The organism is Nocardia paucivorans NBRC 100373, assembly GCF_000308675.1.
Lineage (GTDB): Bacteria > Actinomycetota > Actinomycetes > Mycobacteriales > Mycobacteriaceae > Nocardia > Nocardia paucivorans.
In genome coordinates this window covers 288,357-346,027 of sequence record NZ_BAGE01000018.1, presented here as the reverse complement: position 1 = coordinate 346,027, position 57,671 = coordinate 288,357, and the positions used below count along the sequence as shown (strand labels likewise).

The 57,671-nt window shown below is 66.8% G+C and carries 6 protein-coding genes (2 of these 6 cut by a window edge); 2 read left to right on the top strand and 4 right to left on the bottom strand.

Annotated features, from left to right (window positions below; all coding sequences use genetic code 11):
* The 3 genes from ON32_RS03735 to ON32_RS03725 form a co-directional block, all read right to left on the bottom strand.
* A protein-coding gene (locus ON32_RS03735; protein ID WP_040788667.1) for a hypothetical protein crosses the window boundary here: on the bottom strand, nt 1–87 show its beginning. Its footprint begins 228 nt before the window's first position; only the first 87 of its 315 coding nucleotides appear in the window; its start codon is at nt 85–87; its stop codon lies beyond the left edge, outside the window.
* 97 nt (nt 88–184) lie between these two features.
* Nucleotides 185–502: a YbaB/EbfC family nucleoid-associated protein gene (locus tag ON32_RS03730; RefSeq protein WP_245550782.1), complete on the bottom strand. Its 318-nt coding sequence runs from the start codon at nt 500–502 to the stop codon at nt 185–187.
* Between the two features lie 8 nt (nt 503–510).
* A complete protein-coding gene (locus ON32_RS03725) occupies nt 511–825 on the bottom strand; it encodes a hypothetical protein (RefSeq protein WP_040788665.1) in 315 nt (104 codons plus the stop codon).
* A gap of 394 nt (nt 826–1,219) precedes the next feature.
* Between ON32_RS03725 and ON32_RS03720 the strand changes: the two genes are divergently transcribed.
* Together ON32_RS03720 and ON32_RS03715 are read left to right on the top strand one after the other, a co-directional pair.
* Entirely contained in the window at nt 1,220–3,265 is a 2,046-nt protein-coding gene (locus ON32_RS03720; protein ID WP_040788664.1) for a PPE domain-containing protein, read from the top strand.
* Nucleotides 3,262–4,044, top strand: coding sequence for an ESX secretion-associated protein EspG (locus ON32_RS03715; protein WP_040788663.1), 783 nt, complete (start codon nt 3,262–3,264; stop codon nt 4,042–4,044). The genes ON32_RS03720 and ON32_RS03715 overlap by 4 nt, the downstream gene beginning before the upstream one ends.
* 474 nt (nt 4,045–4,518) lie before the next feature.
* On the opposite strand, the gene ON32_RS03710 is transcribed toward ON32_RS03715, so the two are convergent.
* On the bottom strand, nt 4,519–57,671 hold the 3' portion of the coding sequence (locus ON32_RS03710) for a LacI family DNA-binding transcriptional regulator (RefSeq protein ID WP_040788662.1). 11,089 nt of this gene lie beyond the right edge of the window; only the last 53,153 of its 64,242 coding nucleotides appear in the window; its start codon lies off the right edge, out of view; its stop codon occupies nt 4,519–4,521.

The window sequence follows — 57,671 nt, the reverse complement described above, 5'->3', positions numbered from 1 at the left end:
TCCGGCAACGACGACGTCCGCGGCCATGGTCGCTGCCGCGTCCCCATACCGTCGGATGGCATCGGAAGTGGCTACAAGCTCGTTCATCGGGAATCCCAAACTGCCGAAGTGATCGTTCGTGTTGTCGAATGTATTGGATCATAGCGATCCGTGGCTCAGCGAAATATCAAGGAACACCAAAGAATTACTCGCGAGAGACAATTGGGTGGCCGCTCTCTTCCGCCGCCTCTTCGTTGAACGCGACGACCAGATCGGCGCGTTCGGCAAAAGCGCGTTGCGCGGCCCTTCCGGCCGTGCCGACCAGGACCTGTTCGAACTCGGCGGGTGACAGTTTCGCCACACCGGTGGACAACTCCAGGTCCACCAGAGCGCCGTTGCCATCGACCACCACCGTGACCACGCCGTCGGGTGAGCTCTCTCGGACCCGGACCGCGGTCATCTTGTCGGCCAGATCGCGCATCCGCTCCAGGCTGCGGTGCACCCGAGCCTCGAGTTCGTCCATCGCCCGACTCATATCGACCTCAACCAGCTCTGCGGTTCGACCTCGTATTCGGCTTCCTCGATCAGCTCCTGCCGGGCCACGTCCTCGGGTTTGGGCAGTCCGGTGAGTGCGAGGGCTTCGCCGGTCAATCCCGCCGCCCGCAGTTGCTCTCGGCGCTCGAGCCCGGCCCGATTCGCCGACTGCCTGCACAGTCTGAGGATCTCCGCCGCCAGCTCTCCCGGCGGACGACGCAGCTCATCCCTTTCGACGGTGATACCGACCGGCAGTCCCTGCTCGGTGGTCTCCACCGAGATCGAACCGCTTCTGGATGCGGCTGTCCACATAATGCCCCTACTCAACACGAGCTCTCCGAGAGAGCGCGATCGACGGTCGACAGACAGCAGACGAAACTGCGGCCGCCTCTAATAACTTTGGCAATTGTCCGTTTCAGATTATCCGTATCACCTCGGCTTTGCAGTGTCGAACGAAACCGATGCGTTATCCGGCGACGATGCCGATGTTCATCCACGAAGACAGGTTCGACACCGGTCCCGGCGATGATGGTGTCAGATTCGGCCGATGCGCGCGCGGTCCGAACCACCACCGGTGAGAAGACAGCCCCACGTGATGGGTACACCCGTGTCACAATGGGCCGGATCGTCGACAACAGTCAGGAGTGCGACCCATGGGTGACACCGAAACCCTGCCGTTGCCGGGGACAAGAACGCGGAGAGACTGATGGGTTACGACGCTCCCGGCGGACCACCGATCCCGCGACTCGGCCCGGTCGAGACGGCCGAGAAAAAGGACCCCTGGAAGGAAGTCGCGACAAAAGTAGCGGAGGGAGAGGTTCGGTTCGAACCCATCGCGGCCCAGACGGCGGCCCAGGAATGCGCCGACGCGATCGGCAGGATCATCGGCCTCCAGAAGGCCATCACCGATATGGGCACCCTCGACGAACTGAGCCATCTGCTCTCGGGACGCCTGCTCGCAACCCAGTTCAACAACACCCTCAGCGGTCTGAACCGTGTGCTGGACGGCCACAAGGCCACGCTCGGCAATATGCTCGAGACCTTCAAGGCCGCGGGCAAGAACTACATCGAGACCGATCTGGATTCCTCGTACGGCTTCGACAAGCAGACGAGAGCGCAGATGATAGCGGGCCTGGACGGCATCAAGGCCCCCACCAGAGCGACCGGAAAATTCCACATAAAAAGGCCGAAGGAAGCCAAACCGGCGGAGAACAAGGCCGAGGACCAAGAGAAAATAGTTCTCGACGACACATCGCCTTTCACCGGTAGAGACTTCACCGAACTGAAACTGAAAAAAGAAGAAAGAATTCACGCCGACGAGATCCATCCCGAGGATCTCGTCAAACCGGCCGCTCTCCCGGCTCGGCTCTCCAAATATACCGGCCCCAATCAGTCACAGCCGGACGCGCTGTCGCAGTGGAAACTGGAAACCGCTCCCCAACCCGAGAATCCCCAAAACCAAGAATGGAGGGATTTGTACAACCTCAGGCTGTCGACCGGAAAGGCCGCCAAAAAAACGGACGACGCCGCCAAGATGTGGAAGTCACTGGCGAAAGAAATGGACGACACGGTCGGGAAATTTGCCGACAAGCTGGTCAACATGCCCGATACCCTCTGGAAGGGAAAGGGCGCCGACAAGGCCATCGGCGCGGTGAAGAACTATCACACGAAGGCCGATGATCTCATCACGCGTATGGAAGCCGTGAGCTCCAATCTCGCCTACACCACAGATTGGTTGACGAATACCAAAATAGGTATGCCCCCGGAACCGGATCCCCCCAAGCCGAAGACCTACACCTATGAGGGCGAGGGCGGCAGCGCCACCTATACGATTTCAGACTCGATCACCAACGCCAAAAACGCGAGAGACCTTGCCATATACCGGCAGAACATGGAGAACAACTACGTCTGGGGGGTTCAGACGTCTTCTCAGTTGATACCGGCGTTGAACGGTCTGCCGTCGACGACACCGAAGGACTCCAAGGTCGAACCCTCCGGCAACGAACGGCCCAACGGTGGTACCGGCCCCGGCACCACCGGCCCGGGCTCTACCGGTCCCGGCTCTTTCGGCCCCGCGGCCGGAGGCCCCGGATACACCGGGACGGGGAGCGGCCCCGGTTACACCCCGAACAGCGTTACGAGTCGATCGGCCCCCGACCTCGACTACACGCTCCCCTCGTCCACCGGGAACGGCACCACTTCACCGACCACCCCGGATATCACCGACCCCACCATCGACCCCTCCACCATTCCCACACCGACGGCCTCGTCTCCGACGGATTCCCTCGGCCAGATGGCCGGCCTCGCGCAACAGGGCATGAGCGGTCTGCAGGCCGCCCAACAGGCCGCGGCCATGTCCAAGATGAACGATGGCCTCCGCCCGACCAAGCTACCGGGACTCACCGGCGGCCCCGGCGCGCCGAACGCGAGCGGTCTCAAAGGCGGGGGCCTGGGCGGTTCCAGTCCGGCCACCCCGGTCGCGGCACCGCGGGAACCCGATACCGCACGGTTGTTCCCCCGCGCGAACCTCGCCGGGCCGGCGTCGACGGCCGCGGGTATCGGGCGGATGGGGATGCCTGTGGCCGGAGCCCCGATGGCGGGGGCACCCGGAACGCCCGGTGCGGCCGGCGCGAACCCGAACCAGGGACAGGGCAAGGAGTACAAGCGCCCCAACTATCTCGACTCCAAGGACCACTTGGAGGAGGCATTGGGTGGGGCGCCCGCCGCCGTCAAGGCCGTTGTGGAGAAATGACCCGTACCTGGAAATTCACCGACTTCGAGTTCGTCGTCGCCTGGGAGACCGCGCAAGCGGACATCCTGCCCGCCCCGTTCGTCTTCACCAGTCGGACCGAGCTCTACGACGACTACCAGCGCGAGAAGCGGGAAATGCGAGAGCAGCTGCGCCACCGGCTGGACGGCGAGTTCGAGAACGTGCTGGATATCGTCGCCCGTCCGGATATCCGGATCGTGGTCCACGGTTGGGGCAGCGACTTCGAGGACGCCGAGAGCCAGATCCGGCTGCTCGCCGTCCGCCGCGAAGGTTACGGCTATGTGTTGAAACAGCTTCCCGGCGAGACGGCATGGCACAGTGGCGGCTACACGGTCACCGAATGCGGGCCGCTGGCGCTCGCCGATGCGCTGATAGCGGAGCTTCCCGAGGCGGATCCGGGCAAGCTCAAAAGCGTAGCGCTCGTCGAACGGGCCGAGAGCGACGATATGGATTTCGCCTATGGTCGATCGCTCGTGGAGGACTCCTTCGACGACACCGTGGAAGAACAGGCAGGTAAATTCCTCGCGGCCCCGATCACCGGTGAAGGAATAGTCGAGATCGCTCAGGGCATCTCACGATTCGGCCCCCGTGGGATAGCCCGAAAACAGTTGGCCTGGCGGGATATCGACGGTGACGGACGTTATGCGATCACCGGATCGATTCCCCCGATCGCACGGGGGGTCGACGCCAAACAGTTCGTCACACTGGTGAATTCCGGTGTCGCGGAAGTGGTCAAGGCGATCAGGGACGAGCGACTGTAGACAGCGACCCTCCCGGACGCGGTGGAAGGACACCATCGGACCGGGAGTCGGGCCCGTCGGTGCCACCGGTCGGTCGGCAGATCGACCTTACGACGGACGCCCATCCGGGCCACGCCGCCACCATTTTCGGCCACACCGATAATCTGCGATCTCGGACACATCGGCCGTAGGCCACGTGTGCCCGTCGACGCCCTCGCCGGACGGCTGCGCTCCGCCCGCACCGGGAGAGCGCTGTTCGTGCCAACCCGAACGCGCGCCGTCGGGCAGGAAATTCTATTGGGGCACCTGGTGGGTGTGATCCGCCGTACCGCGTATCGGCCCTACCGACCGGTCGGCAGTTCTCCCGGCGACCGGCCGCGTGCCACCCGCGGTGGGCGGTGGTCCGGCTTCTTCGTGAACCGGCCCCACTCTTCTACGTGATCCGCGATCGAATCCGGACATTGTCGAGGCCGCGATTCGATCGTCGGTTTCCGATTACTTGCCCTGCCACCGGCCTCGCCCGGCGACAAAGGTACCGACACCATCTTCGGAGACGACGTATCCCTCGTCACGCAGTTGCCGATAAGCATTGCCTATGGAGGCCCTGGACGGCATACCCGGATGCTCGGCGAGCCGGCGAACCGGAGGCAGCAGGCGTCCCTCGGCCAGCCGGCCGGAAAGAATCGCCCGACGCAGTTCGGCAGCGATCGTTTCACGGTATCCGCTGTCCGCCTGTCCCGCAGCTTTCCCCTCCGAGGAGGCCTCCGTGAAGATTTCCACCAGTTCTTCCACAGAGATCGGCACGCCGACGTTGGACGGCCACCGGTCCGCAGGCGCGACCTTCGTGCCCGATCCCCGCTCCCCGACGACGTGCCCTTCATCCGACAGCTGCCGATATGCCTCCCTCACGGCCTCCCCCGTGGGAAGCTCGAGGTGTTCGGCGAGCATCCGAGCCGAGGGCAACAAGGTTCCAGGGGAAACCGCTCCGGAGCGGATTGCTTTTCGGACAATCTCTCGCACAGTCCGCGTCCAGCCGGCGCGAGCGGCTTCAACGGCAAGCTCTTGCCGCGACCGACCCCAGAGAAGGGTATCCACCAGTTGATGCGGCTCCAGCGGAGGTACAGCCGGCCACCGATCGCGCGTCGCTACCCTGGTTCTCGTATCGATACCGAGGACCAGATAGCCTTCCACACGCAGCTGGTCGTATGCCTTGCGTACCGCGGTCTCCGACGACATTCCCAGCTGCCGGGCGAGTTCGCTCGGTGTCGGCAGTGTCCGACCCTCGGACAAACTCCCCGATACGATCGACGCCCGCAAATCGGCAGCCACCGAGCGCCAACGGGTCCCGCTGTTATCGAACACCTTCGGGTCGGGTATTACCCTCTCGGATACCGCTATCGGATCCTCAGGCGATGGCGATGAATCGTCCTCGTCGAGTATTTTGGCAAGCGCTTGTACGGCACGACGGTGCAGTTGCTTGATGGCCGCCGTATTGCGACCATCCCCTATTCGCTCGGCGATCTCGGCATGAGTCAACTTGTGTCGGTAGCGAAGCCAGAGACACTGCTCCTGGTCTGGGTTGCCAAGTCGACCGATGAGTCGTTGTAACCTTTCGAATTTCGCCGTATCCTTCTCGGCCACCGCGAATGCCGCCTCGACCTTGGTCCGCGCGGTCGGATCAGGGGGAGGTTTCAATGGTGGCGCCGATACCCCCTCGAGGCCTTCCTCGAACTCGACCACCTCGGCCGCGGGAACTCTCGCGACGGCGTGAGCGGCAAGATACTCGAGAGCTCGGATCACTGTCGACCCATACCTCATCACCTCGGCTGTCTGCTCCAGCGAGAATTTCCGCACATGCCGGAGCATGAGACACCGATATTGCTCGCGGCTGTCCTGTTTGAGAGCGTCCAAACGCTGCTGTAGCTCTCGTCGCGAAACGTTCGCAAGGTCTTGGCCGTACGGACCGGTGCGCACGTGCTCTGGCAGGACCGATCGGATATCCTCCCGCAAACGGGCGGCTTCGAGGTGTTCACGGACCATATTTGCGTAGATGAAAGCCAATGTCCGACCGGTATCCGCATCGGGAGGCAGATCACCCGCGACCACAAAGGTTTCCTCGGTGATATCGCGCACCAACCGCAGCTGCTGCGCTTCGTCGAGCGTGAGATCACCGCGCGCGATTCTTCCCTGCACAGCGGTCAGGGCGCGTTGAAACACCTGCGGCTCGAAGCGGCGGCGCAGTATCTCGTGCGCAGGCCGCGAGTCGGGCACATCCCCGGTCCCATCGAAAACCACGGGACGAGTGGTGGCATCAACAGTGTCGCCCTGCGACGCACGCCGCGTCTCGGATGCGGAGACAGCGTTGGTGGACCCGATTTCCCGAGGGGCCGCTACGTTCGAGGCGTAGAACTCGTTGATCTCTATTCTTTTCCCGGGGAATCGTTCTTCGAACGCGGCATCGATCAACCGGCGTACCAGCAGGAAGTCGGTATGCGACTCATCGGGATTGGTGTAGTTGACATAGACGGCGACGAAATCGTCGGAGTAAACGATGTATCGGATCTTGAATTCCGCGGTGAAGTCATTGCTACCGACACGCAGCAGTGAAATATCGAGGCCGTCCTCCATATCGTCGTGCCACGCACCGCGGGCCTCGACCGCGTGCAGGACGAGCGAAGCGGCACCTCGACCATCCGCCGTTTTCTCGACCACCACGGATGTGGAGTCGTGTCCCTGCGCTCCGACAGCGGTTACCACGCCCGCTACCTCGTCCGTCGGCCGACCTCCACCCTCGAAATCCTCTCCCGAATGCAGAACGATCACACCGGTTGTCGTCGGCAGGGACTGCGCCGCTCGGACTTCGGGCGCTTCGCCGTGCTCCACACGCAACGCGTCCGCGAGCGTCCGGACCCGATCATCGGCCGCTCGATAACGTTCGCCGGCATAGGCGTCGACCGATTGAAGGACCTTGGTTGCTTGTTCGGCACCGACCACCACGTCCCACCATTCCGAGACGGCGTGGAAATGGTGCACCAGCAATCGAAAACGATCCGCCGCAATCCCGTTCCCGGAGAGAGCGGCCACTTCGGCCAACTCGTCGAGAAATTCGACCATGACGGACAACCGTTGATAACGCTGCTCATCGATCATGGCTTTCGGCGAATTCGCCTCGGCGGCATCGCGTTCGGCGGCGAGGTGTTCCCGAACCGATGCCAGCCGCTCCCGGTCGACTGCTTCCAGTAGCACTGCGACGGATGGGTCGCCATCGGGTTCCGGTTTCGCATTTCCCGGCTTCCGGTGCGCGTGGGTGGACGGATCGTCACCGAACGCGTTCAGCGTTGCCGCGCCGGTCGGGTCCGGACGCCCACCTCGTCTCGGCAGGCCTGCTACCGGTCTCGCCGACGACTCCGCAATCGGTTCCGCCGAGGACGCGGATCCGGGCTCTGTATCGCTTTCCGGCTGCGGCACCACGACCGCGGTGAGCACCACACCGTCGACCATTGCGAAACGACCGTGGAACTCGGTGAGATCCGGGCCACCGTCCACCGTAGAACGATCCACGATCAGCAGTTTCGCGGTGAATGTGCCTTCATCCGGATAGAACGTAACCGATACATCCTCGAAGCCCAGATAACGATCCGTCAGCGGCGACCACGCCTTGTACACACTCTCCTTGGCGGATAACAACACCCGATCCCAGGGAATATCACGGTACGCCCCGATCCGGTCGAGCCATCCCAGCTCCTCGGAACGAGCGATTCGGTTACGCAGAATATCGCCGAGCGGCACCGGCCGTTCGGCATCGATACCCAACGCGCGAACATGCCGCGCATCGGCCGCCACGGCAATGTAATAGCCCCGGTCGGCAAGGTCGTAGCAGTTGAGATGGCTGAGACTGCCGACCAGTCCCTCCGGCCACACCGGCCGACGAGGTGCGACACCCGCGCCCTGCGGCAGCAATGGCCGTTCGGCCACACCCGCTCGTACCATCGCCCGGCGCGCCGCCTCCCGTCCATAGAGGATCTCACGCCGCCGAATGTCCAACTCGGGTCGCGGATCCAACTCGTCGAGCAGTACCTGCTCCTCCGGCAACAATCGCGCCGTCGGATCCTCACCGACGATCTCCGCCGCTATCACCCCATCGGGCAGCCCCAGCGCATCGATGAGCGCCCCACCTCGTGAGGAATGGTTTACCGGAAGCGCATTGTCGTTCGACAGGCCGTCGCTTTCTGCCGGATCCACCGGGCGGGGCAGACCGTCGAGGAATTCGACGTTGTTCTCGGCAAGCCAAGGCTCCACTTTTCGGTGGAACTGCTGGAGTACGGCGGCCACCCGTTGCGGTGACGAACCGAAATCGGGATCGGTGTAGCGCGCAGTGTAACGATCGCCCTCTCGGCGCAACTCCAGGGTCACCCGCCCCGACTGCCCGGGATGGGCACGGACAGGGTGCAGATCGAGGGTTATCGCGACGCGGTCGCCGTCATGGGATACCACGGCCACCGACACCCAATAGTCCTCGCCGAAACCGTTGAACACGTATTTCACGTCGTGGCCGTGGTCGAGGACACTGACGATCCCCGGCCGCAGGCTCTGCGGAACCCACAACCTCCCTTGGAGGGCATTGGCCCCGACCTGGTCCGCAGTGATGTCGATACCACGGGAACGCAGCACATCCAGCGTCTGGACGAGGAATTTCGGAGTGTTTCGCTGTTCCCCGAATGGAGCACCGCCGAGGGCCAGCAGGATGTCCGGCCCGAGCGAATCGGCCTGTGGCACGCCGTCGACCACGCTCCAAACTCCCCAGCCGATCACTCCCGGGGCATCCGGCTCATACGTCGCGTACAACCGAGCGTGGGCGAAATCCGGGAGAGGACCACTGCGGATATCGTCCGGATCGGCTCCGATGAGGAAAGTCTCGTACGAACCCGAATTGTGCAGCTGCCCGTCGGAGTTGTAGATCCGACCGTTACGGATGGTCAGTCGCCGCATACCCGCTTCGGTCGCTCCCACGGCCGTCACCTCGGGTCTTTCCGGGCGGGCGAGGTGGTAACCGTGCTCGGTGACGACCTGTCCGTCGCCGTCGGGGGCCGTATGCGCCGATTCGGAAGAGCGCGGCCCTGCCCCCACCCGCTGCCCCGGCCCACGATGCGCCTGCGCGGCGGCGTCGAACCCGAGTGGTGCGCCGTGCGCGTTCACACCCGCCACGTGAATTTCCGCGGCGCCGACCCAGTCGGCGTTCTTCCAGCCGTCGACCGCTCGGCCGCGCAACAGACCGCCTCGGGCATTGTCGAAGACCACCACCTCACCGACCCGGAAATCCGCGCCACGTGCCGAAGCGGGCAGCGCGTTCATCTTCCTGGCGAAGTCGTCGTCCACCCGCGCCACGGCGAAGACGTGGCCGAGGTCGCTGTTCGCCGTGTCGATGCCGCCGACCAGGACACCGCCGTCTCGGCCCACGCGTTCCACCATGGCGGCCAGGCCCACATTGCCGATGCCGATCGGCCGATCGACCCAGCCGATGTTCATACCGGCGACGAACTCGACCTTGTCCATACCGGACAGGGCGATGGTCCGGTTGTCGACAGCGGCCGGATTCATCGCCGCGCCGACACCACCGGGGGCGGCATCGCGGACGAACCATTGCACCAGCGGACCACAGTTGAAGGGGCCGCCGTCGGCGTTCGGCGTATGCCCGCCGACATTCATCCACTCCACGGAACCATCGCCCGACGGGGACATGGGCGAGCGCCGGTTCGTCGGGTCCGGTATCTGCCGAAGAGGCGCCGGGGGATCGATCGTCCGCTGTCCCGTCGCGGCGAGTTGCTCCAGGATGGTGGTGTGCCACGCGGCGTGGCCGGCGGCGGCGAACTGTTCCGCCATGGCCTCGATACGATCCCGAAGCCGGGCATGCTGCTCGACCGAGAGTTGCGTGGGCAACAATCCGGTCGGTAGCGGTTCCGACTCCACTCGCGACTGCCATTCGTCATCGAGTTCGGTCTGCTCGGCGGCACGAATATTCGCCGGGTCGATCCGGCCGGTACGCAATGCCTTGGCGACCTTTTTGGCCAACTTCTCCGGCGAATGGGCCCGCAGCCCCTTCGCGAACAACCACGACACCGCCTGCCCGGTGTCCCCGCCATTCTCGCTGTAGGCGAGTTCGAACCGGTTGAGCCAGTTCCCCTTGTGGTTCTCCTTTATCTGGACCGGGATGACGACGCCGCCGACCTCGATCTCGTGCGAGGTGGTGAGTCCTCTCCAGATGTTCGGGGGCCGGTCCCGCCACCATGGCAGGGCGGGGTGCGCTTCGGTGAGCATTCCGATCACGACCGCACGAGCGCTGGTCTCGTCGACATCCTCGGTGATATCGATCCGCGTTGCCAGCTCCTCGAGGGTGGTCGAGGAGCTGAACCCGCCGAGCGATTCCATCCAGGTGTCGAAGCCGATCGGCCCCACCAGCCGACCCGAGAGCCGGAGTTCGGCATACGCCATCAACAACCGCGCACCGATCTCGGCATTACTCGGCCGATACTTGGGATCGGTCTCCTCGAAGTCGACTCTCTCCTTCGTGTACGGAGGGGTCGTCAGGTTCTTCTCGATCGGGGTGACCGTCACGTAACGAACGTTGTAGGGCGATGTGGGTGCCAGGGCGTCGGCGAATTCCGGATGCTCGGCGATCAGCTCGCGCAGCGCTCGTTCATGGCGGTCCCTCATGGCCACGATGAGTAATGTGGGCTTCCCATTCGAGACGGACCGGGCCGGTACCAGCTTGGTATGTGCGGTGAGCCAGGTGCCCGGTTCGTCTTTGCGCTGGGGGTGTTCGCTGTGGCGACGGGCCGCTTCGTCGTCGAGTGCCCGCTGCGCGTCCTCGAGTTCGTCGACCACCGAGGCGAGCCGCACCACTGCTTCGGCCTGGTTCCGGATGGCCGTGCGTTGCCGATCTGCCTGCCACAGCCGTTCGGCCAACGGTCGTATCGGATCATCGGCGGAAAGCCGGGCCGGGTCGCCGAGGATGGTCAGCGGCAGGTACGCCAACCGCATCGGGTCCACTCCCAATGCTGTGGCCAGGGCACGCCAGTCCGACTCCGCCGCACGGTGGGCCTGCCGAACCTTCACCGCATTCGGATGCAGCCAGTCGTGGTACGTCCGCTCTTCATCCAGCGCCCGACCCCGATCGAGCAGCAGATCGATCCGCATGCCCAACTGTGTGAAGTCTACGGTGGGCTCGCCGTTGTCCCTGGTCGAAGGCGGCGATATCGGTTCGACCGGTTCGCTCCGTAGCACCCGCAGCTGTTCGAGAACCTGCGCCAACCGGATCAACTCGGCCTGCGTACGTCGGAGCCGGAACCGGTTCCGGGCGTCCTCATCGCGCAGTGTCGCCTGATCCAAGCGCGCCGGATCGACACCCGCTCCGACCGCCAGTCGCTCGAGTTCCCCCTCGATGAAGCTCCTTCGATGTGTGAGCCACTCGAGGACCGAGCGGAAACCGGACGGGGCCATCCGGCCGTCCCGCGACCCCGCGGGCACTCCCCCCTGCCGTTTCATCAGCTCGTCGCGCTCACGCTCCAATCGACCGATCCGGGCGGCGATATCTCCTGCCTCGGTCTCCTGGTCCGTGGCGGTGGGCAGCTCGACGACTTCCGTCCAGCCCTGCTCGGTCCAACGCACGGTGCGCCGCGCGACTTCGAGGTCGGCGCGGACCACTACGGCCCGACTCGCATCCCAGTCTAATTCGGTGAGTCTGTTTCGGGCCCAGTCGCTCCAGCCGACGCGGGTCAGGGCCGGTTCGAGTGCCCGCAGCCGCTCGCGCAGCTCGTCGATCTGCGCCCAGGACATACCGTCGGTGTCGAAGGACGCCTCGGGACGGCCGCCGAGCTCGACGATGCGCACCTGTTGCCACAGCGGTCCCAGCGCATCCGACAACACGGCGATGTCGAGGCCTCCGAACGGCGAGAGCTGGTCTCGGCGGTAGTCGGTGGGGTACTCCACGGGTGTGCTCCGGTCGGAGCCGTAACACAACCGGTCGGCCGCGCGGTGGATCTGCTCCGCCTGCTCCGAATTGCCCGCCCGCTGTGCCCCGGCGAACTCGGCGGCCAATTCCGCCAACCGCGCGCGAAGGTTCGTGTCCATCGGATACAGGGCGGTTTCGGCTCCGGTGAAGACATACCCCACCGCAGCCGAAGCGTCCTGTTGCGCCCCCGCCCGTATCTCTTCCAGGACCACACCGTGGAGATCGATGGCCATGATCCGACCGCGGCGGTTGACCAACGCAGCGATTTCGCTGTCGGGGAGCACGATCACCGCGCCGTCACCCATCGACCCGACCACCTCGTGCATCTGCGCGATGCCGCCGGTGAACATGCGCGGTTGCGCACCGAGAGCAGCGGAGAGCGCGAAGTCCGGAAGGTTGTGATCACCACCGTTCTCGCCGAGCGGGCGGATATCCGAACTACCGGTCAGTGCCGTGGCCAGCATCACCAGCGCCGGACCACGCAACCGGGCTCGGTCGGTCGCGCCGGGCTCGGGCTGCGGTGCGGCCGCGAGCTCGGTGTCGATCTGCTCATCCAGCTGCCGCAACTGCTCGGCGATCCGATCCAGTTCGGCGACGAGCGGAACCAATTCCGGCAGCCGCCGGGCGATCGGATCGCGCGGTTGAATCAGGGGCTTGCGTACTTCTTCCCGGGGCGGGATCGGGGTCTGCGTCATCCGATCCAGCTGCTGCCGGCTCAATACATCCGGATCCAAACCGAGAGATGTTGCTCGCAAACGATATTCGTCGGTGACGACGAACTGCCGCGCCTCCAGCGCCAACCGCCGGCCGGCGAGGTCGGACAATCCGTCCGCCTGCTGCGCGGCGGCCACGTCGAGCAACCGAGCGGTTTCCGCACCGCGCCGCCGTGCCTGGTCCGGGTCGAACTGTGGGAGCGGATCCCAGTCGCCGCCGAGCGGATGCACCGGGCGTTTGTCCGGCCCGAAGATGACCGCCTCCGTCTTCGACCTCGACTCATCCGTCGGAACGAAATCTCGCAGTATTCCGGTGCCGCGGTCGCTCTTCACGATCGTGCCGTCGACATTGACCAGCACCCACCATTGCGCGTTCGGCTGGTCCGGATCCGACATCAGCGCGACCGCTCCCGGTCCCAGATAACGCAGCTCCCAGAGCAGATAGTGCTGTGTCGGGTACCGCAGCAGGCGGGCGCGCACACTATCGGCCAGGTCTTGGGGAGAGTCACCGAGATCCGGTCGATCCGGTCGGTGTACCCATTCCTCGCCGACCAGGTCGGCAAGTATTTGCAGCGCTCCGACCAGGTTCGCGTGCGGACCGAGATCGGTCTGTCGCCGATCGAGATCGGGTTGTTGCGGTTCGATCCCCGATTCCGCCAATATCCGCGTCAGTTCCCGCTCGGCCTCGGCCAGTCGATCACGGGCACCCCGGTACTGCCGGATCAGCTCTCGCTGCCGCGCCCGTTCCGCCTCATCCGCATTGCGGAAATTCATGTAGGACAGCAGGCCGGCGCCCTCACCCAAGTGGTCTTCGTCGCGCCATCCCAGACCCCGGGTCCGGATGCTCCAGTGACCGTACCGCAGCAGTGCCGCGGTGTATTTCCGACGCACGGCGAGCAACTGCTCGTAGCGCTGTTCGGCCGCATCGACATCCCGCGATCCGTCGAGCGCGGCCGCTGTCCGCTCGGCGGTGGACGACTCCTCGCGTAACCGGCGATGGGCGATATCGGCGGCGAACAGCGCGCCGGCCAGCGGCACCGTTCGCGACGGATCAGACGGATTGGCATTGTCGAACCCAGGCCATACACCGGCGATATCCGCATCCAGGCGACGGCTGCGCGCCGGCGCGGGGGGTTCGGCCGCGGCGGGATCGATTCGATCACCATCGGAAGTGGAATCTCCGTCCAGGGTCGACTCCAGCGGATCGACCGGATCACCGTGGGCGGTGAGTTCGATGCCGTGACTGAAGGCGACCACCCCGGCGGCGTCGGAGGGACGGAAGGGGACGACCAAGCCCTGACTGCGGTCGATCTTCAGTAGTTCACCGTGGTGGTTGACCACGAAGTAGGCGTGTGCCCAGCGCTTTCCGTCGTTGCCGGGCAGCAGGAAGGTGTCGACGACCACCATGCCGCGACCGTGGTTGGCCTTGCGCAGCTCAATGGCCTCCGGGGTGGCGGGCGCGTCCGGGTCGACCCCCAGCAGCAGGGTCGCGATGGCTCGGTGTCCGGACACACCATCACCGCGGTGCCTGGCGTGTCCACCGACCAGGAAGGACAACGCGGCCCCCGGAGCGCCGGTGTCGTCGAGGGCGATCTCCGGTGGTCGCACGACCCGCTTGCCGTCGCGCGAATCGTAGTAGTAGTCGTTGACGGCCTGCCCGGTCAACGGTACACAGTCGCCGTCCTTCAGCGGTGGTTCGACGGTATCGGACTCCACCTCTTCCGGTGGCTCCCCCCAGGACCGCGCACGCCTGCGGATCTGTTCGAGGCGGTTGGCCTCCCGGTCCGCCGCCTTCCGTGTGCGTCGCGCGCCACGCAGGTCCATTCGGGCGACTTCTTTGTCGGCGTCCAGGAAATCCCGGGCCGCGGTGTCGAGGGCTTCGAACTCGGCTTCCGATATATCCGCGGTACGCCAGGTTTCGATGGTCCGGCCGGGCCGGCCCAGCAGGGCCTCGATGGTTGCCCGCACATCACTTGTCGGGAACACCCGGCGCACCACGGTGGCGAGCGCATCCCGTTTCCGCACCCGGTCCAGATCGAGGGTCAGCCGGTTGCGCCAGTCGCCATTCGGTTCCGCGTACACCTGCTCCAGCCGCCGCTCGTCCGCGAGCCGCAGCTCGACGAGCGCGTCGGGCAACCGGGCGTCGTTCGGCTCGTCGCCGTCCTCGGGTGGCGGCAGCGGACCATCGCCGCCGTGGTCGCCCGCCCCTCGACCGCCCGCATCGGCCCCGGGCACGTGGTCACGGTCACGGTCGCGCCTGTTCCCGTCGCGAACCGAAGGACCCGCATCGGTCGGCTCGTTCCCCTCGGCCGCCTCCGACGGATCCAGTCGCACGACCGTGCCGTATCGGTCGATCGCGATCACCTCGCGCAGCCCCGCGATGGGCCGGCGGCCCAGCTCCCGCGCCAGCTCCCGAACGCCCACCTCCGCGTCGACCAGATCGACAACAATCCGCTCGGCGGACCTGATCGTCACCGTGTGTTCGAGCCAGGAGCGCAGTGCGCGCGGCCCGGCCGCCCGCGGCGCGATATGAGCGAACTCGCGCCCGTCGAGACGCAAACCATCACTGTGTTCCACCCGGAAACCGGCTCTGCTCAGCAAGATGGCGGAGGCGTGCCGACGGCGGGCCCGGTCCCCGGCCGGACCGGATGGAATCGTGGCCGGCGGCTCGGGCAGGCCGAGGCTTCCCTCGACAGCCGGTCCGCGCATATGCCCCTTCGACACCACCCGAGCGACGACCTCGGATCGCGCGTGCTCCGCGACGAACCGCATCCGCGAGTCGGGGTTCTTCTCGACGACGTGCCCGAGCACCCGTCCCACTTCGACACCGGACCACTTGGTAAGCCACCGCCGCGCCTGCGCGTCGCCCACCCAGCGCTGCACTTCCCCGGCGACCTTTTCGAAGACCTCGATTCGACCGTCGGCACGCATCTTCACGCCGAACGAAACCCAGCCCTCGTCGCCGAGCTCCATGAAACCGGCCACACCACGGCGTCTGTCCGGGTCCATTCGAGCCATCGGGTCGTCGACCAACCGCAGGACCGCCCGCAGACCGTCGATTCCGAACCCGAAACTTTCTTCTTCCCGCTCCATGCCGAGTCCGTGCGCGACGGCCTCTCCGTGCACCCCCTGCTGGTAGGACGCCGATGAATCGGGCAGCCCCGGACCACGCCACACACCGAGCTCGTCCTGGAAGTCGTTGATGAATCCGACCACCCCGGGCGCCGAGTCGGACGGGGTGTCCCGAAGAACATCCGGTTTCTCGAATTGCGATGCCGACAAGTCGATTTCACCAGGAGCGATATCCCGATACGGCTGACGAGGAATGGTGGACGGAACCGGCGACTCCGTCACCGGCGGCACGGTACGAGCGGTATCGGAGACCGAATCCTCGCCCGCTTCGGCGTCTTTCTCGGCGAACCGCAGCTCCAGCTCGCCACGTGTCCCGGTTACTCGGGCTTCGAACCGGCGGGTGCCCGGTTCACCCACCACACGCAGCGTTACGGTCCCGTCACTGTCGTGCAACAGACCCTGCGTATCTGCCATGACGGCACCGAAGATCTCGGTTCTCCTGTCGATTTTCCAGTCGGACAACAACTTCGGCACCAGGCCCAATGCCAACGGGGGGTGCTGCGGAAGATGCCGGTCCAGCCGAATACGCACTTCCACGGCCCCGTCCGGTCCGTCCACGACAACGGTGACCAGCGCACCGCTTTCCCGGTCGACCAATGCAATGTGATGGGCACCGTCGATGATCTCGGTATCGGCCAGTCGGCCGCCGCTGCGATTCAGCGCCCCGTCGATCAGATCGACGAGCATATTCCGCGTGGACTCGTCGATACTCGGTATCGACTCCATTGCCACCCGGGTTTTGGCCATTTCGGTGTCCGGATCGGGTTCGGCGCCGAAATGGAACCGAGCATCGATCTCTCGCGCCTCCGCATCGAACCGGGGGAATCTCAGGAATCGTCGCAGCAGCCGGATTCGCTGTTCGGCGTCCGAATCGGCACCCCTGGTGCGCAGCAACTGGGACAGGAGGCGCTCCGATTCCGGAACGGTGACATACTCCACCGGTTGGCCGTATTCGCGGGCCAAGGCTTCACGGGCCTGCTCGTGTTCGGCACTGATCTCCTCCCAGTTCTCGTAGATCCATCCCACCCTGTGCAGCAGGCGCGTCCGCTCGTTCCACCGGTTGAAGGTCTCGATCCGCTCGACCAGGTCGGCCGTCTCCGGGTCGGTTTCTCCGCGTAGCAGTTCCAGTTTCGACGAACCGGCGCCGAGCTCGTCCAACTCGGCGTCCGTCAGTTCCGCGAGAGCACTTCGAGCCTGCGCCAACTGATCCCGCACATTCGCATGTTCGCGAGACAGGACCTCGTAACGGGCGCGGACCACACGTCGGTCCAGTGGTACGAAATCGACGCGCGGCGGCAACTTACCGTGCGCGTCGTCCCACGCCTTCGCATAGATCTCCGCGTAGGTGCGATCGAAGAACTCCGGCACTCGGTGCCTCAGGAAATCGACCATTGCGTCCAGCCGCGCATCCGCGTCGGGCGCACTGTTGTACACCCGTTCTTCAACGCTTTCCGGAATACCCGATCGAAGGGGCGGCCCTTGGGCGCGCAACTGCTGCACGGCCTGGATGCCTAGAATACGGGCCCGCGCCTCGTCCCGGAGCATCCGCTCGACATATTCGGCACGCGACGACAGCATCCGTTCCCGGGAGGCACCGCCGAACGGTCGGGCGCGTTCGGTTTCGACCCGTACGGCGCCCCGCACCAGCGCCGCCATCATCTCCACATCGGTGTCACCGGCGTCGAGCACCAAAACGTTCCGGGCCGGGTAGTACCGCTCGCCGCCGGTGGCCTCCACCAGAACGTGCACACCGTTATCGGCCAGAACCTGCTGCGCCCAACGCCCTTCTTCGGTCTGCCGCAGCAACCGGTACACCGGGTCCAGCTTCCGCTGTGCGGCCTGCTCGCCCAGGTCCTGCCACGACACCCGCGGTGGGTGATCCACCGGTTTCGGTTTCGGCTCCGCCACCCGGTCCACCAACACGTGGGCGGTGGAATCGACTTCGACGTCGAGATACTCGATATCGACCTGGGAATGCGCATTGCCCAACTGTCCGAAGCCCGCCCGGCGCAACAGCTCGCGCACCCCGGGGTCGACCGCGGCCAATTCTTCGAGCAATCGAACGTGATCACCGGTACCGGTGGCCACCACCAAACGCGGCGGTTGGCCGGCGAGCAGGATCACATGGTCGTTCAGCCATTTACCCTTCCCCTCCCGCAATCGCGCCGTCAACACATCGTGTGAGGCCGCGTCGTCGAGGGCGTGCTCGACGTCGTTCAGCCGGGCCTGCAATTGTGCCCGCCAGGCGACCAGATCACGCAGCGCCACCTCGTGGTGTTCCCTACGTCGCCGATCGCGTGGGGTGTTCGGTTCGGCCCACACCGCCAGCTGTTCCACCGCGGCACCGATCGCCCGGTTCAGGGACTGTAGATCGCGCTGCGTCGCCGTTCGGGTCAGTGTCAGCTGCCGTAGCTCCGTCACCACCCGCTGCGTTGTGGTCCGGTGCAACCGGTTCGCGGTGAAATCGTGGAAGTAGTCCCACTGCCCGCCGTACATGGTCCGGTAATGAGCGGGATCGCCGTTCGCCTGCGGTGTGTCCAGGTATTTCGCGATGGCCCGCACTCCTTCGGTGTGGGCCATGAGACGCCACTCGTGGCGGGACAGCTGCGGATGTTCGGCTCGTGCCTTCTTGTATGCCGCATTGGTGGCATCGATGTAGATCCGCTCCTCGGTGCGGAACAGCACCCGGTAGCCACGGGCCCACAGCGCATTGGCCAGCCGTGCTTCACGTGCGAAGGCACGACCCTCGTCGAGAATCTTCGCCTCGATGAACTCTTCTCGCGACAGCGTCGCTATATCCGGGGCTTCTCCGCGCAGGAACACCTCGGCGTGATCATCCTCGTGATCCATGGTGATCGCCTGATCGAGGTGGTTGCGCCCCGCTGTCGCCACCAGGGCGACCAGCTCACCACCTCGGAAGACACCGTTCAGATCGCCGATGTTCGGCAGGTGCCGAATCCTGACCGGGATCTCCCCGGACTGCGCCGGCGACAGCCATCCTCCTCTGGCTTCCAGCACATAGGACCGCACCATATCGACCGTCGGGTCCAAGGACAGGCCGATATGGAAGTCCCATGGATCGCCGTCGGTTACCTCACCGGCCAACGGGACCGGGTTTCCGTCCTGGTCGATCTCGGTGGGCAGTGCGATGGCCCGGCCGTGCCGATCGAGCGCCAGGGTCAGGAGCCCGCCCAGGGCCGCCGGGTCGCCACCGTCACGGAACACCCCGTACCCACCCAGGCCCGGGTCTTCGATATGCGCCTCGCCATCGCGCCACACCAGACGGAAGACGTGGCCTTCGGCGCCGTGCTCCTGCGGGTTGGCGAAGGCATCGAAGACGATCAGGCCGGCGCCTTCACGCTCATCCGCCGGTAGCGATTCGATCAACCGCTCGAGCGCCGCCATCGCATACCCGTGCGGCCGATCCGGGTCGATCTCGAAGCGGCGCAACAGTTCCGAGGCCGGCTCACCGCCGATACGCCGGACGAAGTCGCTGACCAACATGCCCCGCAGGCCCACCCGCTCGGGGGCGTCGATATCGGGATTCAGCGTCTTCAACAGCCGCAACAGCACCGGCCCGCACTGATTGTCCGTCGGGTGCGCGGGTGCCACCGATTCGGATGAAGACGAATCGGCCGGTGCCGTGTACCGGGCGGTCCCCGTGGACTGTGCGGCAGCGGGATCGCCGGCCCGGACGGCGGGTCGGGCGTCATAGGGCCGGTCGGCCGCGTGGGTCCCCGGCAACATGGCGGGGGCGGTCGTCGGCATTCCGAACCCGGGCGTCCCACGACGGGTACCGGTGGACGGCACCGAACTCGAGGACAAGTGGAACTGCACCGGGCCGGTGGTCACGGCACGGCTGCTGTGCCTGTCACCGGGCCGCACATCTCGGTCGACCAGGTTTTGGATGGCATCGAATACCCTGGCCCCCTCGTCGGATTCGACCGAAAGGAGACCGTCCAGTATCTGGGCGACGATGTCCGAATCCACGCCGGCCGCTTCGGCGACGGCCTCCGGCTGCCGGAGCACCGCCCGCAGCTCCTCGGGAAGGTGGTAGTAATCCAGACGGAACGCCGCGACCAGAGCACGACGGTGCGACGGGTCGCGCACCGGCTCACGCCGGGACACCACCTCTCGCACCGTCTCGGGCGAGACACCGGCCGCGGCGGCCACTTCCCGCGTTGTCGCCATCGGATACAAATCGGTCTGCGCATCCGGATGCACCACCGGGGTCTGCGGCAATGTCAACCCGTACCGTTGCGCCGCCTGCCGCACCCCCTGCGCGACCCCTTCGGGTACCGGAACACCCTTGAGTACGCCCAGCACCGTCCGCACCGATACCCCCGCGTCCATCGCAACCGCATGCCATAACGGCAACTGCGGTAGGTCGTATCCAGTGCTCCGGGCCACTTCGCGCAGCACCGTCTCCGTCTGCGCGTCCACCCGACCGCCGGCCAACCACCGGGCGGTCGCATCGGACCTCGCCCCCGCGGCGGCCGCCTGTGTCTCGAACCGCTCGCGCAGCTCTCGCGCAGCGGTCATATCCCCGGCCCGCGCCGCCCGTACGGTTTCCGCGACGGCATGGTCGTCCGTGGGCGGCGGATCGTTCGAAGGCGGAGGGTCACTCGCAGGTGCGGCCTCATCCAGTTCGAACCAGAATGTCTCGGCCGCGTCCCCGCTGTGCCTGTCGGCTCGCTGCGACAGGACCTCCACCAAGGACTGCCCCCAGGACCGCCGCACCCTCTCACCGGCGCGGATCACAGATCGGGACTCGAGCGCGTTACCGACCATCTCGACGTTCAATACCCGAGCGCCCGGTTTACCGGTCACCTGGGCGAATATCATGCCCGTATCGCCGGAATCCACTGCTCTGGACGCCAACTCCGAGGTCAGCAGCCCCGCGTTGTCGATCTGTTCGGGTCGCCAATCCCGCACCAGTTCTCGTACGCTCCGCCGCGCCCGCACCACCGACTCCGGGCCCCGCAGCGATAGCTGAACGAATGGCGGTGTCGCCCCTCCCGCCGGATCGGGCTCGGCTTCCGGGACGGAGAAATCCGGACCGTCGTTGCGCGGCCGGTGGTCGGGATTGGGCCGCCAGTACCGCGGTAGGTCGTCGGCGAGGGCCGCGAAATCGTCCTGCCAGATCTCCTCGGGAATCTCGAAGGAACCCAGGATCCGTTCGCCGCGCAAACCTCCCGGCCAGTGCACGGAGAGAACGCCCCCCTCAGCGTCCACCACACCGAACCCGCCGGCCGCGTCGATGACGTGGATACGGCGTACGACGTTCTCACTCAGCGTCGCGGAATCCACCGTGCGCGACACACCGTAGTGGGCGGCACCATTCGCGCGCACCGTTGTGTAGACGACCATTCCGTCGCGTCCCTGCGGCAGCGGGAGGAACCCTTCCCGCCACACATCGGCGACGGGGCGCGGGTCACCGCGCAGCAGCGGAGCTTCCCCGACGCGCCAACCCGCCTGCGGATAATCGGCCTCGAGTTCTTCCCACCGTCGACGGATCGCGTCGAGGTCGATACTCGTATCGGCGGCGGAAGCAAGCAGCACATCGTCAGGCAATTGCGCGGCCTCTCGGCGCCACTGCACCGATGTCGATGAACTGTCGAGGATCCACCGCACCACCTGAGCGCCATCGGAGGGATCCACGGGCCCCTCGGCCAACGGGCCCTCGATCGGCTTGCTCCCCTGCGGGGGACCCGACGGCATATCCATCTCGTCGGGCCGGGGGCCGCTGGTCGAGGCCCGCTCGGGTGCCGTCGTCGTCTCGTCGTGGGGCAGCACGTACCCGTGGACAGCGCGCCGCTCATCCTCCTCGATCGTTCCCTCGGTCACCCGGACCTGTAGGCCGTTGATCAACAGCAACTCGGGTAGCCCGGTCTCCGCTTCGGTCCATATCGCCGGGGTGCCGGCCGGGACGCGCAGGAACAGGAGATCCTGATCCCGCAACCGGATCGACGGGACGTGTCCGACTTCCACGGGGGTGAAACCCCGCAGCGATACGATCCGATCCCGCATACCCCCGGGGTCGGCTAAATCGTTGTCGTCGAGTTCGATTCGGCAAACCACTTCGATATCGAACGGCAGCGGAAGCATTGCGTCGGCGAGCTTACGAATCCGTTCGGCTGCCGGATCGTCTTCGGCCCGCCGATCTTCGGGAGTGTTCAGATAATCGTTGACCGGCCGATAACCGAAGGGATCGGCGTAAACCTTGGCGCCCTTGGCCCACTGCACCACTTCCTTCGTTTCCGAAGGCATAGCGGCCCAACGCGCCCGCAGACGCACGATAGCGGTTTCACTGTCGACCGGTTCGCGCACGGGCTGTGACTCGTCGGCGGCGACACGCGCATCGTCATCGTTCAGCAGCCCCTCGATGGGCTCGGCGTCGCCTGCCGACGGCGAATCCTCGACAACGCGGTTCGATTCTCGGTAGGCCACCAGTTGCGCGTCAGCGGCCTGCGCCCAGGTCGGGCGCCAGTCGTCCCGCCGGAAATACCCCTCCAGCCCCAACACCTGCGTGCCGGCCCGAACAAGCCACGTGGTAGCCGCTTCGCCGTGGTCCGTCAGGGCGAGCACTTCGGACACCGCCTCGACGGCCGACCGCAGGTCCTTCAGGAAACCCCGCCGCTCGCCATCCGACCATTCCGGCACGGTCGCTTCGGGTACCTGCTCCGATAGCGCTTCGAGGATTTCCAGGACGACGTTCGCCGCGGGGGGGAGATCCGGCGCAAGCGCCCACAACTGCCACGTCTGCGCGTCCTGAGGGTCCAGGCTCCGAACGCTGCTCTGCCACAGTGCGCGAGTCAGTTCCCACACAAGAGCGACCACCTGACGTCCGGTGCCGACCATGTGCTCGATCGGGAACGACACTCCGGTACGGTGCGCATCCAGCTCGACCGCGGCCTGTTCGAGCAATTCCCGAAGCCGGGTGACGCCCTGCTCGGGGGTGCGGCATTCGTTTGCCGCCCACGCGGCCAGGTCCTCCTGGCTGCGTTCGGACACGTCCTGCCAGTGCTCCAGAGCGGCGGTATCGAGGGCGACGGGCACACCGGCCAGTTGTGCGGCCGCTTCCGCGGCGTCGATATCACCGAATTCACCGTGGGCCAGGGCCTTGCGCGGCTTGGCCAGTGCCTTACGGATCCTCCGTACCAAGCGTTCCGGTCTCGAGTCGGTCATATCCGAAAACCATTGCGCCAGAACGCCGGCCACCGCGGTATTACGTGGCACCCCGGCCTGGACAGGAGAAACTCGGTATCGGCCGGAGTCATCGGTGTCCAATACCAGGGTGACCGCCTTGTCCAGGCCGGGTATCTCGATCTGGTACTGCTTGCCCCCGGTGGCCCCCTCATCCGGCCAGGACGGCAGTGGCCGCTCCCGGATCGCCATGCTGTAGAGCACGCCTGCGGGATGATCCGGCCGCTGCAACTCGGGGTTGTCGCGTGCCATCTCGTATCCGAATTGGAGAATGTCGCTGCGCAGCCGACCCGCGACGACCTCGTCCCAATACGGAAGGTCGGATTCCCAGGACTCGTTGCAATGGTTCAGCACCCACGGGTTGCGACGCTTGGCCTCGTCTTCCTCCTTCCGCAGGTTGAACTCCGCCGGATTGCGCTGTTTGCGCGCAACCTCTTCCGACTCGGTGTAGAACGCACCCGGCCCGAGCAGATCCAACCATTTACGCCACGAGGGCACGGTCTTACCGTCCTGCTGTAGCGACCGGCACAGCGTCAGGTACTGCGACACCAGTCCTGCAACGGCCTCGTCCCAGGTCGGACGGCGGTACGGTCCCTCCGCCTCGTCCCGGGTGATCGGCCGATACATCACGTCGCCGTCCGGACGCGTGGTCACTTCCAGGTATTGGATGTGGGTTCCGGGTTTCCACAGCAAACCGAGGTAGTAGTCGCTTTCCAGGGCCAACTCGGTGAGCACATCCAGATGCATGCCCTTCTCGGCGGCGACGATCAACAGGTACCCCATGCCGGTGAAAGACGCGACATGGGGGCTGAGCTTCGCATGCGGGGTCCATCCGTCTCGGTCGTAGCGGCGCATCTCCTGATCGATGATCCGGCTACAGACTTCCCGGATCTTCGAGTCGGGTGGCGCAAGTGGTGACGGTTTCTCCGCGGCGGGCAGCGTGGGCACCTCGCTCGGTGACGGTGCGACCGGCCGACGGTGCGCGGGTAGGTCGTCGGTACCGCCCTCCAGCGCCTGCTCGATCCTCCTCAGCACACCCCAGGAATGGTGGTCCGCGAAATCCATCTCCTGCGCGAGAAGCGCGGACAAGGCGTTGTGATCTCTGGAAACACGACTCCAGAACCCGGTGCTGTCCTGCCCGATCCCGATTTCGAGGAGCCCGAGAGCAGGCACCCTGATCGAATGTCCCTTTTCGAAACGGAACTTCGGATCTCTCACCTCGGGCAGCGGTATGCGACGCAGGTAGAGACGGTGCAAGACCTCCGCGGGATGGCCCCGCACCACCATGGCGTTGTCCTCCGCCATCCGGTAGCCGATCTCCATGATGTTGCTGCGGAGCCGACCGGCGAAGATCTCGTCCCTTGCCGGTAGATCGGTTGTCGAGGCGTCGTTGACGTGGTTGATCGCGTACGGATCTCGTCGCAGCGCATCGTATTCCGGTTTCCGAGCATCGTAGGCGCCCTTGCGGAACCGGTTCGGTACATCTTTCTTCTGATAGAAGGCCTCGTCGCCGAGCAACCGCAACCAGTCGTCGAAGGGATCCGCGGTGGTGCCTTCCCTCCGGGCCTGAACGTATCCGGCAACCAATGCCGCGCAGGATTCCTCCCATGTCGCGCGGCGGTATGGCCCCTCCGCCTCGTCCCTGGTGATGGGTTCCAACTCCACCTGACCGCTCGACCATGTCGATACCCGCACATACCGGATTCCCAGGCCGGGCCGCCACAATGCATCGGCGAATTCATCGTGTTCGGCGAGCAATTCGTTCAGTGCCGCCACATGCTCGCCTCGCCGGGCCACGACGAACAACTGGTTCGGTTCCGGGAACCAGGCGACCTGGCCGGTGAGCTGCTCACCACCCGGATGACGCGTGAGTTCCTCTTCCACCGCGCGCTGCATGGCGGCGGTGACGGCCTCTTGCTTCCGTCTTGTTTCCGGGTCGATTTCCGAGTGGGTCTCGGGGTCGCGGCCGGTGGCGCGTCCGTCTCCGGACGAATCCGACGCTCCCAGGCCGGCGGTGGAACCGATCGGACCGTGAACCCTGCGACCCTGCCGCCACGCCCGGAACCGGGCCGCCACACTGCCGCCCAACCGCCGCTCCGGGCTACCATCGACGAACGCCACGCCCTCGAAGGGGCCGAGGTTGTCCAGATCCAGGCCGTATTCTTCTCGAAGGCGCCGCCGGAAATCCGCCAAGGACTCCCACCGTTCGAGCCGGGCCACATCGTCGGTGTGGAACGACACCCACACATCGGGTTCGCCCGCCCGTTCGCTGCGGTTGTGCAACACCATCGAGTGGTTCGCCACCTCGTCGCGTCCGGCCGGACCCGGCCGCCGTACGACCAGCGCCACCGCCGATCCCGGACGTTCGGCCATCCACCCCTCGACGGTGTGCTGCGGCCGTGTCGGCGATCCGCCGTCTCGGCTCACCGCGTCCCAGCCGCCCGGGTGCAGTGCCCCGCCGAGGATGCGTTGCATGGTCCGAACCCGTGCGGCGCCCTTACCCGCCCGCTTCACGGCACGTTCCCGGATGCTCTCGTCACCGGTGAGGTTTGCCAGCAGATGCGCCGAACCGACCACGCAATGCTCGGGGTCGCTAGGGAATTTCGCCCGTGTTTCCGAGGTCGCCGGGCCGGCGACCCGCACGGGATCGCTCGCCGCCGGTTGGGTGGGTGTGGGACCGTCGGCATCCGATGCGGGGGATATCAGAAGCTCTCCGGGCCGTGCTCGACCGAGCTGTCCGTCCTGCATGACCACTCGACCGCCGACGATGACCGCGTCGACTCCCTTGGCCGGTTGCCGCGGATCGGTGAGAGTGGCGACCTCGGTTCGGAAAGCATCGGGATCGAAGAGGATCAGATCCGCGATCTTCCCCGCCGCGATGACACCGCGATCCGTCAGGCCGAACCGCTGAGCGGGCAGCGAGGTGATCTTGCGAATGGCCTCCTGGAGCGGTACTCCGAGCCGCGCCATCTCCTCGAAGTATTTCGGGAAGGTTCCGTACAGCCGGGGGTGCGGTTTCGCCGCATCGGTGGGCAGTCCGTCCGAGCCGATCATGCTGTAGGGCTTGCGGAGCACATTCGCCATGTCCTGCGGGCTCAGGCACAGCGAGACGAAGGTCAGGTCGCCTCTCGTCTTCTCCAGCAGGTGGCAGACGACTTCGGTGACATCCACGCCGAGGGCTTCCGCCGCCTGCGCCAGGTTGAGACCTTCCAGCTGCTTCAGTTCGGCCAGGGCCGCGAGTTCGGCTTCATGCCTGCGGTTCTCCTCGGCCACGAGCGCCGCCACATCCTCCGCCGCCCGCAGCCGCTCGAGCTCCTTCGCGTGCCTGCGGGCTTCGATACCCGCGAGCTCGTCCTTGGCCCCTCGAGCTTGGCGGGCGAGTTCCTCGTCGTCCGGAACAGGCATATCGGCCAGGGCCGCGAGCTCGGCTTCATGCCTGCGGTTCTCCTCGGCCACGAGCGCCGCCACATCCTCCGCCGCCCGCAGCCGCTCGAGTTCCTGCTCGTGTCGGTCGGTCTCTTTGAGCGCGAGTTCCCTTTCCGGGACGAAGGTCAGAACAAGCGCCTCCGGGGTGTCTCCTTGGAGGATGTTCTCCCAGTCCGGATAGCCGGGATCCCCGTGAACGAGTTTGTCGCGGATCGAGGCCCGCGCCTCGGGATCGGCCAGCCGGATCATCTCCTTGCCGCCCTGCAGAGCGCTGGGCGGCAACAGGTAGATCGGGATGAGACCGGTGCTCGGGTACGGATAGACGTCGACGGTCACATCCAGGCCCTCGGCGATGGCCTCGTCGATCATGCGCAGCGCCTCGGTCATCGTCCCCCAGTTGGCGGGGCCGGTGGCCTTGAGGTGGCTGAGGTGGACGGCCACCCCGCTGTCTCGGGCTATCTGCAACATCTCCGCGACGGAGGTCAGCAGTCCGTCGCCCTCGTTGCGCATATGCGCGACGAGTAGGCCGTCGTGACGGTGGACGACGGCCGCGAGCCGGGTCAATTCCTGTGTGGTCGCCGTGGCTCCGCCGTAGATCATTCCGAGGGAAAGGCCGACCGCCCCGGACCGCATCGCCTCCTCGACGTGCCGCTCCATGGCGCGAATTTCGTCCTCGGTGGCCGCACGGGCGTCGAGTCCCATCGCGGCGACCCGCACCGCATTGTGCCCGAGCAGCGGACGAACATTCTGGCCCAATGCTTTTCGACCGAGCATGTCCAACCAGACCCGCGTTGTGGGCCAGTCCCAGGGCCGGTCGAGCACGCCGAGCACCGCGGCGGCGTCCTCGGCGAGTTTTTCCGCAGCCTTCGCATCCCCTTCTTTGGTCGGGAACATGCTGAAACCGCAGTTGCCGGTGACAACGCTGGTAACGCCCTGGCCGAGCTTGAAGTCCAGCGCGCCCCACTTCACGACGGCCACATCGTCATGGGTGTGGGTGTCGACGAAGCCCGGCGCGAGCACACGGCCCTTCGCGTCGAGGACAGGTGCGCCGGCGCGGCGAGGAAGGGCGGGGCCGGCGGCCACGATACGTCCGTCCCGCACCATCACATCGCCGACGAACGACGCGGCGCCGGTGCCGTCGAAGACGGTCGCCTCGGTGAGAACCATATCCTGCGTCAGCAGGTAGTCCAGTCGTTGCGCCAACTCTCGGGTATCCGCGGAGCCGTCATCGCGGGACTCCCCGGCGGATCGTTCGAGCTCTTCCACCCAGGAGCGCACGGTTTCGTACCACTCCCGCCGGTGTGGCTCGTCACGCCGGCGGTGGGCATCCGCATACCAGCGCTCCAGTTCGGTGAGGTTGTTGTGCAAACGCACGGCGGTGTCGAATTCGGCGGCGTAGGCGCTCAACGCATTCAACCGCAGCAGCCGGCGGCCCAGCCGCATCAATGCCCCGCGTTCCCGCCGCCCGAGCATCTCGCGGGCCCGATCGCTCGCCGCGATCCGGTCGACGACATCCCGCACCTGGTCGGGGGACGCGGTCGGCGGCAACAGTCCGATCTCGGCCCGCAGCTCGTCCGGCAGCGCGCGGATTCGCGTGGCGAGCCGTTGGGCCAGGGCATGGCGATTCCGTTCGAGCCGTATCCCGGCCGGACGGTCCGGTGCGAGATCCCGCAACCGCGCCATTGTCGGCTGTCCGTCCCCGAGCACGCGCGCGACCAACCGGCGACGCCATCCCGGTCCGATCGGAACGCGATCGCGTACCCGCAGCGCATCCGATTCGTTCAGTTCGGCGGCGATCGCGAACCGATCCATGGCGGCCCGCTGCCGAAGCGCGGTCAGGGCGGGGCCGAGTCCAGGTGCTTCGTCGACCGATACGAGATTCATCTCGGCGGCGTGCGCGTCTACACCGATTCGAGCAACACCGGGGTGAGCCGGGCCGACCGCGTTATCGGCGTCGATCATGCCGGGCCCCGACGGTTCCCAGGCCGAACGCGCGGGAACCGTGATCGCTCCCTGATCGGTGACGAGCGTGACCGGTCCGCCGATGTCCATGACCGGCGCGAGGGCTTGTGCCCAACCCGCTACCGTCGCCCGTGCGGCCTCGGTCTGAGCGGTCTCCCAGTCGATGGGATGATTCGCCCACTCCTCGGCCACCGCCCTGACATTGTCGGGGATCCGACCCCCCATCCGCTGTTCGTGCGCCCACTGTTCGGCGTTCGGTGTACGCACCTGCTGGTAAAGGGCGTCGAGCTGGTCGGCCAGGTGGGGGTGGTGTCGTTTGGCTTCTTCGATGAGCGCGAATGTCTCGTCCGGTGCGAGAGCATCGACCATCTCACCCCGCCGATCGGCGTGCAGGCGTCCGGTGTGCGCCCCCGCGGCGGTGATCACCGTGCGTTCCTCGTACAGCCCGTACCGGTAGTCCGACCACTCTCGCACTGCGAACGTCACACCGACCACTTCATAGTCGTCGGGATCGGTACTGGAGGGTCGCAGAATCACCTGTGGTCGCTCGTGCCGATCCATCATGGACTCGTAGGATTCGGCGATCGAACGGAGTTCCGCATCGCCTACCCCGGCCGTCTTCAAGGCCTCCAGTGCCGCACCGAGCTGACTCGGCGACATCAACAGACCGTGTGCGAACTCCGTTTCGACGGAACGGAAGGCCCCGTCACCGGTCAAGGGGTAAACATTGTCCACCCCACGTTCGACATCCGGGATCCTTACCCGCCACCCATCAGGCCCTTCCTCGACACGCCGACCTTCCCGCTCCGCGACCGGAGTCACGACAACGGGTAGGTCCCGCTCGGCGGCGAACCGGCCCAGCCATTCGGCGTCCCACGCGCTGACCGGCAGCCCCGATCCATCCTCGCTCGGGATCTGCGGAACGACCACCCCGATGATCCGCGCACCGGGCCCCAACGCACCGGGCAGATCCACCGGCGCACCCATCCGGCGCTCATCGGCCATCAGGCCATCGCCGGTGACCGGGCCTGCGGACGACCAACCCAGGTTCACATTCCCCGCCGGCACCGAGATGAGCAGCCCGGCATGCTCGGGCGGATGCGCCGCATCGATGAGAGCCGGCGTGTGGGACAGGTGCCGGTTCTCCTCGGGGTCGTATCCCTGGCGAGTACCGACCCGATCGGGATCACGAACGTACGCATCCTCGGGTGTCGAGCGGGCGATACGGGAGTCGGGCCCGATCAGCCGGTGCAACATGGTGCCACGCGCGCGCAACGGCACCATCACATAACGCCACCCGGGTCCGTGGGCCCGCGGATCGGTGACCCCGAGCAGATCGGCCGACGACGTGGCACCGTCACCGTCGGGATCCACCGGGTCTTCTCGGAGTACGTCTCGTTCGCTCGACGGATCGGCAGTTGGTGGATCGGCAGCGGGTCGGGAGGTGACAGCGGAAGGCAACTCCACCGGCCCATCCGATGGCACATGCGCCGTCGTGACCTCATCCGCAGGCGACACACCACTACCCGATGCCCGCTGCTCGAGAACGTGTTGCCGCCATCGCTCGTCGCTCATCCACCCGAACGGCTCCGACGGGCCAGGCTTGGGCGGAATGTCCTCCGACCCCACCGACAGCCGGCCGGTATCCGTAACCTCGGGATCCGCCGAAACCCCACCGGCGGGTGATACACCACCACCGGACGCCCGCTGCTCGAGAACGTGTTGCCGCCATCGCTCGTCGCTCATCCACCCGAACGGCTCCGACGGGCCAGGCTTGGGCGGAATGTCCTCCGACCCCACCAACTGCCGGCCGGTATCCGCATCCTCCGACTGTGCGGGCATCGGTGACCGCCCACTATCGGAGGAAGAACCGTCGGTGCGCGCCGTCGGATCGGGGACTTCCTCCCCGCGAGCGGACCTGACGTTCGCCCCGAACCGCGCCGAAGCCGATCCGTCCCCGGGCGCCTCGGCATCGGAGACCGTGTCTTCCCGGAGCTCGGGTGGGGATATGTCGTCACGCCCCGGGCCGTCGGGCTGTTCCTGGTTCGACACACCGACGCGGAAGTTACGGCGGCTGGTCCGCACCACGCCGTCGGCGTCGGCGACCTCCACCCGTTCGCCGCTGCTGTCGAGGAATATGCCGAATATCGGGTGCTCGGCCGATTCGGGCGAGGGCACGAAATTGGGCCGCAGCACCCCCTTGCCCGGGTCGCGCAGCTCGACCCGAACTCTCCCGGAGTCGTCCACCCTGCGAATCAACCAGTACGCGTGGCCGAGAGCCCCACGCTTCTCACTTCGCCCATCGTGCGTCGGGTCGAGCACCAGCAGGCCCATGTTCCGGCCACCGCCCGGATTCTCCGCATCGGCGTCACGCCGGGCACCCTCTTCCAACAACAGGGCAACGGCTTCGCCGATATTCGTGAAGGCCTGCTTACGCCCGCCCAACACCTTTTCGATGCGACCGACCCGCATCCCCCCGAGGCCGGCGGTGAATTCGTCGAGGCCCTCCCGGCCGGTCACCGCACCGATGTCCTGCATCGTCAGCGGTCCACACTGGTTGTCCTCGTGCGGCCACGACACCTCCAGGCGCCGATCCCCTCCCTCGCCCGTGCCATCGGGCGCCGGACCGCTCGGTTTCGCGAACAACCGCACCAGTAAACGACGCAACGGACCCCGGCGCACCCGAGCTCGATTGAGCTGGTGCGCCTGCTCCCAGTCCGCCATGGTTGCGGCGTACTCTTCCGGGTCGAGTCCATGCGATACCCCGTGCACCACCCGCGCCGGATCGGTCAATGGCAACGACTCGTCCAGTGCGCCGGCCACGCTCCCCTCCGCCAGCGCCTCCCTGCTCTTCAGCCCCTTCGCCGGGTCGCCATCGATGAAGCCATAGCGTGGGAGCAGTTCCACCCAGGCGGGGAATCCCCCCTCCGGCGGGATCGACCCGCGGCCGCGAAGAACGTAGAAGGCGGCTTCGAGTGCCGTTCGCATCCTGTCGTCGGACTCGTTGATCCGGTGATAACGATCCACCACATGAGCGAATTCGTGGCGAAGAATTCTGGAAATCAGGTCTTCCGACGACCGGGCCCACCAGTGGCTCGACTGCGAATTCTGTAATACCCTCGCAGACCAATCCTGGTCGACCGCCATCCTTCGGTCCAGGGCGATAAGCGAGTAATAACTGTTTCTCGACCCGTCGAAAGCGATTCCGAAGTAGGACGCCTCTCCCACAGGGGATATCTTCGGCAAACCGTGATGGAGCATTTCACGCTGCTCGACGAAACGCACTTCACGAAGGTTTTTCCTGCCGCCGTATTCCGCGATCAGGGTGCGCAGCGCACGATCGGCGGATTCCAGGGCATCCACGCGGATATCCCCGGACTCCCACCCCGTCAATCGGACGTGGTGATCGTCGTACAGTTGCTCGGCTATCCGTTTTTTGGCCGCACGATCCCGCCCCGACCGGACCGACGACTCGTCCGTCTCGTCGACCGGCGTCGGCGCCGGCTCGTCGGCGGCCCGTGGCTCCTCGAAACGAGCCCAGACCTCCCCGTGCGGCTCCACCCCTGATCGATCGGCGACCTTCAGCGACCGGCGGACCTCCGTACCCACCGCATCGGCACCGTACTGCGGAACGAGAGCAGCCAGATGCCGCTGCCAGGCGCTTTCCTTGCCTATCCCCACCAACGGGCGATATTGATCGCATTCGATGGATAGGCTCAGCGATCGAGCACCGGCATCCTCCGACAACCGAATCTGCAATCGGGCCTGCGGCCTGAACACCGCTTCCCTGGCGGTCGGATGCTCGGTGGTCCGGTCGGGGCGAGCAGCGGGGAACGTCTCGTGGGATGAAACCGGGCCCGCGACCTGGGCCAACTCCTCTGGTGCGGGGAAGTCCGCCATGAACCGCAGCATGTCGAGCATGGCGTTACGGACCACTTCCGTCGCCGCCGTGATCCGATCCGCGTCACGCCAACCCCATGCCCGCAGCCTGTCGCCCAACACCGACGCGGCCGCTTCCACCAGGTGTTCTTCACCCCACTTGAATGTCACGGCCGATTCCGGGTTGTCCGCCGACAGGTTCCGAATTCGCCGCACGGCTTTGGTCCTGTCGGGATCCGCCTCGGAAACACGGCTTTCCACCACGGCCTCGTGTTCGACGATGGCCCGTTCCTTCGCGCGGACCACCTCCGTCCGGTCGGAATATTCGTCCAGCACCGAGAGCAACTGTCGATATACATGCTCGGGAACGATTCCGTGCAATGTGTACGCCGACCACAGCGCCGCCGGTTCGATTCCCGCCTCGGTGGTGAAATCCCGCAACCGCGACAGCGCTGCCTGCCGCTCCCGCACCGCGTCCGCATGAGCCGACAACAGCTGGTATCGCCACGGGGTCACGGCGCTCGACACCGCACCGAGCTGCTCGAGCCGCACGACCATGGCGGCGACCTCACGGTGGCGGAGCTTCACATCCCAGTTGGCGGCCGGCTCGGCGGCCGCTTCCGCCAGCTCGTCCCGTTCGGCCACCAGACTCTCGTAGGCCTGCCGGAACGGTTCCGGAACCGAATTGTTCCCATCCGGTTCCTCGGACGATGTGATATGCGCCTGTCCCGGAGGGGCCGACCCATCACCGACCCATGGAACCCGACCCGGTTCGGCCCGCCCGTCCACGGACCGGTCGGAACGGCCGGGACCGTCGCCCGCGCCCGGACGACCCGCCCGCGTCCCGATCGGTTCGGTGGGTCCCCGCAACGGCGACGGTTCCGCACCGTCCAACCTTTCCCGCGGGACCCCGTTGTCGTCGAACACCAGTCGATGCGTTCTCTCGACCTCGGAGCCGACCCGGTCCACCCACCGTGATACCGCGGACTCGCCGAGGACCCACCCGTTCACGCTGTCGGCGTAACCGTCGTCGAATACGGCCACTTCACCGAGATGCCCCTGTAGCTGCGGGTATTCCTCGATCAGGCGGTCGTCCACCCGAACCACCGCCACCGCGTGTGCGAGGCCCTGGCCGGTGAAGTCCAGTGCCGCCGCGATCCTGCCCACATCATTACCGGCGGTGCCCACCAGCCGGACCAATTCGGCCGGTCCGGCGCGACCCGACAACGGTGGTTCGACATCCCAGTTCGCGTTCAATCCCTTCGCGAACTCCGATCCGGACATACCGTCTCTGGCGATGACCGGATCGTCCATGGACGCCGGGGCCATCTCGGCGGCGTGTGCGCCGGCACCGGCCACGATCACCGCCTGTGTCTTCGGACCGCACAGCCGTTCCGGCGGGTGGTTGTCCTCGAATGCATAGGCGGCGGTAGCGGACTCGGATACGGTTTCCGTTCCCTGTTCGAGTGCCAGTTTCGCGGCCAGTTTGGCGGTCACCCGAAGTTTCAGATGGCGGACGGCCTGGGGGGTCTTGCCCATCAGCTCGGCGAGCTGTGTCGGGGAGCTCACGCCCTCGCCGAACCACAGTGCGCCCAAATCCCGTTCGGCCGGTGATTTCAAGCGGGCGGCGAGTTTCCTCAGGTGCTCCGTCGAAGCCCGATCGACCAACTCCCGCGCCTGTGCAGCTGTCAGACGGAAGTTGTCCTGTTGGGCCGGTATGGTCTGCTGCGCGCCGAGGCGCTGCATGGCCGCGAGTACCCGTCGCCCTTTCTCGGAATCCATGGGCTGTTCCCCGCGGAGCATGCGCGCGACCGTCGATTGAGCGACGCCGGCTTCGGCGGCGATCTCCCGTTGGGTCGGACCCGGATCGAGAACGCGACGAAGGGCATCGGGTATTTCCACACCGAGTTGCTGCGCCGCGAGCAATATTCGCCGTTCACGAGCGAGGGAGGTGGGCCTGCTCTGCGCGAGCACCTCGGCGACGGTCCACCGCGATTCCCCGGACAGTCGGGCGATGGCCGCATTGCTACCGGGAACCCAATAGCCATGTTCTTCCATTGCCGCGAGGACTTTGCTGCGGGTTTCCGTGTTGCCGGCGGTGCCCTGGACCACTCGGTTCACCGCTGTCGGGGAAACTTCTGCTGCCACCGCCAATTCGGTTTGCCGGGGTTGCCGTACGAAGTACCCGCGCACGAACCGGTCGTCGACGAAATGCCCGGGCACCAGTCTTTCGACGAACAGCGGGTCTATCACTACGGCGAGATGAGCGGGAATCTCGCGTCCCAGCCATTGCGCGGCGACGAGGACCCGTTGCTCCTCTTCGGTGAAAACCGGGCGATCCCGGTGAAGCACTTCGGAGACGGTGCCCTGTCCCACGCCGGCCAACCTGGCCACATCGTCCTGTGTGGGACGCCGTGACAACTCATCATCACTCGCGGCAAAGAATCGGCGGACCGCCTGAACGAGCCGATCCGACTCCGACGTACCCAATTCCTGGTCCGGCAAAGCAGCCGATACCCGGGCCCGATCCACCTCGGTCCAGGGGAGCCCCAGCAAATCCGCCAACTCACCGCGCAGAACACGAATCTGCTCGGCATCTGCCCTGTCCACCGGGGGATACCACAGCCCCACCTCGTCGGCTGCCGCGTAAACCCGCTGTCGGACGGCCTCGTCGACATGTGCCGTGCCGGACAGGACGCGCGAGACAATCGCCTGATCCACGCCCGCGGCCTCGGCTACCTCGGCATATCTCGGCTGCTGTTTGAAGGCCCGGCCCTCGGCCGCCAACGCCGGGGTGAATCGCTCCGAAACGAATCGCGGATCGATCGCGGCAATCTGGTTCTCGGTGAGCGGATACCCCAGCCACCGCGCCGCAATGAACACCCGCTGTTCTGCCTCGGTGTAACTTGGGCTCCGGCGGCCGAGCATGTAGTGAACAGTTTTCCGAGTCACACCGGCGAGCCGAGCCACCTGGGGCTTCCCAGGTCTGCGCGGCAAAAGGCCGAGAGAAGTAGCCGCATCCCGGACCTGCCCCCAAACCATCAGATCCATTTCCCGACCGGCGAACACGCGACGAACCACGTCTTCGGATACACCTGCGGCCTCGGCCAGATCCGCCACGAATTGTCGCGGCAACCGGATACCGGCCAAGACCTCGGAAGTCAGCGGGAATCCGAGTTCGGTTGCCGCGGAAAGCACTTTTCGCAGGGTATGCGCGCTTACCGGACCGCTGTTGAAGGCTCTGTGAACACTGCCGGGATTCACCTCCGCCTTTCGCGCCACCTGCTTCATGGAGACCACGGGCGGGAGCCGGAACCGGACATTCGCGGGAGTCGGTATACCGAGCCGGTCCGCGGTCGTCAACAACGCCCGCCCCACCTGCGCATCGACTTCTTTGCCGTGGAAAAACCGGAGGACCTGAGAGTATGGCACCCCGGATGCCCGTGCTACGTCGGTCATCTTGTAACGGCGCCTCGGCGGTGGCGGAGCCGGGGGGAGCTGGTCCACGAGCTCTGGGGCAAGTCGATGTAGTGCCTCGACCACTTGCCGGCGTAGTTCCGGATCCACCCACTTTCCGGCACGTACCCGTTGCACCACCACTTTGGACGCCCCCGCCGCCCGAGCGATCTCCGCGGTATTCCACCAAATCGGCGGGTTGAGGGCTGCTTCCGGAAGTTCGTACCCTTCCCGAGTTGCCACTGCGACAACCCGAGACCACGTTGCGTATGTGACCCGCCCGCCGTCGAGCAGCCGGTCAACCGCGTCCAGCGATACCCCCGCCTCGTGAGCCAATCTATTTCGAGAGAGCGGCCGGGGCGGTGGCGGAGGCACCACCAACAATTCCGGCGGAATCTCGAGATCGAGCCGGGCCGCCCCCGCAGCGATCTTCTGCCGGGACTCGGCCATGACCGAGCGGCCCGCGAGCCATCGTTGCAACGTGTTCGTGGACACCCCGGACTCCCGTGCCAGAATCGTCCATTCGAACTTGGAAGCGAATTCGTGAATCGAAACCACATCGCCGTCCCGAAATTCGAATTCGAGTTCCCGCATCGTGGTCGAGACGCGCTCCCGAACCGTGTCCGGAACCGAATCTCCACGCGCCATTCGCCGTATGGCGTTGTGCGGCACTCGGGCCCGGCGTGCCACAGCATAGGTCGAAACCGGTTGTGGCAGTCGCGGTGGCCGCGCGACATCCTCGGATAGCTCGTATCCGATCCGCTTCGCCGCTGCCACCACGCGTCCGTGAACCGACTGAGAGACAGCCTTCTTGTTCAGTACGAGAATGACCTCGCGAAGCGGAACACCCGCAACGCGAGCAACATCCGTGGCGGTAGGCGGCGAACTCGGTTCGAAGTCGACGGTAAGCGGAGCGCTTTTCTCATGGGCGATCGACCGCTCCTGCCTGGGCACCGCCCCTTTGATGCCGTCGGTTCCCGCACTCGTGGGCTGCTGTTCGGATACCGTCGCATCACTCCGGGCGTGACCCAGCGAATCGACCAACTTGGCCTGCGCCGTCGATTGCAATGAGGTTGCTCTGTTACGAGTCACCATCATCGTCCGGCTCGACTCGAGCAACGGCTCTCCCCGCAGAACGGTCAGGAAGAAGATGGTCTTCTCCTGCGGTGGGAGTGTCTCGACGGCGACCGCCAAATCCCTCAGATTTCCGGCTACCGCCTGCGCCAGCTTCGGCGACAGCCGTGACATCACCTCCGCGGCGAGTCGGTCGTAGTCGGGCCCGGATTTCGGGAGGCCGCTCAACCATTCGTCGATATCGACAACCGGCGGCTCCGGCACTTCGAGTAGCGAGATCATCAATTGATCGACGACGACGGTCGCCCGCTCGGCGATATCGGTGATCCCCATGATCGACCCGACCCGCTCCGGGGAAAGACCGCGCAGGAAGCGGAGGTTGAAGTATTCGCGGGAACGTCCGGTCAAACTCGTCGCCGCATTGTGCAGTTTCTCGAAATCGCCTCCCACGGCCGCCACGACTTCGGCGGGAAAACGTTCGGCCACCAATGCGCTCAGCAACTCGTGTTCCGACGTACCGGGTGACGGTATCTCGTTCAACGAGATCCGGTACTCGTCGAAGACGATGTCGGCCACCGCACGCGCAGCGACGGCGTCCAGAATGCCCGGCTCCGCGACCGCGCCCAGCTTCCTGGCCTTGGCCAGGGCCAACTCCTCGGTGGCCGCCAACCCGTAACGCTGTCGCAGCCACTCCCGGTGGGGTCCACGAAGGCCTCTGTTCAAGGCATGTTCGATCTCCACCGACTTCGCCGAGGCCACGACCTGGGCCCGCAATTCGGAAGCGGCCGCGGCATCTCTGTCCTCTTCGCGCACATCGGCTCGTAGCCGTTCCAGGACGGCCGCGCGAACGCGTTCGGTGATCCGGCGCTCGATTGCTTTGGGCGCGATATCGAGCAACCAGTCACGGACATTGCGCCCTTCGGGTGGGTTCCAATGGAAATGGTCCGCGGTGGCGAGCACATCGTCGACAGCGCCGCGTGCCAATGTCACAGCTTGCGGATCACCGATCATGGCCCGCACATCCGGGAGGATCTGTCGCCCGAAAACCTCGTACAGGCGTCTCGACGCGGAAGAATCACCTGCGCGTGCCGAGGCCAGTAGCGCCGCTGTCGCGCCATGCTCCGACTGCTCCCGCCCGATCCGAGTGGACGGTTCGACGGCGGGCACGGTCGAGATCGGGTTCTGTATCGCGGTACCGTCGCCGTTGCGGAAGATGACGAAGGTTTCCTCGACACCTTCCCGGCGACTGCCCGGAACGTAGGGGTGGTCGGTTTCGATGACGGCGGGGCGCTGGATAACGGCGCTACCGTGCGGCGGGTTGTCCTGGACCCAATAGCGGAGGCGGACGGTGCCGTCGACGGCGACATACATCTCGTAGGCGTGCGCCCCGACCTTGTTCGGGTTGTCCGGGTCGACAGGGGCATACTCTTCGACCACCACGGCGACGGGTCCGCGATTGGGTATCCGTGTGGGGTCGCTGTCCCGCATGGATTTCCACATATCGCGAAGCGTCGCCGCGATGCGGTCGCGCGCGGTGAGACCGTTCCCCACGTCATCGGTGAAGGCCTCGGGGTGCCAACCCGCTCGTAACAGTGTGGCGAACTCGTCCGCCGAGCGACCATCGGGGCCGGCGTCCCGAACCTCGGGCAGGTTCAGGTCCGGCCACATCGCGCTCTGGTCACGGACGATATGGGTGGTGCAGTTGGCCGAGACACCCTCGAGTTCCTGCTCCAACAGGGCCATATCGGCGGTATTCGGCGGCCGATACCGAGCACCACCTTCTTCGGACACTGTGAGGGCGGGCCCCCAGCCGACCTCGATATCGGGGGGCAGCATCATGGCCTGGTTCGAGGCGGCATCGACGATATCGCGACCGTCGGGCAACGCGTCCACGACGAGTCCGGACATACCCCGCCGGTGGTGGCGCTGCACCTCCATCATCCCGGCGATATCACGGATCAGGCCGTAGCCCGCTGCCTCGCTCGGTTCGTATGCGCCCAGATACACCACCGAGGCCCGTTTTCCGCTGGGGTCGAAAAGGGTTGCGGCGTAGTCCAACCCGTTTCGCAGAAGTTCGGGATCGGTGCGGCCGGCGACGGTTATCTCGGTGTGGTCCGCGGTGTCGACATCACCGAAGACAATGGTGGTTACCTCGAAGCCGGCGTGACCGCTCATCCGCAGCCCCGGACTCAATACGTGCACCGGTGGGTGTCCGGGCAGTGTCGCGGCGAGCTGTTCGGCGCGTTCCAGTTCGGCCACGAGGTTCTTCAGCCCGGTCAACCGGGGAAGTGCTTCGTCCTCGGTGAGCCGGCCCATATCGCGGAGTGTTTGCAGGGCCGCCAATTCCTGGGCCAACAGCATGCGGTTGGCACGGTTGCGCCAACGCGCCGGAACACCGGGTTGTAGGGCGAGTTTCTCGGGTGCGCCTTCCACCAGTAGCCAGCGGTCTTCTCGGCTCAACCCGGCCCACGCGACCGTCAGATTATCGGAATGGATGATTGTCGTGTCGCCGAACATGCTGCGCCACAAGGATTGCGCGCGATCGGGCACGGTCGGGTCCGTCGACGGCTCCGCCAGTATCTGCTGCCGGGGTGTTCCCGAGGGCGGGAGAAGGCCGGCGAGTGCCGCGACGACCGATTCGTGCTCCGGACCACCCGGATTCCCCAGCGGTTCGCCGGCGGCCTCGTCCTCGGCGATCTCGAAGCGAGAGGTCCGGTCCGAGGTGAGTCGATCATGCGCCAATGCCGCGCGGATCAAGGTGTCGTCCGCGGCGGTGGCGGGCGCGAGCCGGATCGTCGCGTCGGGGTAGGCCAGGGTCAACCTGAACAGGTCCCGGGCCAATCGCTCGGGGTCGGCGCCCTGCCACAGCCCTACCGCATGCGGCATATCGGCCGCCCGGTCCAGCGCGTCGAACAAGGTGTCGCCATTCGTCCAGGCCCGCAGATTCTCCGGGGTGGGTGGCGTATCGGCGATGAACACCGTGACCTGGGTGGGAGCCTCCACCTCACCGGTCAGCAGGAAGGTTCGACCGTCCGCTTCCACATGCAACGGCAATGCCATCGGGCGCAGTGAGAGGGCGAAATCAGCGGTGACGTTCGCGGTGATCTCCAGCGCTCGAACCAGAGCCGCCAATCGCCTCGCGTCGACGGCGTCGTGCGGTTCCCGCAGCATTCGGGCGAATCGATGCAGCAGCGCCTGTGCACGGTCGTTCTCGGCGATACCGTCGAGTTCGGCGATCAGCTCGGCGGCCCCGGTTATGAGCAGGGTTTTGCGTTCGGATTCGCTCCACAACCGCATGACGTCGTGGGGTGTGAGCTCGGAGCGCTCGAATCGCCGACGTGCCGTATCGGCTTCTGCCTGCGCGTGAGGGTCGAGCGGTTCGGACGAGGGCAGCCGGAATTCGGCGGCTCGAGCGGATTCCGCGGGCGGCAGTTCACGGGTAGCGGCGATCTCCTCGGGCAGCGCCGCGTGCGCGGTGCGCATGACGGCGATACCGTCGCCGCCGCCGATCAACTCGATACGGGGCGGTGCCTGCGGGCGGGCCTGCTGCACCTTCGTCAGTTCCCGGGCCAGCGCCTCGGTGTCCGCGGCGGTCAGATCGATCGAATACGGTGCGCGGCCGCGAACGGCGAGCTCATCGTCGTAGCGATACAGCACCACCATGGCGACCGGGCCCCGCACTTGTTCGGCCGCGAAGAGGTCGAGCAGTGAATCCGACTGCTGTAGCAGGGTTTTCATATCGGTCGCGGTATCGACCGTGACGCCGATCACGATTTCCGCGGTGGCCGTGTCGCCGTATTCGAATACGATCCGTCCCCGGTCCGCGTCCCGGTCGGCCCGGTTGTACTCCAACAACCGCGCCGGTTCGATACCTCGACGGCCGGCCTGTTTGTGGATGTACTTCCGGAGCTGGTTCACGGCTTCCAGTTCGCGTTCGCGTTCCGAGTTCGGTCGCGACGCGAGAGCCGCCAACTGTTCGTCCAGCTCCGTCCGGTTACGGGTGTCGCGTTCGGTGGATTCGCCCGGGAGGACACGGTCGTCGCGCGGCAGGTCCATGAGGTCGGCGGAGGGAATATCGTCCCCGATCGCCAACCGCTGGTCTTCCACGAACGGAACCACGGCATTACCGGCCTTGTCGGCGGCGATGCCGTGGACCTGCACCGGCCTCAGTCGGTTACGGGCCCGCAACCAGTCCCGCACTCCGTTGTCGTAGTGGGTCTCCTCCCGACCGTCGACCCATTCGCGCACCACCAGCCGGTTGTCGTGATCGATCTCCACCTCGAACATGTGCGCACCGGCCTGCCGGCCGTCCCGGAAGGTCATTGCCCCCGCGACGGCACCGCCCTCGGCGCTCACATATGCGACGAGGTCCTCGAGCGAGGAGAAACGCTGCCAGTCGGCGTCGGCGGCATACGCGACATCGAATTCCGATGCCCCGGAAAGCGGGACATAGGACAACACGGATGTGTCCGTGGATGTCTCGGTCAGGCCGCCGCGGCGTGCCCGGAATTCCCGGAACCGCCGCACCGCGATCGGAGCGGAATTCGGTATGTCCTTGTGCGGCGGAAGATCCGGTACCGCCGTGGTCGGGTCGATCGGCTCGAATCGACCGTTGATCTCGGTCACCAGGTCGTACATCGCGGCAATGGCGCCCGGCTCGCGATCGCGGGCCAGCGTTTCGAGCCGCTCGACCTGTTTCATCAACCGGTCGTAACGGCGATCCGCCTGCAAATACGTCTCGATGGCCGCGGTCGCATCCCGCTGCCGGCGGTACTGGTCCAGCACCATGAGGGTGCCCTCCGCGCCCGGGGTCCTTTCCAGGTTGTACCGTCGGCGACGCAGATGCCCGTCCGTCATTGCCGCCATCGGCATACCGAAACGCTCGGCCAGCTTCCGGAGGAGCTCGGCGCGTTGGGCACGTGCCTGCCGCAAGGCGGTGTGGTCGAGGGATCGGGCGTCGATGTCGTAGGTGGCGAGGCGCTGCCGCGCGGATGTCCGTTCCCGCTCCGCTCGACGCAATTGGTCCGCCATGGAGCCGATACCATCGTGGTTCGCCAACCATCGATAATGCTCGATTTCGGCTTCCGCGATGGCGAAATCCGGTATTTCACGGAGTAATTCGGCGATACGGGTCAACTGGGTGCCGGATTCCGCCCGGCCCGACAGGACCGTGAGCACGTCACGGAGTCGGTCCGCGGACAGATCGTCCGGCCGCAGCGGCAGCCGCAACCGCGCGGCCATCTCCGCCCGGTCGCCCTCGTTCATGCCCCGGGTCACCTCATCGACCGCTTGCTCGATATCGGCGAGATAGCGCATGCCGACCACCAGGCGACGGGCCTGCGCGGCGAATAGTTCCCGCCTCGCCTCGGTCTCGGATATCCGCCCTCGTCGCACGGTCTCCAGGTACTGCGCGAAACGCTGCGCTTCCGCGTCGGCGAGGACCAGTCGGGGGGCGGCGTCGTACAGGCCGATCAGGATCTGCAGGTGTTCCAGCCCGGTGGCGCGCTTTGCCAACCCGAATACGGTTTCGAGCACCCGGCCCGGCTCGAGACCGTCCGCGGCCACTCGGAGCGAGACCCCGTCGATCGAGAGTTGGCCGATCAACTCGGTGATCGCGTCGGCGGCTCTGCGGCGGGCCTGCTGCGCGAGAACGAGCTCGTCCCGGATCTCCCATTCCGCTCGGGTCGGCGCCGAATCGAGCTCGTCGGCCACATCACCGAGCAACCACATCCGCGCGACCGCGGCGGACGCGCCGGCGGGATGGATGATGTGGTTCTCCGGGCGAAGGCCGTACGGGTCCCGCGACCGGCGCATGGCGGTGCGCTCCATGATCAGACGTTCCAGCCGCATCGCGGTCGCCACCGTCAGGTTCTGCGCCGATGCGATGGAATCGGGTCCGTGGACGCGAAGCACCACGACCAGCGCTGTGTCACCGTCGTCGCCGTCCCGGAACGCCCGGATCGCCGAGGCCATGCCGGGGCTCGACTCGGCGGACTCGAAAGCCGTCCAATGCACCCGTTTCGCGGTATCCGGGTCACCGAACGCCACGACCACTTCCCGAACGTCACCGTCCACCCGGCGCGACAGCTGCCGCACGGGGAGTCCGCTTTCGGCCACCTCGTTCAGGAGGGAGCGGATTTCCCGATGCCAGGCGAGCCGGTGTTCGTTCGGGACCGTTTCCCGTGTCTCGACGGCCGGCGGTATCGCCATCCGCCCGGCCGCATCGCGCACTTGCGCGGGAAGCCCGGGCGCTTCGGCGAGGACCTCCGGATGCTGTTCCAGCAGGGTCCGGTGCACGTACGGCGGCCAGGCGCGCCAGATCCGGTCGTTGGCCGCGGCGCGGCGACGCACGGTGCCGAGGTCGACGTCGAAGGGCACCGAAAGGTCGTGGACGCTGCGCAACCCCGCCCATTTCAGGGCGGTGTGGACCACCGTGCGGGGATCTTCCGGGGCCTTGCGGTCGCCCGAATCGTCCGGGAGCACCGGCGAGTCGTGCGGGTGTGACGGTGGGACGAGCGGGGTCACCGCGGCGTCGGCGTCCACGATCTGGACCGCGCTCGACAGCGCCTCTCGGCCCGCGCGGGTTCGACGGAAGGCACGGATCGCGATATCCCTGGCGCGCGCACCTACCGCCGACAGGGTGATGCCGTCCAGAGATGCGGCGGATTCGTCCCGGTTCGTGTGCAATTCGACGAGCCGGTGGTACAAGATGGCGTCATCCGCCGGGTGGATCAGCACCGCCGCACAAAATTCGTCGGCGAAGACCGGGGTCAGTTGGTTCATGGCCCACGCCAGATCCGGGTCCGGGACCGGAATGCCGTGATCGACCACCGGCCGGGGCGGAACCGGCCCCTCGGCGACCCGCACGAACAGTTTCTGGGCCCGACGCACATCGCCGATGGCGAGTATCGGTTCTCCCGGCTCACCGGGACCCGGGAACGTCTGCAACCGCACCGGCAGGTCACCGGGCAGGTGTGCGGCCCAGCGTTCGGCGACGGTGAGCCGGTCGGCCCAGGCGTTCAGCTTCGCCAGGCGGGCCGCATTCTCCACAGTGGGTTCGGCCGCGCGCAGCAGGTCGCGTTCGCGTACCAGCCGCATCCGGTTCACTTCGTCGCGCACCGAATCCGGTAGGTCCTGACCGGCCAGCTCATCGGCCAAGGTGTGCAGGATCGCGTCCCGAGCGCTGGTGAAATCGATGGCGTTCCAGCGTTGTTCGATCTGTCGCAGACGTAGTCGCCGATACGCGTTCGCCTGCTCGAAGGACACGGTCGTGCCGAACTCACCGACGGCGGCGGTGACGGCGGCGACGGCGGTGTCCACCCGCCGAAGCAGACCCTGCCACGCCAGTCGCGCCGTACTCCGGTGGGCATTGGCGTAAAGGGGTTTGATGGGCGGCAGGCCCCGACGGGGCGGGACGTACCCGGGCAGCTCGGTCACGCCGGCACCGATGCGGACATTTTTGAAGTCCAGGGTCGCGATCGCCTGCGATCTGCCGTCCGGACCCAGCGGCCGGGCCGGTGCGCCGTCGGCTTTCAGGGCCATTCCGCTCAGGCTGTCCACATCGCCCTGGCGCGACACCCAGTCCCAGAACTCGATCCCTTCGTCCGGGCCGAGCCTCCCGTCGACATCCCGGCCGTGGCCGTCGACCACCTTTACGGTGTCGCCGTCCCGATATACGAGCACCGCGTGCGAACCGACCTCGTTCGTTTTGTCGAGACCGCGATGACCGAGCACCGCGACCACCAGATCCCCGGTGGCCGACACCCGATCGTGCAGTGCCTGCCACGAGTCGAAACCATCCTTCTCCCAATCTGATCCGACGATCTCCGGTGCCTGCAGGGGACCTGTCCCCGGTAGATCGGACCGGAACTGTCCCCGATGCGCCGGCAGCGGTCTGCCCAGTTTCCGGTAGGCGGCGGCGGTGGCGTCCCGCAGACAGGTGTACTGGTCGTCCGCGCGGTTCGGGTCCGTGCCGCGGGGCCGTTCCCAGGCGGTGGTGACGGGTGATTCGGCGGTGAAGGCGTCCCGGGGACGGTCTTCGGTGAGCAGATTGTTCAGTTGCGCGCCGAATCCGTCGGCCAGCGCGGTCTCGATGCGGGCCAGTTGTTCGGTGGTGGTATCGATGACGGCCGAGGCGATGAATGCCTCGTCCAGTTGCCGGAGAGCTTCGAGATGGGCGTCGAGCGCCCGGTCCGGCCGCATATGACGGGTATCCGCCAGGGCACGGGCCTGTTCCGCGGTGAGTTGTTCGGCCGACAACCCGTGTTCGGCCAATACCGACGCACCGATCATCTCCGCCAGGGCCGTGCGGGCCTGTTCCTGGGCCGTGCGCAGTTGCTCGGTTCGCCCGAATTGCAGCCACTGCCCGCCCATTTCCACGATGACCGGGGAATCGTCGAGCCGGGCCCGCATCTCGACCAGCCGGTCCTGCACCCGCACCCACTCACCGGCGAGCGTATCGAGTCGTTCGGCGTGCTCTTGCAACCGATGCAGCCGCGCGATCAGACCATCCCGCTGCTCGGCCCGACGCACCAACTGCCCCAGATCATGTCTGATCCGGGCGATCGTTTCGACCTCACCGCTTCGGGGCCGAGCCTTCCGAGCATCCCGGTACGCCAGTTCGAGGCCGGCGAGCTCGGGCCTGCCCGGCGGCAGTTGGTACCAGTTGCCGCTGTAGCGCTGCCGGTAGTCTTCGCCGAGTCGGTCCAGGTCCTCCTCGGCCAACTCGACCTGGATCCGGGTCCGACGCAGGGCGGTGCGCAGGTCGCGTAGGCCGCTCATTCGGTCGAATATCGCGACGATCTGTTCTCGATGCGCGATCTCGACGTCCAGATCCCGACAGGCGACGGCCTCGTCGATGCGATCGGACCTGTCGTGTCGGGCGGCGAAACGTTCGACCAACTGCGCCACCCGAGCGGGGGTGAGCGCCGACACCGGAATACCCGTGCGCTGCGCCAGCTTCTCGGCGCGCACACGGCGCGCCTCGCGATGCTGCGCCAACTCTTCGACATATTCACGGACGTCGTCGAAGGCCACATCCCGCGATCCGCGCTCGGCGTACAGGTCGTTGCGCTGTGTCTCGAGCATCTGCGCCAACGCGCGCAGTTCGAGGCCGTCCGTGACCGTCACGGCGGTGCCCGGCCCGAGCACACCCATCCGGTGCGCCATATGCGGCAGCCGATCCAACCGGTTGTCGAACTCGGCGGTGAGACGACTCAACGTGTCGAGTTCGCCGTCACCGGTCCGCTGCATCGATATGCGGTGGTCGTAGATTACCGCCGCCTGCTCACGCAGCTCGACCAGTTCTTTCAGCAGTGACTCGTACTGGTCTCTGCTCAGCCGTCCCTGTTCGAAACGCGTCTCGGCACGGAAGATCACGGTTTCGACCAGGTCGATCTTCGCGGCCCGGGTGGGCAGCGCATCCCGCGCCGTCCGGCGCATCTCGTCCAGATACACGTCCAAGCGGGGTACGGTGCCGAGCACCCGTTCCGGCCGCTCGGCGTCGACCGTCCGTTCCGACGGGGCGACCCGGTTCTTACGGCCCCCTCCGGTCAATATCTCGAGGAGTCGGCGGGTGCGGCGCCGGGCGCCGAGCGCCGCCGGCCGCTCGAAGACGGTTCGATGGTCGGCCATCCGCCGATCGGCCAGCGCGGCCTGTACCAGGTCCCGGTGGGCGCGGTCGACGTCCAGCCGGATCGGATCCGTCGCGCTTCGCTCGGCGGCGATATCGGCGAGCCCGGCGGCCAGGATCGCCGGGTCGGCGGTTTGCAATACGACCACCGCCACCGTCCGATCCGGATACGCGCGGTGTTCTTCGGCGTACACGCCGGTCGCGTCCCGCAAACCATTGCGCAGCGACAGCGCCCCCGGCTGTCCGTCCACCAACACCACGACCCGATCGGCGGTGCGAGGGTCGCCGACGGTGACGAACGTCGGGGCGTCGGCCGAGCGCAGGGTGACCACGGGGGAGTCTGGAAGAGCCTGGGCCCACTGCCGGGTCCGATTCACGATGTGGTCGAGACCGACGCCGGTTTCCGGTAGGCGTTGCGCTATCGGATCCCCCACCGCGACCCCGTCGCCGCGGCCGATGACCTCCACCGTCGGCACCGGCACATGCGGGGCCCGGGCCTGGTGTATCGCCAGGTTGGAAACGATCCGGTGCACGAGTTTCTCGCCGAGGGCGGCGACCGTGTCGGCCGCGGCACCCGCGGCCCCGTAACGCAGCACCGCGATCGTGGCGGTGACCCGGTCGGGTCGGTTCTCGACCCGTGCTATCTCGACGGCCTCTTCCACCCGCGTGGTCAGCTCGGCGGGGTTGTCGGCATTGGGCGGCAGGAACCACACCTGGTGTTGCGCGGTGATCTTGCGATCACCGAACTCGATCAGCACAACCCCCTCACCGTGGGGCAGGAAATGCACCGGCAGACCTAGCTCCCGACCGTAGGCGTCGGCGACCTCCAACGCCTGATCGAGGGCGTGCAGCTCCTGGAGCCGGGCCCGTCCGGCGGGGTCGAGCACATTGTTGCGCGCTTGCTCCCGCAGCCGCTGCGCTTGCGGAACCGGATTGCGGCGGTTGCGTTTGTCCTGCGACGCGCTCGGCACGACTTCGGCGACGGTGTAGATATCCGGGTACTCGAGCCGGAAGACCGCACGGATATCGCGGCCCTCGTACTCGGCGGTGGAGTGATCCCAGAAGGTGACCGCGGCCCGTGCCGCGGCCCGTGTGGCGGCAATATCGACGCGGGTGCCGGTCGCAACCAGCTCGGCCACATCGGCCAGACCCACGGCATGCAACGCGGCCCGCAGGGCTTCGCGAGACCGATACGACTGCTCGGCCCGTAGTCGGCGCTCGAACTCGGGATCCGGGTCCCCTGCCAGTGGGACCTCGACATACCGGCCTCGGGTGTCCACCACACCGGGCAGGTCCCGCCCGGCCTCACCCGGAGACTCCCCTTCGCCCAAGGGGGCGACCGGTCGACCGTCGACGCCCAACACGATGCCGTGCAACGGTCCGCTCGGCTCGTCCCATCGGTCGAACGGTTTGTCGACGACCGCATTGCCCTTGCGTTCGTGTACCCACACCTGGCCGTCGGGGTGGCGATACATCACGAACATATGCGCGCCGACCGGGCCGTGCGTGACGGTGCCCACGACGATCTCCCCATCGGCGGCCCGGCTGCGCATGGCTTCGAGATCGGCGAAACCACCGGTCTCCCACTTGGCGCCGAGCAACCCGGCGACAGCGGAGGGCAGTATGCCGTCGGCCCAGATCGCGGTGTCGAACATCGACGGCGGAGTGATATCCGCCCCGAGGGTTTCCCGGAGGAACCACAGCACGTCGACAGCGCAGACCTTCGGGACACCCGCCAGGCGCGTCCGCGGTGTCTCGCTCGCCGGGGCAACCCACGGACCGCCCCCGACACCGTCGGGGGTGGGCGCGGCGGGCGCCGGCCGAACGGGCGCCGGCCGAACGGGCGCCGGGCGCATTCCGCCGGTGGAGCCGAGCTCCGGTCGCGTACGCGGAGCGGTCGGAGCCTCCGCCGGTTCGGTGCTGCCGACAGCAGGTTCGACCAGTAGCGAATTCCACGATTCCGGTGTCGGCCGCTCGTACCGCGCCACGTCCGTGAGCGCGACCGCGAAGTCCTCGTCACGCAGTCGTGGCACCCTGCCGCTGTCGAACACCCGATGCGGTTCGCCCTTGTCGTCCAGGAACAGGACGTAGACCTTCCGACCCGTTTCGTCCGAGGTCACCACCAGGTCGTCCTGGTACACGCCCAGGCCGATGTCCCGACGCCGAATGTGCTCGTCGCCATTGCCGTCGACCGTCCGGGTCAACCAATAGACATGTCCCTGGTCGCCGTCCCCGTCCCGGCCGGTCGTGGTCGGCACGAATATCACCGCGCCGACACCGTGGCCGCTACCCGCGCGCACCGCCTCACGCCGCGCGGCCCACTCGCGCAACATCCGCGCCGCATCGGCGAGGTCGGCCGCTTCCTGCGATTTCATGGGCCGTTTCTGCGGGGTGCGCTGTCCCAGCGCCTGTTCGACCCGGCCGACCAGAACCCCGTGCAAGTTCGGCGCGCCCAGCTCCGCCAACAGGAGCTGCACGGGAATGCCGTAGAACTCGGCGATATCCCCGAGCACCGCACGGGCGCACTGGTTGAGCTCGTGCGCGGGTAGCGAACCCACGGGGGTGACCCATACATCGGTGCCCGGACGCCGATAAGGCACCAGGCCGGGCCCGGCTCCCCGTGCGACCGCGGCGATCGCCTCCTCGGCCGACCCGAGGCGAAGCGCCTGATCCAGTTGGCCTTCGAGTGCGTCGATCTCCTCCGCGAGGAGAACGGCCTCGTCGGCGCACAGCGCCACGGCCTCGAGCGAATCACCCGCCGTGAAGGCGGCGTCCAGTTCGGCCGACGGCGTATGCGGGCCCATCCAGAGTTCCACGGTTTCGGCGAGGGCCCGGTCGCGTAGCGCACGCACCTGCTTCGGCCACTGCGTCACATCACCGAGTTGGATTTCGGACGAACCGTGTCTTTTGGCCACGTCGGCCACGGTTCTGACGAGGGTGCGGTATCTCTCCTGCGCGGTCTTGTATCGGTCGACGATGTCGTCGATCTGGCGCAGCTGCGCATCCAACCGCCGGAATTGCAGTGCCCGGTCCAGGTATTCCTCGATCGCCGTCCGCAGTTGGCCGTGCGCCGATTCGATGACATTCGGCTCGACATGCTGCCGGGCCCTCGGCAGGATGCGCAGGTCCTGCCGCATATTCTGCAGAACCTTCCGTAATTTCGCGGGGTTGCCGTACTCGTCGGGGTCCGTCGGGATCCACTCGGTGTCGGCGGTGTCGTGGACGTGCAGTCGATAGATGTCGCGCGCCATGACATACCTGTCGGCGGCGGCCTGTTGTTGGGCGTACGCGTAGCGGCGCGCGGTGGCCAATGCGTCCGCACCGGTGGACCAGATCGACAGTCGCTGTTCCTGAGCGCGCTGCTCGAGCAGCGTTTCCAGCTGCCGGTAGGTCCAGGCGGCCGACAATGCGGGACCGGGCCGTCCCTGCCGGATGATGTCCTGCACCCGCTCCGAGGTCACCGCGGCGACCGGGATGTCTTCCTCGGCGGCGATTCGCGCGGTCACCCGATCCACCGCGGCCGCCACCTCGAGGACATCGCTGTCCAGGCCCAGTGGCGTCTCATCCGGCTCCACCTCGGCGAGCTGCCGTGCCGTATCCGCGGCCGAGCGGGCCAGATCCTCTCGACGCGCCATGATCTCCGCGACGAACTCGTTCAGATTCGCCCCCCGGGTCACCCCGAATTCCCCGGTGTCCGGCAGCGACGGATCCGCGTCGAAGTTCTCGGCCGCTTCTCGGGCCGTGTGAATACGGCGCTCGATCTCGTCGAGGACATCGGTCAACGCCCGCAGTTGGGCGTATTCCCATGCGGTATCCCGTACCACATCCGACTTCGTGGGGTCGGAGAGGATCTCCTCCAACTCGGCGACGGACGGCGGCGTCTCTATCTCTAGGAACCGCAATATCTCCACTTCGGCCCGGCCGCGCAACCGTTCCAGTTCGGCGCGGGTCCGTTTCCCGGCGATCATCCACCGGCCCTCCACGGTCAAACCCAGGCCGTGATGTGTCGGATCGACCGGATTTCCGAAAACCGTGGGCGATTCGACCGGCTGCCGCGCCCACAGCAGAGCGCGGGCGAGAGCGTTCAGACGCAATACATCGGCAACCAGGGCGGCGTACCTGCTCGCGGCTTCTCTTCCGTGCGCCAGGCGGGCGTAGGCGGCCTGCAGCACATTGTCCAGCGCCTCGATCCGACGCTCCCAGGCGGCGAGTCGGTGGAGCTCGTGAACGGCCGACACCGCGCGATGCAATTCCCGGAAATTCTCTACCGCCCGCGCCACTTCGGGCGGTTTCCCATCCCATTCGTCCAGGTTCGCCAAGGCCTGCATTACCGCGGGCTCGTCGTCCGGCTTCGCGGGGAGTCGCAGCTCCGCGCGCCGGTCGTCGCTCACCGAAGCCGTGTCCAGTAATGCGTTCAGCGTCCGACGCGCCTCCTCGCGCTCGGCGGTCCAATGATCCAGCTCGGCGGAGGCTCCACGCTCCTCCAGCAGCGCCGCCACATTCGCCGACTCCGGGAACAGAACCACGAGTTCCCGCCGCAGTCGCCAACGGTCGACGGCAATGGCGTCACGCAACTGCAGCAGATACTCACCCGAAAGGGGCACGCGATCCGCCGTGGCCGGCTCACCGGCCGGCCGCGCCGGCTCTTCGTCCGGATCGGGGACGAAACGTATGCCCAGCTCGCGCGGTTCACGTTCGGCGAACGGGCGATTCGGCTCTTCGCCCGGCTGCAGCTCGTGCAGCGGCTGCTTGTCCTCGGTGAAAACGAGACCGGAGAGCGGCCCTTCGGGTTTGTCCCATTCGTCGAAGCGCACATCACGCACCCGTCCTCGGACGGATTCGGGTGTCCGCGCCGCGCCGGTACGGTCCTGGCCCGTCATGACGAATTCGTGCACCCGCACTTCGCCGTCACGCCCCCGGTACACCACGAACATGTGCGCACCGACATCGCCGAAGTCGACCGCCCCGAATACGACACCGCCGTTTTCGGCGATCGCATACATTTCGTCGAGCGAATCGAACCCACCGGGCAGCCATTTCGAGCGCGCGGAAATCGCTGCCTCTTCCCAGCTCATCCCGCTCGACAATGGTTTTCCGTCCCGCAATGACGGTCCGCGCACCGGCAGACCCAGTACCTTCTCGCCGAACCACAGCGCCTCCACCGCACACACCCGAGGGATGTCGTCGCGCAAATGCAGCACCTGCGACGGGGTCGGGCGCTGCGGTGGCGTCGAACCGTCGGCGGCCGACCGACCGGCCGGCCGGCGCGAACCGACCGAGGAACGGACCTGCCTCCCGTCGGTGGGACCGGTGAGGGGGCCGGTGCCGGACAACTCGGCGGGTCGATCCGACTCGATCGCGACGCCGACCCGGGACAGGGCCTCGGTCAGGGCGGTGTCGAGTTCCGTTATCCGCGCCGACAGTTCGTCGCGGCGCGCGGCGACGGTCGCGTGGTCGCCAGGGTGTCGCACGGGCAGTGCGGCGCGTTCGTCCTCGGCCCGACGCAGTTGTCCCGCCAACCGGTCGAGTTGTCGCGCGTGTCGCTCCAAGGTGTCGACCCGTCGCACCAGGTCGGCGCGCGCATCGGCGGCATCGGCGAACCGGAGCAGGAGACGGGACAACCGGAGTTTTTCGGGGTCCGTCTGGGATACTCGCAGCGATTCCCCGTACGCTCGCAGCTTCTGGCGCCACAGTTCGTCCGCCCAGTCCCGCTTCGCGCCGACGACAGCGGCGAGTTCACCCGAGGCATCGGCTGTCACGGCCCGCGACAGGTCCGCGAATATCGCCGCCACCCGGTCCCGCTCGGCTCTGGCCCGACGCAACGCGGTGGACAGCGCCTCGATGCGGTCGATACGTTCCCCCGCCGCCAGATACTCTTCGAGATCGCGAACGGCCAGATCGTGATCGCGCAGCGTCCGCAGGTGTCGGAGTTCTTCGGTGGTGGGTCGGGTACTTCCATCGGGTGCGACGGCCCGGGCGACCGCGGCCTCGTGCACCTGCCGCAGCAGATCCCGGAACGCGCCGCGGAGCAGGGGCCCGGTCGGCATGCTCAGGCCCAGATCCCGCAGCAGCTCCTCGACCGGCGCGGCCAGGCGGGGACGTTCGGACCGCAGCTTCGCCAACTGCTCGGGTCCCACCGAGGTGAGGTCCGGGTCCCCGGTCGACGCGATGCGGGACTGTCGATACCACAACCGGGTCGCGGCGGCGGCGCGGCGAGCGCGCACGAGTTCCGGCCCCACCTCGCCTCGACGGGTGACCGGTGTTCGGGTCTCGTCGCGAAGCGCCTCGGCCAAGCCGCTGTCGAGCAGATTGTCCAATGCCCGGACGGTAATGGCGTGTCCGTCCCGCTCCCGTTCGATCCGGTCACGCAACTCCAGGAATTCCGTGGCCAGCCGGGCGCGTTCGACCAGCATCTCTTCGAAGCCGTTGCGTGGTCCACCGGCGGTGAGCTCAGGTGGGTCGATGAGCGCCAACAGTTCCGCGCGCGACATCCGCGTCGGTGGGGTGTCGGTATCCAGCAATGCCCGCAACAGCATGCCGGTGTGCTCGTAGGCGATGTCCAGTTCCGTCCGCCGTCGGCTCGCGGCGTGACTCGAATACTCATCCCTCACCGGGATCTCGTGATCCAATAGCCCCCGGTCACCGGCCAATTCCTCGAGTCGGGCCGCCTGGACGGACAACCGGCGGTATCGCTCGGTATCACCGCCCGCCAAAACCTGCTCGGCGGCGGCGCGCAACCGCTGCCGCAATTCCAGGATCCGCTCGGCGCGTGTCTCGATTCGGTCGATCTCGTGAAGCAACCGCGTGGTCTCGTACCGCCACCGGAATTCCCGCTCCACCGCGACGAGTTCCGAGGATTTGTCGGTTCGGGCGCGCAGATCGGCCAACTCCTGGACGACCAATGCCTCGTCGGCCAATACCGCGGGCGATATCTCGAGCAGTTCCGCCAACCGCGTGCGCACCGCCGCGAGCTGGGTGTTCCAGTCCCGGCGCGCCTCGGAATCCGGCATCAGCACCGCACGCGGGTCCAACCATTGCCCATGATCGGCGAGTTCCGCGCGACGGGATTGCAGCTGCCACTGCACGGTGGACGACAAAGCCGGTGCGCGAGTAGCAGACTCACGGAGCAGTCGGTTCAGTTCCGGTCCGATATCCGGGCCGCCGCCTTCCGATACGGCGATGTCCGCGTTGGGGGCGCGCGGCATCCGCGCCCCCATGGTGGCGATCGCGAATGCCTTACCCTGCTCACCACGGGTTCGTCCGCCGGCTCCGGGCGGCACCACCGCGGTCCCGTCGGCGGCCCGCACAATGCCGTGCAACCCCACCACACCCGACAAACCATCACGCCACACCGCGAAATCGACCGCCGGACCATCCCCATCCCGCACCCACAGCCGACCGTTCTCCCGATACACCCGCACCGCATGCGCACCCACCGCACCCGGACGCTGGAAACCCTCGAACGCCACCGAGGCGATCATTCCCCCGCCCTCGGGCACCGCCGCCGCCAATGCGTCGAAATCGGCGAACCCCTCCCGGTGCCAATCCGCCCCCACCAGCAACACACCCAGTTCACCCGACACACCGTCCATCGGCGTCGGCATCGACTCCAGCCTCGCGATCCGCGCACGCAGATCCGCCACCACCACATCGTTCTCGGCGGCCGGCCCCAACAACCGCATCCGGGCCGTCAACGCCCGATTCAACTCACCCCGCGCCGCGATCAGGAAACAGTCGTTGGCCACCCCCTCCAACCGATGCGCGGGCAGCCACGCGACGAGTCCCTGGTCCGGTTGGTCGGCGACCACCGAATCCCGTCGACCCGCCAACATATCGTCGGCCAGAGCGTGAAGCACCAGATCCGGGTTCGCGACGCGGGCGGTGGCCTCGGCGGTGGAGGTCCCGTCGCGATACCCCACCAACCGCACCGCGGGCACCGGCTGTCCCGCCGCGGCCCGACCGTCCTGCAGTTCGGCCACCGCCCGCGCCAGGGCCGCCCCGTCCGGACCGAGCCACACCACCACCGCGTCGGGTCGCCCCGGCGTGGCGGCATCGCTCACCGCGGCGGCCGTGGCGCGCAGCAATGTCTCGTCGAGCGATGACGAATTCCAGTCCACCGCATGGAAGGCGACGTTTTCGGCCGTATCCGGATCACCGATCACCAGCAGCGTTCCGGTGGTGCCGGTCATCTGCACCGCCGGATGCCCGGGCACCTGCGCCGCCCAGCGCTCGGCGGCGGCGAGCAGCTCGATTCGGGAATTCACGAGCTTCTGGTGTCGGCGTTGTTCCGGGGTGAGTTCGTCGACCCGCGACAGCCCTTCCCGGCTGCGCCGCAACATCAACCGGGTCGCTTCGTCGCGCACGGCACGCGGGAAACCCGGTGCGCCGGCGACGGCCTCGGGAGTCGCCCGGATCAATGCCCGTCGGGTGTCCGGATCGGTCCATTCCCACGCGAGTGCGTGATCACGCGGCGAGCGCGCCCACTGCCGGGTGTTGTGCCACCAGTCCGTCGCCCGGGTGAACTGCTCCGGACGGTAGCCGGGGTCGGCGGGCAACGCCGGACGCGGCAGGGAACGTTCGGAAACCGTCCCACCGCCGTGCACTTCGGCGCGCCGCTCCAGGGCACGCACCCGTTCCGTGGCCAGATGGTACCGCCGTGCGGCGAGCATCACCCGCTCCATCTGGGCATTACGTGCCTGATCCGCGGCGGACAGCGATCGTCCTTCCCCGGCCTGGATCGCCATCTGCCGATCCTGATCCGCCAGGAATTCCCGCAACCGACCGAGTGCGCGCACCCGATCGTTTCCGGTCAGCTCCGCGCGAGTGACCGGCAGACCCGCGACGGCCTCGGCGGGCACCTCCCGCAACCCCTGCAGCGCGTTGGCCAACCCCCGCAGCGCGTTGGCCCGTTCGCCGGTCACCATTCGATGCGCGGCCCGCAGACCGAGCGGGATCGGTGGGTGTGCGAATTCATCGGTCGCCGGCAGCGGCTTCAATCGCGGTACCTCGCCACCGACGGGCCCCTCGGCGACCGGAACCGAAAGTCGATGTTCGACCGTCCGGAGTCGCTCGGATGCTTCCTCTTGTCGCCGCACCGCCTGCATGATGTCGCGCTCGCCGCGGAGGGGATCGTCGTCACCGATCGGGTACGGCATGTGGGTCAGGCGAACGAGTTTGTTGTAGGTCTGCACGTACTCGGGATGGGGCATACCGCGCATCAGGGACTGGGCCGCACGGGCCCACTCCGACGCCGTATCCCGCTGCACCCGCAGCGTGGTGGCCCATTCACCCAGTGCGGACAGGTAATTCGCCGCGTCCGCATACCCTTGCGAACGGCCCGCCTCCGCCTCGAACCAGACCCGGAACCGGGCGATCCGCGCCCCCAGCTCCCGCAGATGCCGGGCCGTGATCTCCACCGCGGCCAAAACATGCGCCTGGACGTTCAGCGCGCCCATTGCGCCGGTCCGCAATTCCTGGATGACCTGTTCGGGCGAGATCGGCCGGTCCGAATCCATTGTCGGCAAGTCCCGGACCGCCTCGCGCAACTCGGTCCACCACCGCTGGTACTCCCGCGCCAATGCGGTGTACTCGCGGCGCAGGGCGACGGGCGTGCCCACGGGCGGCGCGGGCAGCGCGCGGGACGCCGGCTCGTGCGGCGCGCACGACACCATCGTCAGGGTGATGTTGTCCCGCCCCCCGTCGAGCAGCGCGATCTCCAACAGACGCGCGCTCTGCGCGGCCAAATCGCCATGTTCCTGCCGCGCGACCTCGGCCAATGCGCCCGCTTCGGGGAGCGCGGTCCACAACCCGTCGGTATCCACCAGCACCACATCGGTATCCGACACCGTGCCGGAACGAACATTGTCCGTGGGAAGCTCTTCGCTCCCGCCGAGCCTGTGCCGCACGAATCGGGCTTCCGGCAGCCGCACCGCGGCTCGTTCGGAAATCCCTCTGTCGCGCATGACCCGTGTGAGACCGGAGTGATCGGTGGTCACCGTCTCCGACCGACCGTCTTCTCGAAGCACCTGGACCCGGGTGTCGCCGACCCAACCGGCCGTATACTGCCCCGGCCGGCCGTTGCGGCCCGGCTGCACCAGAACCGCCGCAATGGTGGTGGTGGGCGGAATGGGGTCGTTCGCGTACTCGGTGTCGGCCAACTCCGTCACCTTGGCCTGAGCCGCGGCGATCGCCTCGCGCATCGCCCGTTCGGTATCCGCGGTGGACAACCGCTGCCCCGGACCCAATTCCCGCGCCACCGCGGCCAGATGGTCCAGGGCCGCCTGCGCGGCGACTTCGGCGGCCCGATCCCCGCCGGTGCTCTCCGAGTCGCCGTCGGTCACCACGGAGATCCGGACCGGTCCGTCGGGGGTGTGGATCACCGCCGCGGCCATCCGGTCATCGTTGCGTTTCCGGTCCGCGTGGGCACCGAAGTCGCTGACCCCGACGATCGAACCGAGATCGACCTCGGAACGAACGGCCATCTCGGTGGCGGTATCCACCGGACCGTGATGTGTGGGCACATCCCTCGGGTCGGTGCCGTTCTCCCATGGACCGCCGAGGGCCGCGACCGGTCGCAGTACGGGATCGGCCGCCAACTGCCGCAGGACGTCCTCGACCTCTCGTCGGGCCCGTAGCAGCCGTGCCCATTCCGGGGTCGGCTCGAGAACCCTCACATGCGGGACGTCCGATGCGTCCATCCTCCGGTCGGCATCCGAGATCTGCCGCATGACCACATCCGCGGCCGACCACTCCGCCACCGTGGCGGCATACCGCGCCAATATCCGACGCTGTTGTGCCGAGAGCGGCCCGCGTTGGACGGAAGTCAGCAGATCGGTGAACGCACCGACCTCTTTCGCCAGTTGGGTGACGCGACGAACCGTCTCGCGAAGCGACGGTGTGACGAGTCGCTCCGCCGGGCCCGGGGCCGGACTGTTTTCGGGGTGGCCGTTCGCGATGTCCATCCTGCGCGCCCGACGCATTGCCGCGGCCTCACGCGCCATCGCTTGACGTGCCTGGTGGTAATCGAGCAGGGCCTGCCGCCCCGCCGCGAGCCGATCTCGTCCGATGGGCGGCGGATCACCGGGTTCGGTCGGTGCGGCCGTCACGGCGACAGCGGTGATGTTGTCGGTTTCCCCACCGGCCAGCTCCTGGTCGACCAAGG

What these genes read in the sequence shown, in the direction of transcription:
- ON32_RS03715 (WP_040788663.1), top strand. Translation starts at nt 3,262, where the DNA reads ATGACCCGTACCTGGAAATTCACCGACTTCGAGTTCGTCGTCGCCTGG.
- ON32_RS03730 (WP_245550782.1), bottom strand. Translation starts at nt 502, where the DNA reads ATGGACGAACTCGAGGCTCGGGTGCACCGCAGCCTGGAGCGGATGCGC.
- ON32_RS03720 (WP_040788664.1), top strand. Translation starts at nt 1,220, where the DNA reads ATGGGTTACGACGCTCCCGGCGGACCACCGATCCCGCGACTCGGCCCG.
- ON32_RS03725 (WP_040788665.1), bottom strand. Translation starts at nt 825, where the DNA reads ATGTGGACAGCCGCATCCAGAAGCGGTTCGATCTCGGTGGAGACCACC.